This window comes from Pseudarthrobacter humi (assembly GCF_024294965.1).
Classification (GTDB): Bacteria; Actinomycetota; Actinomycetes; order Actinomycetales; family Micrococcaceae; genus Arthrobacter; species Arthrobacter humi.
Map to the genome: position 1 here is coordinate 223318 of NZ_JANCLV010000004.1, position 57671 is coordinate 280988.

Annotated in this window: 52 protein-coding genes and 2 pseudogenes (2 of these 54 only partly in view); 32 read left to right on the forward strand and 22 right to left on the reverse strand. The window is 65.1% G+C overall.

Annotation, left to right across the window (positions count from 1 at the left end; translation table 11 throughout):
- Window positions 1-133, reverse strand: partial view of a DUF7793 family protein gene (locus NFC73_RS08260; protein WP_254749193.1) — the start only. The gene continues 254 nt to the left of window position 1, outside the view; 133 of the gene's 387 nt are visible here — the first part of the coding sequence; the start codon lies at window positions 131-133; the stop codon falls past the left edge of the window.
- Between the two features lie 134 nt (window positions 134-267).
- On the opposite strand from NFC73_RS08260, the gene NFC73_RS08265 reads away from it, so the two are divergent.
- The 3 genes from NFC73_RS08265 to NFC73_RS08275 all read left to right on the forward strand — a co-directional run bounded on the left by NFC73_RS08265 (window position 268) and on the right by NFC73_RS08275 (window position 4682).
- The gene (locus NFC73_RS08265) at window positions 268-1893 is read left to right on the forward strand and encodes an ATP-binding protein (RefSeq protein WP_254749195.1); all 1626 of its coding nucleotides are present in this window, start codon (window positions 268-270) and stop codon (window positions 1891-1893) included.
- Between the two features lie 20 nt (window positions 1894-1913).
- Window positions 1914-3452 (forward strand): putative bifunctional diguanylate cyclase/phosphodiesterase, encoded by a 1539-nt coding sequence (locus tag NFC73_RS08270; protein ID WP_254749197.1) that lies wholly within the window; start codon window positions 1914-1916, stop codon window positions 3450-3452.
- Window positions 3453-3740: 288 nt separating this feature from the next.
- Entirely contained in the window at window positions 3741-4682 is a 942-nt protein-coding gene (locus NFC73_RS08275; protein WP_254749199.1) for an EAL domain-containing protein, read from the forward strand.
- A 6-nt stretch (window positions 4683-4688) separates the two neighbouring features.
- Here the strand turns inward: NFC73_RS08275 and NFC73_RS08280 are convergent, their stop codons facing one another.
- From NFC73_RS08280 to NFC73_RS08290, 3 genes are all read right to left on the reverse strand, one after another.
- Window positions 4689-5492 carry a glycerophosphodiester phosphodiesterase family protein gene (locus NFC73_RS08280; protein ID WP_372494604.1) on the reverse strand — a complete coding sequence of 268 codons (804 nt, stop codon included), beginning with the start codon at window positions 5490-5492 and terminating at the stop codon, window positions 4689-4691.
- A 27-nt stretch (window positions 5493-5519) separates the two neighbouring features.
- Complete coding sequence (locus NFC73_RS08285; RefSeq protein ID WP_254749201.1) at window positions 5520-5768, reverse strand: hypothetical protein; 249 nt, start codon at window positions 5766-5768, stop codon at window positions 5520-5522.
- A gap of 103 nt (window positions 5769-5871) precedes the next feature.
- Window positions 5872-6690, reverse strand: a complete 819-nt coding sequence (locus NFC73_RS08290; protein ID WP_254749203.1) for an HAD family hydrolase — start codon at window positions 6688-6690, stop codon at window positions 5872-5874.
- A 214-nt stretch (window positions 6691-6904) separates the two neighbouring features.
- On the opposite strand from NFC73_RS08290, the gene NFC73_RS08295 reads away from it, so the two are divergent.
- Together NFC73_RS08295 and NFC73_RS08300 are read left to right on the forward strand one after the other, a co-directional pair.
- Entirely contained in the window at window positions 6905-8089 is a 1185-nt protein-coding gene (locus NFC73_RS08295) for an ABC transporter substrate-binding protein (RefSeq protein ID WP_254749205.1), read from the forward strand.
- 111 nt (window positions 8090-8200) lie between these two features.
- The gene (locus NFC73_RS08300; RefSeq protein ID WP_254749207.1) at window positions 8201-9118 is read left to right on the forward strand and encodes a DUF1905 domain-containing protein; all 918 of its coding nucleotides are present in this window, start codon (window positions 8201-8203) and stop codon (window positions 9116-9118) included.
- A gap of 58 nt (window positions 9119-9176) precedes the next feature.
- Here NFC73_RS08300 and NFC73_RS08305 read toward each other — a convergent pair whose 3' ends face one another.
- Window positions 9177-10115: a PfkB family carbohydrate kinase gene (locus NFC73_RS08305; protein ID WP_254749209.1), complete on the reverse strand. Its 939-nt coding sequence runs from the start codon at window positions 10113-10115 to the stop codon at window positions 9177-9179.
- Between the two features lie 65 nt (window positions 10116-10180).
- On the opposite strand from NFC73_RS08305, the gene NFC73_RS08310 reads away from it, so the two are divergent.
- The 12 genes from NFC73_RS08310 to NFC73_RS08365 all read left to right on the forward strand — a co-directional run bounded on the left by NFC73_RS08310 (window position 10181) and on the right by NFC73_RS08365 (window position 24732).
- The gene (locus tag NFC73_RS08310) at window positions 10181-11917 is read left to right on the forward strand and encodes a sialidase family protein (RefSeq protein WP_254749211.1); all 1737 of its coding nucleotides are present in this window, start codon (window positions 10181-10183) and stop codon (window positions 11915-11917) included.
- A 144-nt stretch (window positions 11918-12061) separates the two neighbouring features.
- Window positions 12062-13684, forward strand: a complete 1623-nt coding sequence (locus NFC73_RS08315; RefSeq protein WP_254749212.1) for an ABC transporter substrate-binding protein — start codon at window positions 12062-12064, stop codon at window positions 13682-13684.
- A 112-nt stretch (window positions 13685-13796) separates the two neighbouring features.
- A complete protein-coding gene (locus NFC73_RS08320) occupies window positions 13797-14753 on the forward strand; it encodes an ABC transporter permease (RefSeq protein WP_256548739.1) in 957 nt (318 codons plus the stop codon).
- Between the two features lie 3 nt (window positions 14754-14756).
- Window positions 14757-16892 (forward strand): dipeptide/oligopeptide/nickel ABC transporter permease/ATP-binding protein, encoded by a 2136-nt coding sequence (locus NFC73_RS08325; RefSeq protein ID WP_254749213.1) that lies wholly within the window; start codon window positions 14757-14759, stop codon window positions 16890-16892.
- Window positions 16889-17695, forward strand: coding sequence for an ATP-binding cassette domain-containing protein (locus NFC73_RS08330; RefSeq protein ID WP_254749214.1), 807 nt, complete (start codon window positions 16889-16891; stop codon window positions 17693-17695). The genes NFC73_RS08325 and NFC73_RS08330 overlap by 4 nt, the downstream gene beginning before the upstream one ends.
- Before the next feature lie 47 nt (window positions 17696-17742).
- On the forward strand, window positions 17743-18672 hold the full coding sequence (locus NFC73_RS08335; RefSeq protein WP_254749215.1) for a dihydrodipicolinate synthase family protein: 930 nt from the start codon (window positions 17743-17745) through the stop codon (window positions 18670-18672).
- Between the two features lie 142 nt (window positions 18673-18814).
- On the forward strand, window positions 18815-19762 hold the full coding sequence (locus tag NFC73_RS08340) for an ROK family protein (RefSeq protein ID WP_254749216.1): 948 nt from the start codon (window positions 18815-18817) through the stop codon (window positions 19760-19762).
- Between the two features lie 32 nt (window positions 19763-19794).
- Window positions 19795-20478 (forward strand): N-acetylmannosamine-6-phosphate 2-epimerase, encoded by a 684-nt coding sequence (locus NFC73_RS08345; protein ID WP_254749217.1) that lies wholly within the window; start codon window positions 19795-19797, stop codon window positions 20476-20478.
- Window positions 20475-21686 carry an N-acetylglucosamine-6-phosphate deacetylase gene (nagA, locus tag NFC73_RS08350; protein WP_254749218.1) on the forward strand — a complete coding sequence of 404 codons (1212 nt, stop codon included), beginning with the start codon at window positions 20475-20477 and terminating at the stop codon, window positions 21684-21686. Before NFC73_RS08345 ends, nagA begins: the two co-directional genes overlap by 4 nt.
- 259 nt (window positions 21687-21945) lie before the next feature.
- Window positions 21946-23358, forward strand: coding sequence for an amino acid permease (locus NFC73_RS08355; protein WP_254749219.1), 1413 nt, complete (start codon window positions 21946-21948; stop codon window positions 23356-23358).
- A gap of 39 nt (window positions 23359-23397) precedes the next feature.
- Window positions 23398-23835 (forward strand): CPBP family intramembrane glutamic endopeptidase, encoded by a 438-nt coding sequence (locus NFC73_RS08360; RefSeq protein WP_254749220.1) that lies wholly within the window; start codon window positions 23398-23400, stop codon window positions 23833-23835.
- Between the two features lie 81 nt (window positions 23836-23916).
- Window positions 23917-24732 (forward strand): hypothetical protein, encoded by an 816-nt coding sequence (locus NFC73_RS08365; RefSeq protein ID WP_254749221.1) that lies wholly within the window; start codon window positions 23917-23919, stop codon window positions 24730-24732.
- A gap of 415 nt (window positions 24733-25147) precedes the next feature.
- Here NFC73_RS08365 and NFC73_RS08370 read toward each other — a convergent pair whose 3' ends face one another.
- Window positions 25148-25969, reverse strand: a complete 822-nt coding sequence (locus NFC73_RS08370) for an MBL fold metallo-hydrolase (RefSeq protein WP_254749223.1) — start codon at window positions 25967-25969, stop codon at window positions 25148-25150.
- 619 nt (window positions 25970-26588) lie between these two features.
- Between NFC73_RS08370 and NFC73_RS08375 the strand changes: the two genes are divergently transcribed.
- Window positions 26589-28460 (forward strand): PA domain-containing protein, encoded by a 1872-nt coding sequence (locus NFC73_RS08375; protein WP_254749225.1) that lies wholly within the window; start codon window positions 26589-26591, stop codon window positions 28458-28460.
- Window positions 28461-29043: 583 nt separating this feature from the next.
- Here the strand turns inward: NFC73_RS08375 and NFC73_RS08380 are convergent.
- Window positions 29044-29186: pseudogene (locus NFC73_RS08380) on the reverse strand (IS3 family transposase); the annotation flags it as partial.
- A 15-nt stretch (window positions 29187-29201) separates the two neighbouring features.
- Between NFC73_RS08380 and NFC73_RS08385 the strand changes: the two are divergent.
- The 6 genes from NFC73_RS08385 (at window position 29202) to NFC73_RS08410 (ending at window position 34247) form a co-directional block, all read left to right on the forward strand.
- Window positions 29202-29363, forward strand: coding sequence for a hypothetical protein (locus NFC73_RS08385; RefSeq protein WP_254749227.1), 162 nt, complete (start codon window positions 29202-29204; stop codon window positions 29361-29363).
- A 331-nt stretch (window positions 29364-29694) separates the two neighbouring features.
- Window positions 29695-30819, forward strand: a complete 1125-nt coding sequence (gene chvE, locus NFC73_RS08390) for a multiple monosaccharide ABC transporter substrate-binding protein (RefSeq protein ID WP_254749229.1) — start codon at window positions 29695-29697, stop codon at window positions 30817-30819.
- A gap of 109 nt (window positions 30820-30928) precedes the next feature.
- On the forward strand, window positions 30929-32458 hold the full coding sequence (gene mmsA / locus NFC73_RS08395; protein ID WP_254749231.1) for a multiple monosaccharide ABC transporter ATP-binding protein: 1530 nt from the start codon (window positions 30929-30931) through the stop codon (window positions 32456-32458).
- A gap of 4 nt (window positions 32459-32462) precedes the next feature.
- A complete protein-coding gene (mmsB, locus tag NFC73_RS08400; protein ID WP_254749233.1) occupies window positions 32463-33773 on the forward strand; it encodes a multiple monosaccharide ABC transporter permease in 1311 nt (436 codons plus the stop codon).
- Window positions 33774-33810: 37 nt separating this feature from the next.
- A complete protein-coding gene (locus tag NFC73_RS08405) occupies window positions 33811-34020 on the forward strand; it encodes a hypothetical protein (protein ID WP_254749235.1) in 210 nt (69 codons plus the stop codon).
- A 14-nt stretch (window positions 34021-34034) separates the two neighbouring features.
- The gene (locus NFC73_RS08410; protein WP_254749237.1) at window positions 34035-34247 is read left to right on the forward strand and encodes a hypothetical protein; all 213 of its coding nucleotides are present in this window, start codon (window positions 34035-34037) and stop codon (window positions 34245-34247) included.
- Here NFC73_RS08410 and NFC73_RS08415 read toward each other — a convergent pair.
- The 3 genes from NFC73_RS08415 to NFC73_RS08425 form a co-directional block, all read right to left on the reverse strand.
- Window positions 34244-35011, reverse strand: a complete 768-nt coding sequence (locus NFC73_RS08415) for a glucosamine-6-phosphate deaminase (protein ID WP_254749239.1) — start codon at window positions 35009-35011, stop codon at window positions 34244-34246. The two genes, NFC73_RS08410 and NFC73_RS08415, sit on opposite strands and share 4 nt — an antisense overlap.
- Window positions 35012-35091: 80 nt before the next feature.
- Window positions 35092-35817, reverse strand: a complete 726-nt coding sequence (locus NFC73_RS08420) for a FadR/GntR family transcriptional regulator (RefSeq protein ID WP_372494612.1) — start codon at window positions 35815-35817, stop codon at window positions 35092-35094.
- 154 nt (window positions 35818-35971) lie between these two features.
- Window positions 35972-36775 carry an alpha/beta hydrolase gene (locus NFC73_RS08425; protein WP_254749469.1) on the reverse strand — a complete coding sequence of 268 codons (804 nt, stop codon included), beginning with the start codon at window positions 36773-36775 and terminating at the stop codon, window positions 35972-35974.
- A gap of 478 nt (window positions 36776-37253) precedes the next feature.
- On the opposite strand from NFC73_RS08425, the gene NFC73_RS08430 reads away from it, so the two are divergent.
- The 5 genes from NFC73_RS08430 to NFC73_RS08450 all read left to right on the forward strand — a co-directional run bounded on the left by NFC73_RS08430 (window position 37254) and on the right by NFC73_RS08450 (window position 40178).
- Window positions 37254-37985 (forward strand): GAF and ANTAR domain-containing protein, encoded by a 732-nt coding sequence (locus NFC73_RS08430; RefSeq protein ID WP_254749241.1) that lies wholly within the window; start codon window positions 37254-37256, stop codon window positions 37983-37985.
- Window positions 37982-38230, forward strand: coding sequence for a hypothetical protein (locus tag NFC73_RS08435; RefSeq protein ID WP_254749243.1), 249 nt, complete (start codon window positions 37982-37984; stop codon window positions 38228-38230). The genes NFC73_RS08430 and NFC73_RS08435 overlap by 4 nt, the downstream gene beginning before the upstream one ends.
- Before the next feature lie 11 nt (window positions 38231-38241).
- Complete coding sequence (locus NFC73_RS08440; protein WP_254749245.1) at window positions 38242-39024, forward strand: ANTAR domain-containing response regulator; 783 nt, start codon at window positions 38242-38244, stop codon at window positions 39022-39024.
- A gap of 139 nt (window positions 39025-39163) precedes the next feature.
- Window positions 39164-39907: a GAF and ANTAR domain-containing protein gene (locus NFC73_RS08445; protein ID WP_254749247.1), complete on the forward strand. Its 744-nt coding sequence runs from the start codon at window positions 39164-39166 to the stop codon at window positions 39905-39907.
- Window positions 39894-40178 carry a hypothetical protein gene (locus NFC73_RS08450; RefSeq protein ID WP_254749249.1) on the forward strand — a complete coding sequence of 95 codons (285 nt, stop codon included), beginning with the start codon at window positions 39894-39896 and terminating at the stop codon, window positions 40176-40178. The genes NFC73_RS08445 and NFC73_RS08450 overlap by 14 nt, the downstream gene beginning before the upstream one ends.
- Here the strand turns inward: NFC73_RS08450 and NFC73_RS08455 are convergent.
- The 3 genes from NFC73_RS08455 to NFC73_RS08465 all read right to left on the reverse strand — a co-directional run bounded on the left by NFC73_RS08455 (window position 40175) and on the right by NFC73_RS08465 (window position 43718).
- Window positions 40175-41014, reverse strand: coding sequence for an IclR family transcriptional regulator (locus NFC73_RS08455; protein WP_254749251.1), 840 nt, complete (start codon window positions 41012-41014; stop codon window positions 40175-40177). The two genes, NFC73_RS08450 and NFC73_RS08455, sit on opposite strands and share 4 nt — an antisense overlap.
- A gap of 78 nt (window positions 41015-41092) precedes the next feature.
- Entirely contained in the window at window positions 41093-42349 is a 1257-nt protein-coding gene (locus tag NFC73_RS08460) for an aminopeptidase P family protein (RefSeq protein WP_254749253.1), read from the reverse strand.
- A gap of 58 nt (window positions 42350-42407) precedes the next feature.
- Window positions 42408-43718, reverse strand: coding sequence for an MFS transporter (locus NFC73_RS08465; RefSeq protein WP_254749255.1), 1311 nt, complete (start codon window positions 43716-43718; stop codon window positions 42408-42410).
- Between the two features lie 552 nt (window positions 43719-44270).
- On the opposite strand from NFC73_RS08465, the gene NFC73_RS08470 reads away from it, so the two are divergent.
- From NFC73_RS08470 to NFC73_RS08480, 3 genes and pseudogenes are all read left to right on the forward strand, one after another.
- Entirely contained in the window at window positions 44271-45377 is a 1107-nt protein-coding gene (locus NFC73_RS08470; RefSeq protein ID WP_254749257.1) for an S-(hydroxymethyl)mycothiol dehydrogenase, read from the forward strand.
- 36 nt (window positions 45378-45413) lie between these two features.
- A pseudogene (locus tag NFC73_RS08475) lies at window positions 45414-45767 on the forward strand (MBL fold metallo-hydrolase); the annotation flags it as partial.
- A 78-nt stretch (window positions 45768-45845) separates the two neighbouring features.
- Window positions 45846-46685, forward strand: a complete 840-nt coding sequence (locus NFC73_RS08480; RefSeq protein WP_254749259.1) for a PhzF family phenazine biosynthesis protein — start codon at window positions 45846-45848, stop codon at window positions 46683-46685.
- Here NFC73_RS08480 and NFC73_RS08485 read toward each other — a convergent pair.
- The 9 genes from NFC73_RS08485 to NFC73_RS08525 all read right to left on the reverse strand — a co-directional run.
- On the reverse strand, window positions 46682-48403 hold the full coding sequence (locus NFC73_RS08485; RefSeq protein ID WP_254749261.1) for an alkaline phosphatase D family protein: 1722 nt from the start codon (window positions 48401-48403) through the stop codon (window positions 46682-46684). The genes NFC73_RS08480 and NFC73_RS08485 overlap by 4 nt on opposite strands.
- 110 nt (window positions 48404-48513) lie before the next feature.
- The gene (gene pdxS, locus NFC73_RS08490; protein ID WP_308292663.1) at window positions 48514-49428 is read right to left on the reverse strand and encodes a pyridoxal 5'-phosphate synthase lyase subunit PdxS; all 915 of its coding nucleotides are present in this window, start codon (window positions 49426-49428) and stop codon (window positions 48514-48516) included.
- Window positions 49429-49532: 104 nt separating this feature from the next.
- Window positions 49533-50906 (reverse strand): L-serine ammonia-lyase, encoded by a 1374-nt coding sequence (locus tag NFC73_RS08495; RefSeq protein WP_254749263.1) that lies wholly within the window; start codon window positions 50904-50906, stop codon window positions 49533-49535.
- Window positions 50907-51542 (reverse strand): sarcosine oxidase subunit gamma, encoded by a 636-nt coding sequence (locus tag NFC73_RS08500; protein ID WP_254749265.1) that lies wholly within the window; start codon window positions 51540-51542, stop codon window positions 50907-50909.
- A complete protein-coding gene (locus NFC73_RS08505) occupies window positions 51535-54477 on the reverse strand; it encodes a sarcosine oxidase subunit alpha family protein (protein ID WP_254749267.1) in 2943 nt (980 codons plus the stop codon). Before NFC73_RS08505 ends, NFC73_RS08500 begins: the two co-directional genes overlap by 8 nt.
- Window positions 54474-54896, reverse strand: a complete 423-nt coding sequence (locus tag NFC73_RS08510; protein ID WP_254749269.1) for a sarcosine oxidase subunit delta — start codon at window positions 54894-54896, stop codon at window positions 54474-54476. The genes NFC73_RS08505 and NFC73_RS08510 overlap by 4 nt, the downstream gene beginning before the upstream one ends.
- A gap of 14 nt (window positions 54897-54910) precedes the next feature.
- Window positions 54911-56131 carry a sarcosine oxidase subunit beta family protein gene (locus NFC73_RS08515; protein WP_254749271.1) on the reverse strand — a complete coding sequence of 407 codons (1221 nt, stop codon included), beginning with the start codon at window positions 56129-56131 and terminating at the stop codon, window positions 54911-54913.
- Complete coding sequence (glyA, locus tag NFC73_RS08520; RefSeq protein ID WP_254749273.1) at window positions 56128-57426, reverse strand: serine hydroxymethyltransferase; 1299 nt, start codon at window positions 57424-57426, stop codon at window positions 56128-56130. Before glyA ends, NFC73_RS08515 begins: the two co-directional genes overlap by 4 nt.
- Window positions 57427-57593: 167 nt before the next feature.
- Window positions 57594-57671 carry the end of a GntR family transcriptional regulator gene (locus NFC73_RS08525; protein ID WP_254749301.1) on the reverse strand. 600 nt of this gene lie beyond the right edge of the window, so the window shows 78 of its 678 coding nt (coding positions 601-678); the start codon falls outside the window, past its right edge; it ends in the stop codon at window positions 57594-57596.

The window sequence follows — 57671 nt, forward strand, 5'->3', positions numbered from 1 at the left end:
CATTGACCTTCTGCATGGCCGCCTCGGCATCGGACTCCGTGATGGACGCACCCCGCGGCCACTTCAGCTGGATGACACCCCGTTCATCCAGCGTCAGGTCCGCCTTGGCCGCTTCTGCAGGCTGACTCGTCACGATTACCCTCCGCGCATTCTTATAGGAACAGGTGTGCTCCGTCACCCTACAATGTACTCAGTCAGGAGCAAGCAGGTGCTCACTCAGGAGCCAAGGGGGCAGGTTTGCCAGCGGTCACACCACATTTCGCAACCGTGCCGTACCTGGCTGTCGTTGCGGACCCCGACGCCGGGCGCCGGGAATTCACCACGGCTGCACTGGAGGCGGCGGGCTTCACGGTCAAAACTGCCGGCGACGCCGCCAGCCTGTCGGCGATTCTGGACCAGCGCGAGCCCTCCGTCCTGATCCTGGACAGTTCACTTTCCGACGTCGACGCGACCGCACCTGTGCTGGTCCTCGTGGATCTCGACAGTCCGGCAGAGGTCAAGTCAGTGGAGCATGCCGGCGTACGGGACTCCATCGCCAAGCCGCCTGCTGCCAAGGAACTCGTCCACCGCGCCACAGCCCTGATCAACCTGGTCTCCCGCCGGAATGAAGCTCGGCAGGAAGCGGAGGCGCTCCGCGAAAGACTGCGGCAGGTATCCGCGGCGGTCCGCGGAACCAACCATCCGCAACAGATCGCCGACTTTGTGGTCAGGGGGTTCGGCGAGACATTCGGCGCGGACCGCGTCTGGCTGACTACATTCGACGACGACAGGGTGCCACCCATCACCGCCCAGTGGCAGCGGCCCGGCCTGGCTCCGCTGCCCGAAGGATTGTTCACGGACGAAGACCCGGTGCGCAGGACGGCTGACGCACTATGGTCACGGGCTGAGGCCCTGACGGCGGACGGATCGTTCGCACCGCTGGGCACCGGCGACGTCCAGCTGCCGGCCGAACTCGCTACACTGCGCGCCGCCGCATCCGTGGCCGTCCCAATGGGGGACGGCAGCTCATCCCTGGGAATTATTTGGATCGCCCTGCTTAACTCGCCCAGGGAATGGTCGCGGGCCGAGCTGGCACTGATCCAGCACGTGGCAGGCAATACTGCCCACGGCCTGATCCAAAGCCACCTGATCACCAGCCAGCAGCAAGTGGTCAAGCAGCTCCAGCAGCTGGACAAAGCAAAAACCGACTTCCTGGCCACCGTCAACCATGAGCTCCGCACACCGCTGACATCGATCATGGCGTACCTGGACATGATCCAGGAGAATACATCCGATCCCGTGTCCAGCGATGTCCACCAGATGCTGGACATCGTGGTCAGGAACACGGAACGGCTGCGGTTGCTGATCGAGGACATGCTGAGCGTTTCCCGCAACGGGCATGAACAAAGCCCGCTGCACCTGACCACTGTCCGGCTGGCTCGGACTCTGGAGATCGTCACCGCCGCGCTCAGGCCGCTCGCGACAGTGCAGAACGTCGCCATTGTGATGGCCCACGCCTCGGAGGATCAGGAAATCCTTGCCGATGAGGTTCAGCTGCAGCAGGTTTTCACGAATCTGATCTCCAACGCCATCAAATTCACCCCCAGTGGCGGACAGATCGATGTGGTCAGCCAAACGCGGGCAGATGCAGACGGCACCCGCTGGGCGACGGTCAGCGTCTCGGACAGCGGGATAGGGATCTCCAGCGACGAGATAGCCCACATCTTCACCCGCTTCTACCGCGCCTCGAACGCGATGTCCGGGGCGGTTCCGGGCACCGGACTTGGGCTCGCCATCACGCAGGACATCGTCCAACGCCACGGCGGCCGCATTGACGTAACCTCGGAGCTGGGCGTTGGCACCACTGTCACTGTGAACCTCCGCCTGGGAGCCCACGCGTCCCACGGAACCTGAACCCGGAAAGGAGGAACCAGATGTTCGCTGACGATGACCCCAGGCTCTCCCAGCTGCTCGATGGCATCGTCCGGCTCGCCTCCGGAGACCTCCAGTCGCGGATAGAAGTATCGCCGGCCCGGGACGAGCTCGACGCCATCATCATGGGCACCAACCTCCTGGCCGAGGACCTGCAGATCATCTACGAAGAGCTTGAGCAGCGTGTTGAGGTCCGCACACAGCTGCTGCACGAAGCCCACCGCGAAATGCAGATGATGGCCATGCAGGATCCCCTCACCGGCCTCGCCAACCGCTCCGCGCTCCTGTCCGCGCTGAAGTCCGCCCAGGACCACGACGGCGATCCCCTCAGCCAGCCCGTCATCCTCCTCCTTGACCTTGACGCCTTCAAATCCATCAACGACACCCTCGGCCACACTGCCGGCGATCAGGTCCTGATCACCGTGGCGCAACGCATCCGCAGCGCCGTCCGGACCACCGACGTGGTTGCCCGGCTGGGCGGGGACGAGTTCGCCATCGTTATGCCTGCCACGGGCGCCGACCAGGCCGCCGTCGTAGGCCAGCGCATCCTGGCCGCCATCAAGGAACCCATTGACCTGCCTGACCGGACCGTCCGCTGCGGGGCGAGCGTAGGACTCAGCGTCGGGGCGGCCGGGCGGAAGGCCGAGGACCTGCTGATGGAAGCCGATGTGGCCATGTACGCCTCCAAAGCCGAGGGCCAGAACCGGCTCCACGTCTTCGAACCCGGGCTCCTGCTCATCCGCAGGCTCCGCAGCCAACTCCTGGAGGATCTCCGGGCCGCCATCAAGGGCAACGGCCTGGTGCTGCACTACCAGCCCGTGGTTGAACTGGGCACCGGCCGCATTGAGGGCGTGGAAGCCCTGATCCGCTGGGACCACCCCACCCGCGGCCGCATCATGCCGGACGAGTTCATCCCGCTGGCAGAAGATGCCGGCCTGATCTCCGAACTGGGCCTGTGGGTACTCAGCACCGCTGTAGGCCAGCTACGGACCTGGGTTGATGCCGACCTGGTGGACAGCCGGTTTTCCGTCCGGATCAACATCTCCGCAACGGATCTGCAGAGCCTGCAGTTCATCGAGGACGTCCGCGCGGTGCTCAAGGAGACAGGCGTCCGTCCCGAGCAGGTTGTCCTGGAACTGACCGAAGCGGCCATCGTCAGGGGCAACGAACTGGACCGGTATTCCCTGGGCGGGCTGCGCGGGCTGGGGGTCGGGATCGAGATCGACGACTTCGGTACCGGATACTCCTCCATCAGCTACCTGCGCCGGCTCCCCGTCGACCGGGTCAAAGTGGACCGGTCCCTGATCGAGGGCCTGGGCACAGACCCCAGCCAGCCGGCACTGGTGGCTGCAGTCCTGCAGTTGGTGCGCGCCTGCGGGCTCGAAGCCGTGTGGGAAGGCGTGGAAACGGCGGAACAGGCCGAGCACCTCCGGAACCTCGGGTGCCTCAGCGCCCAGGGCTATTTCTTCAGCAAGCCCGTCCCGCCCGAACGGATTCCTGCGCTGCTGGCCGAAACTTCTTCCGAAAGTAATAGAGGTTGATCGATTAAGGGCTGCGCTTTTGGATCATCCCGATATACGATCAAGTTGCGGTATCCGATTCTTCGAGGCCAGGAAGATCGGCATTAATCAGAAGTAGCGAATTCCGAAGGCATCTGGAAATTTGAAAATAAAGAGGCCTAGGAGCCATTACTTCGTCAACTGGGGGCGTTGCTAATGACGGTTCGGGTACAAGCTTGGGGAGTTATTGCGGCGGTTTTGGCGGATTCCGATCCTGCCGGGGCGGCAATACGTCAGCGCCTTAGCAACCGCTTGGGGGAAAACCCCGGCATGCCGGAACGGGCCCTGCTGGAATATCTTCTGGAACGCCGGCAACAGGACACCACAGACGCGAACACGCCCGACACCGCGCGCTTCCCGCAGCCTCCCAGCGCCATGCCGCCACACGTGGCCGAGCAGCTGGATTCCCTGCGCAGCCTGTCGCGGATCAGCGCGCTGCTGGAAAACCAGATGCTGATGACCGCGTTCCAGCCCATCTACGGCCTCGAGTCCAAGGCCGTAGTGGGCGTAGAGGCGTTGTCGCGCTTTGTCAGCGACGACGGCGCCAGCGCGGAACTCTGGTTCGCCGAGGCGGCCGCCGTTGGATTGGGCGCCAACTTGGAATTCTCGGCACTCGCATCCGCAGCCGCCGCTGCCGCAAAACTCCCCCCGCACGTCTATGTCGCCCTCAACATCTCCCCCACGTCATGCCTGGATCCCCGGCTGCCCGAATTGTTCGACCACATCGAGCTGCCAATAGACCGCATTGTGCTCGAATTGACGGACGGAATTCCGGACGAGGAATACTCGCATTTCGTTTCCGCAATTACGCCGCTCCGGGAACGCGGGCTGCGCATTGCAATCGATGACTCACACCCCGGCGCGGGCGCCCTCAGCCGGATGCTCCATCTGCGGCCCGACTTCATCAAGCTGGGCAGGAACGTGATCAGCGGCGTGGACACGGATACGTCCCAGCACGCACTGGCCGCTTGCCTGGTGGACTTCGCGGAGCAGATCGGCAGCATTCTGGTGGCCGAAGGTGTTGAAACCGCCGAGGAACTGATGGTCCTCACCGAGTTGGGCTTCAGCGCCGGCCAGGGCTACCTGCTGGGCCGGCCCTCGGTGCAGCCGAAGGATTGGGCGGCATGGAATACACCGCTTGACCCCGACGGGCTCCGGCGCCTCGCCGCCGCAGCCGATCACGGCACCCACGGTCCTGGCGGCTCCAACTGACGTAAGTCAGCTGACGGGCCACTCGCCTCGCTCCTGCAGGACCTGCTTCAGCAGGTCCGCGCGGTCCGTCACGATCCCGTCCACGCCCAGGTCCAGCAGCCGGTGCATCTCGGCGGGCTGGTTGATGGTCCACACATGGACCAGCAGGCCCAGTGCGTGCGCCCGCCGCACGTAGGCAGGCGTCACCACCCGGATTGCCCGGTACCGGACCGGAACCTGCAGCGCCTGGACATCCCGCAACGGATCCCGCAGGACAAATCGCAGCCACGGTGCCGGAAGTACCGGGCCCAGCAGGACAAACAGCGCGTTCGTTAGCATCCCTGCCGACGATGCCACGGGACGGCTCAGCAGCTTCAGCACCGCCCGGCGTCGGCGGTCTGAAAAACTGGCCACCAGGACGCGGTCATGTGCGGCATGCCGTTCGATACCGGCGGCCAGGCTTTGCACGGAGTTCCAGCCTTTGACGTCCAGGTTCAGCCGGGCGGCCGGGAAGGCCGTCAGCAGGTCATCGAAGAGCGGCACGGGCTCGCTCCCGCCGATCCGCGCGGTGGAAACCTCTGCGGCGGTCAGCTCGGAAATCCGGCCACGGCCGTCAGTGACCCGGTCCAGGGTGTCGTCGTGGAAGAGCAGCAGCACGCCGTCGGAGGTGGTGTGCACATCCGTCTCAAGGTACTCATAGCCAAGTTCGGCGGCGGCCCGGAAGGCGGCCATCGAGTTCTCCAGCCCCTCCCGCGAGAATCCGCGGTGGGCCATGGCGATGGGACGCGAGGGACGGGCACCACCGGAAGCTGCAAAAAACGGCTCAGTCACGTTTGTGAGCGTACCGGAGCCGCCGGGCTATCCGTCCTGCGGCTCAATCTCCACGCCGTCACTGCAGTGCAGCAGTGTCCGGCCATGGCCATCGTCCAGATCCACCCACACAGCGGTGTGGTCCCACGTGATGGCGTCGACGAACCCGCTGGTTTCGTATCCCGGGGCGCGGCGGACGCGCACGCGGTCGCCCTCTTTCAGTGCCTTCCAGTGCGCTGCCGGCTCTGCCGGGCGCAGCGGCGCTTCGGCCGCGCGTTGGTTGCCGTTCCTTGCCATGACTTCCCCTTTAGCCGCGGATGTGTATCCGTAGCCCACGGTAGGCGGCAAACGTGAACGGAAGGTGAGCGGAAGCTGTGAATTTCCGGCTACAGAGCCGGGATCAGGACAGCTCTACGCCCAGCGCCGCGAGCCTGGCCTCGAGAACCTGGGCCACGCCGTCGTCGTCAAAGTGGGGTGCCTCCTGCCCGGCGGCGCTGATGGCGTCCGGATGGCCGCTGGCCATGGCGTACCCGTGGCCTGCCCAGCGCAGCATCTCGACGTCGTTGGGCATGTCCCCGAACGCCACGACGTCGGCCGCGTCAATGGACAGGGAGTTGGCGTATTCGGCCAGGGTGACGGCCTTGTTGACGCCGGGAAGGGACAGTTCAAGCATCGCCACGGTGGGCGCGGAGTGCGTGGCGGACGCCAGATGGGCGACGGCGGGCCGCACCGCGGCCAGGAAGTCGTCCGCGGTGCCATCCCTGACAATCGCCAGGAACTTCACGACGGCGTCGTCCGGGGTGAGCGTTTCGGCCAGCGGGGCGGGGGTGAATTCGGCCAGCAGCTCGCTGGAACCGTTCTCGATGAAACCGGGCTCGAGATGGAATCCGGTCAGCGTTTCGGCGGCGAAGAGAGCGGCCGGGCGCAGTTCCTTGATGATCCTCCGCAGTTCCAGCACCGCGTCGATGCCCAGCGTCCGGGCGGAAACCAGCCGGTCCGCTTCGAGGTCCCACACCACGGCGCCGTTGGAGCAGATGACCGTGCCGGTGTGGCCAAGCTGTTCCTCCAGCGGGTGAAGCCAGCGCGGCGGGCGGCCGGTGACAAAGACGAGTTCGATGCCGGCGTCCCGGCAGGCGTGGAAGGCCCGGACGGTGCGGTCGCTGATCTTTCCGTCGTGCCCAAGAATCGTTCCGTCAATATCACTTGCTACCAGCCGCATCCTGCCAGTCTACGTGGGGCGGCGGGCTTCCCGGGCCGTGAAGCCTCCTCCCCGGGGCTGGCCTTTTGGAGTCGCCCGGCGACATTTTTTGACGCCGGGCTACGTTCTGTTGAGCCTGCGCGTCGTTGCGTGAACGTCCGTGTCCGGTGCCGTTGTGGGGCGTGGGGTCCGTCCGTAATCTCATCTTCAGCATCTCCGCTAGCAAAGGAATACCGTGACAACTCCCCCGGATAACACTCCGCAAAACCAACCGGCCGCCACCCGCATCGTGGCCGGCCAGGCTTCCGCTCCGAAGCGTCCGCTGGGCCTGAAGATCGGCATCGTGGCCGGAATTCTGGCGCTGGTCGGCGGCGGCGTGGCCGTGGCCTCGGCCGTCTCCGGCAACAACGCCGCCACCCCCGCGGCGTCCTCCGCCGCACCGGCCGGCAACCCGGCAGCAGAGCTCAAACTCGGCTACTTCGGCAACGTGACGCACGCACCGGCATTGGTGGGTGTCAGCCAGGGCCACATCGCCAAGGAGCTGGGTGATACGAAGCTCAGCACGCAGGTCTTCAACGCCGGGCCCGCCGCGATCGAGGCCCTGAACGCCGGCGCCATCGACGCCACCTACATCGGCCCGAACCCGGCCATCAACTCATTCGTCAAGAGCGCCGGGGAGTCCGTCAGCATCATCGCCGGGGCGGCCGCGGGCGGTGCGCAGCTGGTGGTCAAACCGGAAATCAACTCCGCCGCGGCCTTGAAGGGCAAGACGCTCGCCTCGCCGCAGCTCGGCGGCACGCAGGACGTGGCGCTCCGCGCCTGGCTCGCCACGCAGGGCTACAAAACCAACGTGGACGGCAGCGGCGACGTGGCCATCAACCCCACGGAGAACGCCCAGACACTGAAACTGTTCCAGGACGGAAAGCTCGACGGCGCGTGGCTGCCTGAGCCGTGGGCCTCCCGCCTGGTGCTGACCGCCGGCGCCAAGGTCCTGGTGGACGAAAAGGACCTCTGGGACGGCTCGCTCTCCGGCAAAGCAGGCGAATTCCCCACCACCATCCTGATCGTCAACAAGAAGTTCGCCGCAGAACACCCGGACACTGTGAAGGCCCTGCTCAAGGGCCACGCCAAGTCCGTTGACTGGCTGGACAGCGCTGCTGCAACCGAGAAGGCCAGCGTCATCAACGCTGCCCTCAAGGAAGCGGCCGGTGCCGAACTGAAGGCCGACGTGATCGAGCGGTCCCTGAAGAACATCGTCTTCACCGTGGATCCGCTCGCCGGAACCTACCCCAAGCTGCTCAAAGACGGCGTGGCAGCCGGCACCACTAAGCAGGCGGACATCAACGGCATCTTCGACCTGACGGCCCTCAACGAGGTCACCGGGCAGAAGACGTCGGCTGCGGGGCTTGGCAAGGAGTAGACCGAACTCCATCGACTGCTCCACAGCCACCCTTTTTGACCCCTCAAAACGGCGGCAACGGAGCAACCGATGAGGGTTTTCGAGCCGACGGGCCGGGTCGATAATGACCCTATGGTCCGCTTCACCGCCACCGTTCAGCTGCGGGGGCCCAATCCGTTCGTGGATGTCCCGACGGCAGCGGTGGCTGAGCTGCTGCCGCATGCGGAGCATGGCCGGATCAGGGTGACCGGCACGCTCAGGGGTGCGGAGTTCAACGCCACGGTGATGCCGGGCAGGTCCGGCCGGCACGTCCTGTATCTTTCCGGCGGCCTGCGGACGGCAACGGGCGTGCTCGTCGGGGAAACGGTCACAGTGGACGTTCACGCGCTCGGCTCCGACGAGGTCATCCCGCCCGGAGATTTGGCTGCCGCCCTGGACGCGGCTGTAGGAGCGGCGGACAACTGGGGGCAGCTGCCCGTTTCGCAGCGGCGGGAGCTGATGCGTTTCCTTGAGGACGCGCGGACGGCGTCGACGCGGGCGCGCCGCGTTGAACAGCTCGTGGCCCAGGTGCTGGGCGCGGACGTTCCGCCACCGGGCCGGCGCACTGGCCGCGCCTTGTGGACCTGCCCCTCCTGCGGACGGCAGTTTGTCACGCGGAACATGAACCATTCCTGCTCACAGCACACCCTCGACGAGCCGTTCCGCGGCAGGCCAGACAGCATCCACCGGCTGTTCGAGGTGGTTCGCCGGACGGTTGAGGCGATCGGCCCGGTAACGCTTGTTCCGTACCAGGACCGTGTCGCCTTTATGGTTCGGGTCCGGTTCGCCGGGGTCAAACCCGCGAACAAATGGCTCGATGTGGAGTTCTGGCTTACGCGCCGGGTTGAGTCGCCCAGATTCCGACGGATCGAAACACTTTCTCCGTACACGCATCTCCACACGGTTCGGGTGACCGAGCCATCCGACGTCGACGGCGAACTGGCCGGCTGGCTCCGTGAGGCCTACGCGGTGGGCCGCCAGGAGCATCTGCGCCCATCGATTGCTCCGTAAACGCCCTTTTGGCCCCTCAAAACGGCGTTTACGGAGCAATCGATGAGGAAGAACACACCTACTCCGCCGGAACCGCGTTCAGTTCGGCGCGCGTGGGCGGGTTGGCGCCCGGGCGGGAAACCGTGACGGCCGCTGCGCGGGCAGCGTGGGCCAGCAGCTCAGCCAGGCCCTCGGCCGGAAGCTCGCGCAGGTCCTTCCGGTTCTGCGCTCCGTCCAGGCCCCGGTCCACGATCCCCGAAAGCAGGGCGGCCATAAAGGAATCACCGGCGCCCACGGTGTCGGCCACTTCCACGCGAGGCGCGTCAATCACGGCTTCACCGGCGGCCGTAATTCCCCACGGACCGGCCGCGCCGCGCGTGACGACCACCAGGGCCGGGCCCTCGGAACCACCCAGCGACAGCCAGCGGCGCGCTGATTCCAGCGCATCCACGCCCGGGTACAGCCACTCGAGGTCCTCGTCCGAGGCCTTGACCACGTCCGCGAGGGTGACAAATTTCTCCGCCTGCGTTCGCGCATAGTCCACGTCCGTGATGATGCTGGGCCGGCAGTTGGGATCGAAGCTGATCGTGGCGGCGGGGTGGGCATGCTCGACGGCGGCGAGCACCGCCGCGGCCCCCGGCGCCAGCATCGTGGCGATGGAGCCGGTGTGCAGCAAGGTGGTCCCCTGCAGCATAAAGGCGAGGCGGTCCGCCAGGCCGGGAAGCTCCCAGGCGAGGTCGAACGTGTAGGTGGCGGCGCCGTCGTCGTCAATTACGGCGGTGGCCACGCTGGTTGGCAGCTCGTCGGGGCCGAGCGGCAGCATAACGGAGCTGGAGCGCAGGTGCGCCGCCACCGCATCCCCGTAGGCGTCGCGGCCGTAACGGCCGACGAACTGCACGGGATGGTCGAGGCGGGCCAGGCCCACCGCGACATTAAGGGGACTGCCGCCCACGTGGGCTTCGATTCCGGAGGCGCGCTGGACAACGTCAACAAGGCCCTCGCCTATAACTGTGAGCATGGTCATACTCTGCCAGAGATGCGCCCGCCTACACAGGCGTGTTACGCGTCATCTACCATGGAGATATGACATCCCATGTCCTCCAGCCAATGACGGCCGCCATGCCCGACGTCGAACACATCCTGGCGGTCCGCGGCACCGGCGGCTACCGGCAATTCAGGATCCCCGCCCTGGCCGTCTCGCGGCAGGGCACCCTGCTGGCCGCCTATGACGGCCGCCCCAACCTCGATGACCTGCCCAACCCGATCGACCTCCTGCTCCGGCGCAGCTCGGACAACGGCCGGACCTGGGGCGACCAGCAGGTCGTCAGGACGGGCGGCGGCCTCAACGGTTACGGCGATCCGAGCCTCCTAGTGGACGTTGAGACCGGCCGGATCTTTATGTTCCACGCAGCCGGAACCCGCGCCGGCTTCTTCGAGGCCGTGGCCGGTATCGAGCCGGACGACGATGTGCAGCACTGCGATCTCAGCTACTCGGACGACGACGGCCTGACCTGGCAGCACCGCCGGATCACCGCCCAGCTCAAGCTCCGCCCGCCTGTTCACCCGCGTGGGCCAAGTACGGGCGAGCCGGACATCACAGGAATCTTCGCCGCGGCGGGCCAGGGCATCCAGATCCACACCGGCCCTTACCGCGGCCGGCTGGTCCAGCAGTTTGTGGTCCTGGCCGGCGGCGAGATCATGGCCGCTTCCGCGTACAGCGACGACCACGGCGACACCTGGGTGCTCGGGGAGCTCATCGGCATCCGGACGCACGGCCACGCCCCCAACGAAAACAAGGTTGCCGCCCTCCGGGACGGCCGGCTCCTGCTGCACAGCCGCGGCACGCCGCGCCGCCTTGCCGCAATGTCCGACGACGGCGGGGCCACCTGGAGCGCCCTGCGCCCTGTCGAGGACCTCACGGACCCGGGTGACAACGGCTCGCTGGTCCGCTTCGACGGCCTGCCGTCCCTGACTTCCTTCGCCGACGAGGACACGGATACATGGCTTCTGGCCACCAACAACCAGGACACGGCATTGCGGCGGAACACGGTGATCAGCCTGTCCCCCGATGACGGCCTCAGCTGGCCGGCGAAGCTGGTCCTGTGCCCGGGCAGCTCGGCCTATTCGACGGCCGCCCGGCTCCCCGACGGCAACATCGGCGTCCTCTACGAACGCCAGGGATACCGTGAAATCGTGTTCGCTTCGGTGCCCGCGGAACAGCTCACCGCTCAGTTCACCGCCCGCCCGGCCGCCGACCCTTGGGCTTCGCCCCAATCCGACGCCGAGGCGAGGGTTCCGGATGACTGCGCCAGCCTGGTGTTCCACATGGAACTGCGGTCCATCACTCCCGGCCGCCCGAAGGTCTGGCAGAACACCGGCGAGTTCCACGTGATGCAGTCCGGAGGCGAGGACTGGGGCGTGCACACGTGGAAGGAAATCGGCCAGGGCTACACGGCCGAAGCTGCGCAGGTCATCGGCACGCGGGAGGCACAGGACCTGAATTACGGCCCGATCATTCCCGGCTACAAGGCCGGGGACATCCTGGCCTTCACGGGCAGGGCACGCAATGACGGAGCCCAGTCCATTACCGGGGTCCGGCTGTCCGGTCCCGGCTCGGACGCCTTCCCCGCGGCGGATCTTGGCCCCGGGGAAGAGGCTCTCTATTTCACGCCCGGATACACCGTCACAGAGGCGGATGTGGCACAGGGCCACGCGGACGTGGCGTTCGAAGTGACCGCCGAGAGCGGCGGCACTGCCGTGCGCCGCCGTCGTGCTTTCAGGTTTGACACCGTCACCGGCGACATCGGCGAGCCGAAGTGAGAGAGCGTCCGGCGGAAAGCCACGTTAGGTGAGAGAGCGTCGGGGGAAACTGGCGCTTGACGTGAACCTGTGATGACGCTTACAGTCGACATACGAGCTCGGACGTCCTACATCCGATAAACCTTCTGGAATGGCGAGGCCCTCATGAACAACATCACCAAGAACCTGCCGCTGGTCAATGACGCCAGCCGCCGGAACTTCCTCAAGCTGACCGGGGCCATGGGCGCCGCCGCAGCATTCACCGCCTCGGTCGCCGCGTGCGGCAGCCCGGCAGCTACCACCACCGGCAGCTCGGCAGGCGCTGCGGCAGTCAACAAGGACCTCACCATCGAAGCGGGCATCTCCTACGCCCTCTCCACCGGCTTCGACCCGCTGAGCTCCTCGGGCGCCACGCCGATGGCCGCCAACCTGCACATCTTCGAAGGCCTCATCGAGCTGCACCCGGCCACCCGCGAGCCCTACAACGCGCTGGCGGCATCGGACCCCACGAAGGTCAACGACACCACCTACCAGGTGACCATCCGCGACGGCGCCAAGTTCCACGACGGCACCCCGGTTACCACCGAAGACGTGGCCTTCTCCTTCACCCGCGTGATGGACCCGGCGAACAAGTCCCTGTTCTCGCAGTTCATCCCGTTCATCAAGGAAGTCAAGCCCGTTGACGCCAAGACGGTCGAGTTCACCCTCAAGTACGCCTTCCCCGGCTTCGGCCCCCGCATCTCCGTGGTCAAGGTTGTCCCCAAGGCCTTGGCCACGGACCTCAAGGCCTTCGACGCCAAGCCCGTCGGCACCGGCCCCTACAAGCTCATCTCCGCCGCCAAGGACGACAAGATCGTCTTCGAAGCGTTCGCTGACTACAACGGCCCCAAGCCCGCACTGGCCAAGGGCATGACCTGGCTCCTGCTCTCCGACGCCGCAGCCCGCGTCACCGCCGTCCAGTCCGGCCGTGTCCAGGCCATCGAGGACGTTCCCTACCTCGACATCGACGGCCTCAAGTCCAAGGTGAAGGTCGAATCGGTCCAGTCCTTCGGCCTGATGTTCCTGATGTTCAACTGCAACAAGGCGCCGTTCAACAACAAGCTGGTCCGCCAGGCCCTGCACTACGGGCTGGACAAGGAGGCCATCATCAAGAAGGCCCTGTTCGGCAACGCCAAGGCCGCCAGCTCCTACTTCCAGGAAGGCCACCCGGACTACGTCAGGGCCAAGAACGTCTACGGCTACGACGCCGCGAAGGCCGCTGACCTCCTGAAGCAGGCCGGCGTCACCAGCCTCGAATTCGAACTGCTCACCACGGACACCGCCTGGGTCAAGGACGTTGCCCCGCTGATCCTCGAATCCTGGAACAAGATCCAGGGCGTGAAGGTCTCCGTGAAGAGCATCCAGTCCGGCGCCCTGTACACCGACCGCGTCGGTACGGGCGACTACTCAGTGGTCGCAGCCCCCGGCGACCCGTCGGTCTTCGGCAACGACGCGGACCTGCTCCTGAGCTGGTTCTACTCGGGCGCCACCTGGATGGAAAAGCGCGCCTACTGGACCGCCCCGGAACGTGCCAAGCTGCAGGAGCTCATGAACAAGGGCTCGCAGGCTGCCGCAGCAGACGCCAAGAAGATCACCGGCGAAATTGTGGACCTCGTCTCCGACGAAGTTCCCCTGTACCCGATCTTCCACCGCCAGCTGCCCTCCGCCTGGGACGACAAGAAGCTCAAGGGCTTCAAGCCGCTGCCCACCACCGGCATGTCGTTCATCGACGTCGGCCGCACCGCCTAAGCAGCCACCTTGCGTTGCGAGGCCTGCTCTGCGCCCCTGAAACCCCCGGGAGCACACAGAGCGGGCCTCACAACATTTTGAACTGCAGCACCCCAACAAACCGGAGAACAAATTGGTCACGATATTGCGTCTGCTTGGCCGCAGACTCGCAGCACTGCCATTGATGATCCTGGGCATCACCCTGCTCGTCTTCCTCGTCCTGCAGGCCGCTCCCGGCGACCAGGCAAGCTCCGCCCTCGGCGACGGCGCCAGCGAAGAAGCGAAGCAGCAGTACCGCCAGGAAAACGGCCTGAACGATCCGCTGGTCATCCAGTACTTCAGCTTCCTCGGCAAGCTGCTGCAGCTGGACCTCGGCGTCACCACCCCGCCGGCCAAGTCGGTGGCCTCCATGATCGGCTCCGCGTTCCCCCTGACGCTGCAGCTGACCTTCCTGGGCGTGCTGATCGCGATCGTCCTGTCCCTGACCTTCGGCATCCTCGGCGCCCTCTACCGCGACAAATGGCAGGACCAGCTGGTCCGCGTTTTCTCGATCGCCGCGATCGCCACGCCGTCGTTCTGGCTCGGCATCCTGCTGATCCAGTGGTTCGCCCTCGGCGCCAGCCCCCTGTTCCCCTCCGGGGGAATCGCGACGCCGGAATCCGGCTTCGGCGGCTGGCTCAACTCGATGGCCCTCCCGGCCCTGGCCCTCGGCATCCCGGTCTCCGCCTCGCTGATCCGGGTGGTCCGCACCTCGATGGTGGAGGAGCTGGACCGCGACTATGTCCGCACCGCCATCGGCAACGGCGTCCCCTACCGCGAAGTCGTCTCCAGGAACGTCCTCCGCAACGCCCTGGTGACCCCTGTGACCGTGCTGGGACTCCGCGTGGGCTACCTGCTCGGCGGCGCCGTCGTGATTGAAATGATCTTCGCCCTGCCCGGCATGGGCCAGCTGATCCTGAACGGCATCACCAACCTGGACGTCAACCTGGTCCAGGGCGTGGTGCTCACCATCTCGGTCACCTTCGTTCTGGTGAACATCGTGGTGGACCTCCTGTACCTGCTCATCAACCCCCGAATCAGGACGGTATAGCTCATGCGTAGCAAGCTTGCTGAACGGCTGAGTGCCCCGGGCCTCCGTTTCAAGGCCCTCCCCTGGGGCTCCCGCATCGCCCTCCTCTTCCTCATCATGATCGTCCTCTCCGCCGTGTTCGCGCCGGTCATCGCGCCGCACGATCCGCTGGAAACCTTCATCCCCGCCACCCCGCCGGGCGCCGAGCACTTCTTCGGCACCGACCGCCTGGGCCGCGACATCTTCTCCCGCCTGCTCTTCGGCGCCCAGTCCTCGCTGATGATCGGCCTCGGCGCCGTGATCCTGGCCATCCTGGCGGGCGCCCTGCTGGGTTCCTTCGCCGCGACATCCAGCAAGGCCGTCAACGAACTGATCATGCGCCTCATGGACATCCTGATGGCGTTCCCGGGTATCGCCCTGGCCGCAGTGCTGCTGGCCGCGTTCGGCAACTCGGTTCCCACCATCATCATCGCGATCGCCATCATCTACACCCCGCAGCTGGCCCGCGTGGTCCGCGCCAACGTGCTCTCCCAGTACGGCGAAGACTACGTCCGCGCCGAGCGTGTGATCGGCGCAGGCCGCTTCTACATCCTGCTCAAGCACATCGTCCGCAACACCGCCGCCCCCGTGCTGGTGTTCGCCACGGTGATGGTGGCCGATGCCATCATCCTCGAAGCCTCGCTGTCCTTCCTCGGCGCCGGCGTCCAGGACCCCGCACCGTCGTGGGGCAACGTGATCTCCTACGGCCGCAACCTGGTCCTGTCCGGCGGCTGGTGGGCCACCACGTTCGCCGGTGTGACCATCCTGCTCACCGTTCTCTCGCTGAACATCCTCGCCGAGGGCCTCACCGATGCCATGGTGAACCCGAAACTGCGCAAGGCACCTGCAGTAAAGGATGACGACGGCGCATCGGCCGTTGTGTCCGGCGCTGCGGTGGGTGCCGCCGTCGATACCGAAATCGCCACCTCAGTGGCCCAGCCGTCAGTGGTGGAGGAGCACGAGCTCGACGGCGTGCGCGCTGCCTTCGGCGACGTCCTCACCGAGGAGCACTACAACGAGGCAGCCATCCTCTCCGATCCGAAGCTGGCCGCGGCGAACCCGCACGTGCTGCTGGACAAGGAACTGGAACTGCTATCCGCCATCGAGGCCACGCGCACCGACCGCCTCCCGCAGGTCCCGGCCGGCGCCCGCAACGTCCTGGAGGTCAGGAACCTGTCCATCCGCTTCCCGGGCCGCTTCGGCGACACCGCGATTGTGGACAACGTTTCCTTCACGGTCCGCGAAGGCGAAACCATGGGCCTGGTGGGCGAATCCGGCTGCGGCAAGTCCATCACGTCCCTCGCCGTCATGGGCCTGCTGCCCAAGACCGCGCAGGTCACCGGTTCCATCACGTTCGACGGCAAGGAACTGCTGGATCCGGCCACCAGCCACAGCAGCATCAAGGCCTACGAAGGCCTGCGCGGCCAGCAGATCGCCATGGTCTACCAGGATGCCCTGAGCTCCCTGAACCCGTCCATGAAGATCAAGGACCAGATGGAGCAGCTGACCAAGCGCGGCGGCCGCAAGACCCCCACCGAGCTGCTGGAACTGGTCAAGCTCGATCCTGTGCGGACGCTCGCCAGCTACCCGCACGAGCTCTCCGGCGGCCAGCGCCAGCGCGTCCTGATCGCCATGGCCCTGTCCCGTTCGCCGAAGATCGTGGTTGCCGATGAGCCCACCACCGCCCTGGACGTCACCGTTCAGAAACAGGTAGTGGACCTGCTCAACGAACTGCGCGAACAGCTCGGGTTCGCCATGGTCTTCGTCAGCCACGACCTAGCCCTGGTGGCCTCCCTGGCCCACCGCATCACCGTGATGTACGCCGGCCAGGTGGTGGAATCCGCGCAGGCTTCGGAGCTGCTGCAGAACCCCAAGCACGAGTACACCCGCGGCCTGCTCGGCGCCGTCCTCTCCATCGAGGCCGACGCCGTCCGCCTGCACCAGATCCCCGGCACCGTCCCGTCCCCGCGCGACTTCGCCCCGGGTGACCGCTTCGCCCCGCGTTCACTGCGGTCCGACGCCGACCCCAACCAGCAGCTGGTGCTGACGTCAGTAGGAGCCGCCGCTGGCGGGGATGCTGACCACTACTGGGCGAGCCACCTGAAGGAGGATGCAAAGTGAGTGTTTCCACCGGCAAGCCGGTCATTGAGCTCAAGGACGTCAAGGTCTACCACCACGCACGTGGTGGCGGGCTCTTCCGCCCGAACATCGTCAAGGCGGTCGACGGCGTCGACTTCAGCATCAGCCGCGGCGAAACCGTGGGCATCGTGGGTGAGTCCGGCTGCGGCAAGTCCACCCTCGCGTCAGTGCTTGTGGGACTGCAGGCGCCGACGTCGGGCGAGGTGCTGTTCCACGGCAAGCCCGCCATCAAGCGGAACGCGGCCATGCGCAAGGAATTCGGCCGCTCCGTGTCCGTGGTCTTCCAGGACCCGGCCACGGCACTGAACCCGCGCATGACCGTCCAGGACATCCTCACCGACCCCCTCCAGATCCACGGCATCGGCACTGCGGCAACGCGCGCGGCGAAGGTCAAGGAACTGCTGGCCCTGGTGGGCCTGCCGCAGTCCGCGGCCGAGGTCACGCCGTCGCAGGTTTCCGGCGGCCAGCGCCAGCGTGTGGCAATCGCCCGCGCCCTGGCACTGGACCCGGACATCATCGTGGCGGACGAGCCGACGTCGGCCCTGGACGTCTCCGTCCGCGCCCAGGTGCTGAACCTGCTCTCGGACCTGAAGACCCAGCTGAACCTCGGCATGGTGTTCATCTCGCATGACATCCAGACCGTCCGGTACGTCTCGGACCGGATTTGCGTTATGTACTTCGGCAAGATCGTCGAGCAGGGCACCGCCACCCAGGTCTTCGACAGCCCCACCAATGACTACACCAAGAAGCTCCTGGGCGCCGCCCCGAGCCTGCTCCACATCTAGCTTGCCCTCAGAAATTTTCGTCTAACCATCAATATTTGGAGAACTCTGTGACCACCGTCGCTTCCCGTTTCCAGGGCGTCATTCCGCCCGTCGTAACCCCCCGCACCGCCGATGGCGCCATCGACGTACCGTCGCTGGAAAACGTCACCAAGCACCTGCTCGACGGCGGCGTCAGCGGCCTGTTTGTGCTGGGATCCTCCGGCGAGGTCACCCACATGACCAACACAGAACGCGACCTCGTCGTGCAGACCGTGGCAGGCGTGAACGCCGGCCAGGTGCCGCTGATCGTGGGCGCCGTAGAGCAGACCACCAACCGCGTCATCGAAGAAGCGAACCGTGTCATCGCGCTGGGCGCCGACTCGATCGTGGCCACCAGCCTGTACTACGCCATCTCCAACGCCCAGGAGAACGGTACGCATTTCCGCTCCATCGCCGCCGCCGTCGACGTTCCCGTCTTCGCCTACGATGTGCCGGTGCGCACCCACTTCAAGCTGCCCACCGACCTCCTGGTCGAACTGGGCCGCGACGGCGTCATTGCCGGCGTGAAGGACTCCTCCGGCGACGACGTCTCGTTCCGCCAGCTGCTAATCGCAGCCAAGGAGATCCCGAACTTCGACATCTTCACCGGCCACGAAGTGGTTGTGGACGGCGCCCTCCTGGGCGGCGCCCAGGGTGTTGTTCCGGGCCTCGGCAACGTTGACCCGGCCGGCTACCGCCGCCTCTACGACGCCGCTGTTGCCGGTGACTGGGCCACGGCCGCCGCCGAGCAGGACCGCCTGGCCGACGTCTTCGAAATCGTCTACACCCCCAAGGCCGGCCGCATGTCCGGCAACGCCGCGGGCCTGGGCGCCTTCAAGACCGCCCTGCAGCTCATGGGCATCATCAAGACGAACGTCATGAGCGCCCCCATGCTCTCCCTGGACGAGGACGAGACCAAGGCAATCCGCGCCATCCTGGAACGCAACGGGCTGATGTAGTCTTCGCGGCCGGCGGCTGACATTTTCCGGCTGCTGCGCTCGTTCCTCACGCAACAACGCAGCCTACAAAAATGTCACCCGTCGGCCGCCTGCATAACCACGCCGGTGATCGAGCCTGTCGAGATCCCTTGTTAGGAAGAGAATGATGTACGCGATCGGTGTTGACCTTGGGGGTACCAAGACTGCTGCCGGGGTTGTTTCCGGGGATGGGGAGGTCTTGTTTTCGGAGACCGTTCCTACCCTGAACCGGGATGGTGGGGACGCCATTCTCGATGCGACGGCGGCGCTGGTTTCTTCGCTCCTTGTCCGGGCTCAGGCAGCGGGCCTTGACGTTGTGGGGGTTGGTGTTGGTTCAGCTGGCGTTATCGATGCCGGGCGCGGTGTTGTGGTGTCCGCTACCGATGCCATCCTCGGGTGGGTCGGGACCGAGCTGACCGCAGGGTTGGCCGCCCGGCTTGGCCTGGCGCCGGAGGCTGTCCAGGCCGTGAACGATGTCCATGCGCACGCCCTGGGCGAGTCGTGGACGGGTTCCGCCGCAGGAACCTCAAGCTCGCTCCTGGTGGCCTTCGGCACCGGCGTCGGCGGCAGTTTTGTCCTGGCCGGGCACCCGGTCCTCGGACACCGCTACGCGGGCGGACACGTGGGCCATTTCGCTTCCCCCTATGCGTTCCACGAGGGCAAGCCTGTGCCCTGCGTCTGCGGCGGCGCCGGGCATGTTGAGGCCATCGCCTCCGGGCCCGCCATCCACGAGGCGTACGTGCGCCTGGGCGGCAACGAGCCGGTGATGGACGCCCGCGGCGTCTTTGCCCTTGCCGGCGCCAGCGACGCCATAGCCATCCAGGCGGTGGGTATGGGCGCCGCCGCGGCCGGCCAGGCCGTGGGCGGACTCGCCAACATCCTGGACCCCGAAGTGGTGGTGGTTTCCGGCGGGCTCTCCGACGCCGGCGCGCCCTGGTGGCGTCCCATGGAACGCGCCCTTCGCGCCGAGCTCCTGCCGGCACTGCTCGGCCTCCCCGTCCTGCCCGCTAAACTCGGCAACGCAGCAGCAATGGTGGGCGCCGCGCGACTGGTCCTCACCACAGACTCTTAATCCACACCGCCACATATCCAGAGGAACCGACCGTGATCCTGACTCCCGAAGCCCTTGAAGCCCTGCGCGGACAACTCATCGTCTCCTGCCAGGCGTATCCGGGCGAGCCGCTGCGGGACCCGCGCACCACGGCGCAGTTTGCGGCTTCGGCGGTGATTGGCGGCGCTGCTGCTGTCCGCGTCCAGGGCCTTTCCGATGTGCAGTTCACCCGTGCAGCGGTGGAGGTTCCGGTGATCGGGCTCTGGAAGGACGGTCACGACGGCGTCTTCATCACTCCCACACTCCGCCACGCCCTCGCGGTGGCCAACGCGGGCGCCCATGTGGTGGCCATCGACGGCACGCGCCGGGAACGTCCGGACGGCCTGACCCTGGCCAAGACGGTGGCGGGCATCCACCAGGATTCCCACGCCTTGGTGATGGCGGACTGCGGCTCGTTCGACGACGCCGCTGCCGCCGTCGAGGCCGGGGCCGACCTGCTCGGTACCACGCTGTCCGGTTACTCCGGCGAGCGCCCCAAGACGCAGGGCCCCGACCTGGAACTGCTGGAGCAGATCGCCGCGGCCGGCTTCGGCGTGCCCCTCATCGCCGAAGGCCGCCTCCACTCCCCCGCCCAGGCCCGCCAGTGCCTCGACGCCGGCGCGTTCGCCGTCGTCGTCGGTACCGCAATCACGCACCCGGCCACCATCACCGGCTGGTTCGCGGAGGCCCTGAAGTGAACTACCTGCTGGCCGGCACGGTCCTGACCGACGGTTCGGTCCAGGACGACGCAGTGGTGGCCGTCGCGGACGGCCGCATCGCGTTTGTGGGGCCCCGCGCCGGCCTGGCTGAGGCCGCGCTCCCCAGCCTTGAAGAACTCGAACTGCCGCCGGGCAGCATGATCCTGCCCGGCCTCGTTGACCTGCACTGCCACGGGGCCGTGGGCGGCGACTTCCCCAGCGGCGACAGCGAGGCTGCCAGGACAGCCGTGGACTTCCTGCACCGCAGCGGCACCACCACGCTGCTCGCAAGCACGGTGACCGCGTCCCGCGAGGACCTGCTGCATGGCCTGGCAACCCTGCGGCAGCTCGCCGATGAAGGGCTCATCGCGGGCATCCACTCCGAGGGGCCGTTCCTGTCCCACGCGCGCTGCGGCGCCCAGGATCCGCGGTACCTGCGCGAGCCGGACCTCCCCCTGCTGGGCGAGCTGCTGGCCGCGGCCGGCGGCCACCTGCGGACCATGACGTACGCGCCCGAACTTCCCGGCGCCGACGCCGTGGTGCGTATGCTCGCCGAACACGGCGTCACGCCGTCGTTGGGCCACACTGACGCGGACGCCCGGACGACGGCGGCCTCCCTCACCGGAGCGGCGGAGCTGCTGGCGGCCTCCGGCCGGGGTAGCGTATCGCGCCCCACCGTCACACACCTCTTTAACGGCATGCCGCCGCTGCACCACCGCAGCCCCGGACCCGTCGCCGCGTGCCTCCGGCTGGCCGGAGCCGGCACGATTGCCGTGGAACTCATCGCCGACGGCGCCCATCTGGACCCCGAAACGGTCCGGATGGTCTTCGAGCTGGCGGGGCCCGAAAACGTGGTGCTGGTGACTGACTCCATGGCCGCCACCGGACTGCCCGACGGCGACTACGAGCTTGGCCCCGCCGCCGTCTCCGTCAGTGGTGCCGTGGCCCGGCTCAGCAACGGCACGCTCGCAGGCGGGACGGCCACCATGCTGGACGTTGTGCGGCGGACCATTAACGCCGGAGTGGAGCCGGCCGCGGCTGTTTTGTCAGCCACCGCAGTTCCGGCCGCCATCATCGGCCAGGGGCACGAAATCGGAAGCCTCCGCGCGGGCCTCCGTGCCGACGTCGTAGTGGTGGACCGCAACTTCCGCCGCGTCCTGGTCCTGCGCGAGGGGCGCACCCTGGGCCGCCCCGCCGTCGGGGTTTAGACGGCGCTGGGGTGCCTGGCACTCCGTGGTGACGAGGGCCCGGCGGTGAGGCGAGCGTGTTCATTGTTTACCTATGGGACACGGCAAGGCGGGTTCCCGGTCAAGAATTTCGCAATCGCACATCCGCCGCGCTGCGCGATTGGGCAATCGAACAGTGCCCTTTCCGCGGGCGGCGGCTAGCGTCTATAGGGCATGTGGCTCAGGTCACCCGCCGCCCAGCGTTGAACCTGACGGTCCGCCTATCGAAAGCCTCGTCACCATGAACACGGACACACAGCTGTCAAAAACACTCAAGCCGCGGCATCTCTCCATGATCGCGATCGCCGGCGTCATTGGCGCCGGGCTGTTCGTTGGCTCAGGAGCAGCGATTCAGCAAGCGGGCCCGGGCATCCTCCTGGCTTACGCGGCAGCCGGGCTCGTGGTCATCCTGGTCATGCGGATGCTCGGCGAAATGGCCGCGGCCAATCCGGAAACCGGGTCCTTTTCCGCTTACGCCGACAAAGCCCTGGGACGCTGGGCGGGGTTCAGCATCGGTTGGCTGTATGCCTGGTTCTGGATCATCGTCCTGGGAATCGAGGCGACCGCAGGCGCAGCCATTATGCACCGCTGGGTGCCTGGCATCGACCAATGGGTGTGGGCGCTGCTGCTCATGGTCCTTCTGACGCTGACCAACCTAGGCTCGGTGAAGTCCTACGGCGAGTTTGAGTTCTGGTTCGCGTCCATCAAAGTGACGGCCATCGTGCTTTTCCTGCTGTTCGGCATTGCCGCAATCCTCGGCCTTGTTCCCGGGGTTCCCGCCCCGGGAGTCAGTAACCTGCTTGAGAACGGCGGGTTCTTCCCGAACGGTCCAGGCGCCGTGCTGGCCGGCATCCTGGTGGTGGTGTTCTCCTTCTTCGGGGCCGAGATCGCCACGATCGCCGCCGGCGAGTCCGAAAATCCCGTTGACGCAGTCAAGAAGGCCGTCAAGTCCACCGTATGGCGCATCCTGGTCTTCTACATCGGGTCCATCGCCATCGTCGTAACCCTGCTGCCTTGGAACTCCGCCACCGTGGCCAAGAGCCCGTATGTGGCCGTCATTGAGCTGTTCGGCATTCCGGGTGCGGGAACCATCATGGATATCGTCGTGCTGACATCAGTCCTGTCCTGCCTGAATTCCGGCCTGTACACTGCAAGCCGCATGCTGTTCTCCCTCTCGCAGCGAGGCGACGCCCCGAAGTCCTGGACCAAGATCTCCAAGCGCGGCGTTCCGGCTGCGGCCGTGCTGTCATCCACCGTGGTCGGATTCATCACGGTCGGACTGAACTACGTTGCCCCGGACACGGTATTTCTCTTCCTGGTCAACACCTCCGGCGCCATCGCACTCTTCGTGTGGCTGGTCATCGCCGCCTCACAGCTCATCCTGCGCCGCCGCATGGGCGCAGCCACCAAGGACCTCGCCATGAAGATGTGGCTCTTCCCGCACCTGACCTGGGTCGCAATCGCCAGCATCGTCGCCCTACTCATCGGCATGCTGATCCTGGACGCAACCCGCGAATCGCTGCTGCTCTCCATGGCACTCGCCGCCGCCGTCGTCGGCATTGGCGTGTGGCGATACCGGAAGAACCTCAGCCCACACCAGCCCAACGACGTCAACGAACCCGAAGACACGTCGCTGCGCACTCCCGCCCTGTAGCCAGCAGCTGCGACGGCGACTCGTCCGGTGGCGCGTCGCGTGGGACCACTGGGCGAAGAACCCGGGTTCCGCGGCTACGCCCTCCCGCTGCTTCAGGCGTCCCGTCCGCCGCTGCTGTCCGCAGCCATTCTCGGCGCCCTCGTGGCCCTGTGGCACCTGCCGCTGGTGCTCTTTGGCGGGCTGAGCCTGATCGGCCTGCCGACGACGTTCGCCATCGCCTTCCTCTACGTGTGGCTTTTCAACCGCACAGGCGGCAGCGTCCTGCTGACGCTCCTGTTCCACAGCAGCCAGGGCACTTTCACGATGGGTTCCTTCGGCTTCACCGGTCCCGGCGCCGACCGCGCGGAGCTGATCTACTTCGGCGTCATCGTCCTCGCGGTTCTGGCCACTGTGGCGCTGGACCGCCGGGCCTGGCGCAAGGCACCCTGCCCGGCCACCGCCGTCGGGCGTTTCTCCTTCAGGAGGCGTCCCAGGTGAACGACGGCGGGCAACAGTCGCCCTGCGAACGGCGCCTCTGCACACGTCAAGACCCGGCCGCATCGCGCTAGACTTTCGGTTATGACCGGTGCCCCTGCCCGTCTTCTGGCCAGGCTCGTCGCCCTGACGATGCTCCTCACGGCGTGCGCGCCCGCGATCGGCTTCGTCGAGACCGCCACCGATCGACCGATAGCGACGTTGTCGGCCCGGCCAGCCGCCGGCGCCGTTACCCCCGCCCCTCACTGGACTCCGGCCCCCACGCCGACACCGGTTCCCACGCCACCGGCGGTGCCCCAGGCGTTTGCCCTCAACCTGTACCAGGAGGGGGACTTCGTGCCGCAGTACACCTTCGACTGGTGTGTTGCGGCGAGCATCCAGATCGCGCACAACCTCATCGATGACACGGGGGGCGGCACGTGGGCCGATCGCGCTCAGCAGGGCGACCTGTGGGAGAGGGCCCGGGCACGTTCGTCCAACTCGTTCAACGGTGCAAATCCGCTTGGTTGGGCAGAGGTGCTGACCGACGTCGGGATGGGGCCATACGTCGTTGTCAGCATCGCCGACTATGAGGACGCACTGCAAACGGCGGCGCGTGCCATCACCGAAACGGGCCGGCCGGTCGGGCTGGTCATGTGGAGCGGTCGCCACGCGTGGGTGATGAGCGGGTTTGAGTCGCTCGGCGATCCCGGCCAGTTCCCGGAGTTCTCGGTCACCGGCGTCCGGGTCCTGGATCCGCTCTACCCGCACGGCAGCGGGCAGTGGGGTCCATCGCCAGCGCCCAACAGCCTGCTCAGCCCCGAGCAGTTGGCGACGCAGTTCGTGGTCCGCGAGCCGCGACGCTGGAGCAGCGATCTGCCGGCGGGCTACCTGCTGGTGCTGCCGCAGGCCGCGGCCTGACCAGGCCTTTGTGCCCTGGGCTTACTTCAACCTGGCTTTAAGCTGCCTACTCGGGAGATAGGACGCTCCTGTCGGGGATTCGTTTCGATGGGAGGTCTATGTCTGGTGTTCAGGTGCATCCGGATGTCGCCATCGATGGGTCGACCGGACCTCTGCCTGCGGAGGAGTACAGCGACGTGCTGGTGGTCTGTGTGCGCGAGGATTTCCGAGTCGGAGCATTCGCTTTTCCGAAGGCAGCGCCGGAGGCAAGCGAGGGTTCCGAGTCTATCCGCCGTGGTCAGCACCACGAATCGGCAGGCGAAAAAATCCCAGCACTGGCAGTGTAATTACTCCTTCGAGATGGCTGACGGATCCGCCATCGATGCGCAGCGAGCCAGTCGACTCTTCGTTGTGGCCTAGACGGATTCGGCGACCGCTATTCGGGCGTCTCGTTCCGTTCTCTTTGGGCGAGCCTCTGGAGTTGCCATCGATGAACGTCGGGCAGCCAATCCAACGGGGCCCATGGACCGACCCGCGGGTCGTCGAGAACACCGCCGTCTCGCAGGGCCTGCACGTACGCGCGATCCTGTTTGAGACGTGCTTGTAGCTGCCCAGGTCCGCCGACCGAGCCGTGACCGGGGACGACGGCGTCAACGTCGTCGGGCAGGCTGTCAAAGAGCCGCAGCGCGCCGAGGTAGTCCACGATCGGATCCGCGGCCTCCAGGTCGAGGAATGGCATCAGGATGTCAGAAAGCATGTCGCCGGCGACGAGGACGCCGCGCTCTTCGATCAGCAGCGCCGCATGTCCTGGGGCATGGGCCTGATGCTCGATGATCCGGACCCTGGGGCCATCCCAAGGAATCTGCACAGTATCGGCGGGCAGACCGGTAATGAGACCGAGCAGTTCCATCGGGATATCCTCGGCGTACTCCGGCGGGAGCCCCTCGGCTATGCGGGCCTTCCAGTCCGCGTTCGACAGCAGATCCTGGATAGAGGCCGCGCAGCGGGCCGTACCGTAGCGGGGCGCGTCGCCGAAGTCCGCGTGCCAGAGGACGTGGTCCCAATGAGGATGCGTCGAGAAGCCTGCCACGACGGGCTGGCCCAACTCGCGGAGGTCGTTTGCGAGGGCCGCCATTTCGTCGCCCGTTATGCCGGGGTCGATGAGCAACACACCGTCCCGGCCCTGCACAACAACGGAATTACTCTGGATGAACTCGCTCTCGTGAACAAGAACGCCCTCAGCGACTTCCTTCAGCATGAATTGCCTTCCGCTTGCGGTTTGCAGCCCCTTCTCGAGACGGTATGAGCTGGCGGTAGTAGATTGCAAGCACTTTGGGCGAAGCAGCCCGGCCTCGGTTGGGGTGCCCGATCATCCGTGGCCGGTACAGGTCAGCCAGTGCGCATCGGACAGGTTCAGCAACGAGAAGGGCCCTGTCGCCCTGACGCTGGTGGAACCGTTGGTGGTGGAAGTCTCAGCCGACGTCGCCTGTCCGGGCGGTCATTCTGACATTCGCTGGGTTACCTGCGGGTCCGTCCCGAGTTGAATCCGGATGAGATTTCGCCACCCCTTTTATACCCCTGATTCCGGTCAAGTGAAGAGAGGTCAGAGGATGTAGCAGGACCTGGAATTTCCGGGTCACGGCGATGCTTTTCCTATCCACCATTGACCTTCTTGCGGTTCGCTTCTATGCGGCGTTCTATGGCGGAGCGACTATAGCGCCATTACGACAACCCCCGGGGTCTTTGAGACCCAAGGAAACCGGGTAGTGCCGCCCAAAAGACAGGTACCGTCCACTGGTGACCCACGTGTGAGACAAAGATTATAGTTTGCCCATTCACCAGACGTACCAAATGGGCCCCAGACCCCAAGGAGTGTCATGGCTAATCCATCTGTAAAGCGCAGGGCGTTAGTGCTGCTGTCAGTCGCCGGACTGATTCTCGCAGGAACTCCCATTGCTTCAGCTCATCCCAGCGACGACGGCGCGGTGTCGGTTGACGACGGCGCCCGCGACGCCCACCAGCACGGCACCACGGCTGGTCATTTGCCGGCTACTCAGTCCAACGTCGACCTCATCTCCAAACTGAAATTGAAGAACGCAGTCCCGGAGAAGATCGCCGATGTCGGTGTTTTCAATAACTACGCCTACCTCGCCTCGTGGGGTGTCGTCGACTGCAAGTACAACGGCGTGCACGTCGTGAACATCAAGGACCCCGCGAACCCGAAGGAGGTTGCCTTTATTCAGTCGAAGGAGGGCAGCTACCCGGGCGAGGGAATCCAGGCCCTGCATGTGGACACGCCTTCCTTTACCGGCGATCTGCTGGTCAGTAACAACGAGAAGTGCAAGGCCAGTGCAGGCTTCGGCGGCATGAACCTCTATGACGTGACGAACCCTGAGCACCCCACGCCACTGGCTGAGGGCGTCGGTGACTCCACGGTCAACGGTCAGGGCAAGAAGGCGGCCAACGAAATCCACAGCGTCTTTGCGTGGGATGCCGGTGACAAGGCCTACGCAGTCATCGTGGACAACCAAGAGGGCTCCGACGTCGACATCATGGACATCACCGACCCGAAGAAGGCCTTCCTCACGGCCGAGTATGATCTGGATCAGCTGTTCCCGCAGATCCTGCAGAGCGCTCCGTCGAACCTGACCGAGGTATTCCTGCACGACATGATCGTGAAGGAGATCGGCGGCAAGCAGGTCATGCTCCTGTCCTACTGGGATGCCGGCTACGTGGCTGTCGACATGAGCGACGTGCACAATCCCGTCTACCTCGGCGACACGGACTTCACCAACCCGGACCCGGAGCTCCTGGAGTCGACCGGCCTGTCGGAGAAGCCTGAAGGCAACGGTCACCAAGCCGAGTTCACCCTTGACAACAAATATGTAATCGGGGCCGACGAGGATTTCTCGCCCAACTCGGCAGAGGGGTTCACGGACGACACCGCGACTACGTATCAGGCCGCGCAAGGCAGTGACACTCCGCAATTGCAGGGCGGTCAGTCGCTGACTGGCGACGCAGTCTACGTGGGTCGGGCATGTATAGGTGATGCTGCTGTTCCAACTGCTCCGACTACGGCGAGCGGCAAGCAGATCGCTATCGTCACCCGTGGCCTCTGCACGTTCACGGAGAAAGCTTCGAGCGTGGACGCGGCACTTGGCTACGAGGGCATGGTAGTGGTCAACCGTGAAGGCTCCGACGGCTGCGGCCTGTTCGGAATGAACATAGCCGGCAACACTCCGGCGTTCTCGGTGGACCGCAAGACAGGATTCGGCTTCTTCGACAAGGAGGCCTCCTATGACAACGCGGCCTGCCTGGCTGGCGCGGCCAGTGAGATTCCTGGCGTGAGCCTTGGAGCGATCGGCGACGTGGTAACTGTCCGGGCGATCTTTGACGGGTGGGGCTACGTGCATCTCTTCGACAATTCGGCGGGGAAGATGGCCGAGCTGGACACCTACGCCATCCCTGAAGCCCATGATCCGGCCTATGCGGAGGGTTTCGGTGATCTTTCGGTGCACGAGGTGGCCACATCGCACCAGCGGGCTGACTTGGCGTACTTCTCCTACTACTCCGGAGGTTTCCGGGTGGCAAAGATCGTCAACGACAAGCTGGTCGAGACCGGCCGCTTCATCGACGCGGAAGGAAATAACTTCTGGGGCGTCCAGGTATTCGAGAAGGACGGGATCGAATACGTTGCCGCAAGCGACCGCGATCACGGGCTCTACATCTTCCGGTACACCGGACCCTGAGCCAAGCACTAGCGAGGAGGCGAGGAGGCGAGGAGGCGAGGGGCCACGCTGCGGGCGCGGTCACCCCACGCATCACGAACACCGTGACCCGCGCCCCGGGTCCGCTGAGCGAGCCCGCATCTACGCCCACGGACCCTAACTTTCGCAAGATATGGCCCGGCGGGTGTGGGTGCGGCTCTCCGGGACGGTGCCCGTAAAACGAACCAGCCCGCACCTAGTGCAGACAGATCACCGTTGATTGAGGCGAACCAGGCCTATGTGACGTTTACCGGGGAGGTCTACTACCCTCTTCGAGGCCGGATCGTGGCTGATAAAGAGACACCGACCTAACGGGCTCGAGGCGATCGAGCATGAGTGGGTCGGCTTGGAGCTTGAGGCAGTCCCTTCTGTCGGGAGGGTGCGCTCGTCATGTTTCTGGAGACAGGCCGAATTATGGGGCACGGTACTGTGCTTGGAGGGGGCTGCCCCGTCTTGTTGTACTCCTGGTCGCCGGGACTAACTTGGGAGACTTCTTGATCAGTTTGATAGGCGTGCCGATGCGAAGTAGAGGCGGTGGCTGGGCCCCCCGTTAGCAGTCCAGCGGCTATCCGATGGCTGACTGGTTTTCCTGCGTCCACGTATCCCGGTAGCGGATCGGCGTCATACCGTCCAGCGATCCGTGGGCCGTTCAAGATTGTAGATAGCTTTCCATTCCTCGGCCAAGTATTTGGCTTCGGCCATGGTTGTGACTGTTGACCGGGAATGGCGGTCAAATCACAGTCTGAATGGCGGCTTGCCGTCCCGTTGAAGGAACACCTTGGTCGTGGCGAGGACGCGGGCCATGCGCTCATGCACGAGCGGCCCGAACTGCTCGCCGCATTGTTCGGCGACTGGCTCGATCGAGCTCAACCAGAAGACGAGTGACCCACCTTGCTGCAATTCATCAGGGCGTGGCTTACAAGGGGAACCTCATACGGTGCATCGGAGCCGCTGCCGCAAACGGGCGTTGCGCCACCGCTCACCAATAAAAGTGATTTGACTCACATCCAACTCTGCAATAATCTCTTTGTTAGCGCTAACAACAAGGAGTCGGAACTAGGCTTCCGGCACATTGAACTCCGCGCCTGTGTTGGTAGCTCTTCAGGTGTCTAGGGCTCGGGCCCTGCACACCAAAGCAGTACCGCTCCAGCGGCAAGCGCAGACGCCTGCCGACCCAGCACCACTTCGCGGACAAGCTTCCGCGGGAGGAGAAATCGTGAGAATTAGGAAATTCCTGGGCGCCGTCGCCGTCGTCCTCGCAGTCACTGTGGGTGCCACAGGGTGCGGAAGCCGGGGCGGAACAGCCACCCCGGAAGCCACTGCGAATCCCAGTGAATCCCTGGTGGGTATTTCGATGCCCACCCAGACGTCCGAGCGTTGGATCGCCGATGGCGGCAACGTGGAAAAGTCCTTGAAGGGACTTGGTTACAAGACTGACCTGCAGTTCGCCAACGACGATATCCCCACGCAGGTATCGCAGATCGAGAACATGCTGACCAAGGGTGCCAAGGCGCTCATTGTCGCCGCCATCGACGGCACCACCCTGACCGATGTGCTGGCCAAGGCGAAGGAGCAGAACGTCAAGGTCATTGCGTACGACCGCCTCATCAACGGCACGCCGAACGTTGATTTCTATACCACGTTCGATAACTACACGGTGGGTGTGCAGCAGGCAACGTCGCTGCTGACCGGGCTGGGCCTGGTTGATGCCAGCGGCAAGAAGGTGGAGGGCAAGGGCCCGTTCAACGTTGAGCTTTTCGCCGGCAGCCCGGATGACAACAACGCCAACTTCTTCTGGACCGGCGCCATGGACACGCTGAAGCCGTACCTGGACGCCGGAACCCTCAAGGTCCCCAGTGGCCAGACCAAGTTCGAGCAGGCAGCCATCCTGCGCTGGCAGGCCCCCGTTGCCCAGAAGCGGATGGAGGACATCCTCACCGCGGCCTACAGTTCCGGGACCAAGCTCGACGGTGTGCTCTCCCCCTATGACGGTCTGTCTATCGGCATCATCTCGGCCCTGACCAGCACCGGCGGCTACGCCAAGGGTGACCTGCCGGTCGTCACGGGCCAGGACGCTGAGAAGGGCTCCGTGAAGTCCATCATCGCCGATGAGCAATACTCCACCATCTTCAAGGACACCCGCCAGCTGGGTTCCCAGGCCGTGAAGATGGTCGACGCCCTGCTGAAGGGCCAGGAGCCGGAGGTCAACGACACCAAGACCTACAACAACAAGGTCAAGGTGGTCCCGGCCTACCTGCTCAAGTCCGTGATCATCACTGCGGAAAACTACAAGAAGGAACTCATCGAGTCCGGCTACTACACCGACGCCGACGTCAAGTAACCATCTTGCGGGGTTGCGGCCGGCTGCACGGCCTGGCTGCAACCCCTTCCCGTAGGCCCCTGCAGCCGCAGACCGGTCCAGTTTTCCAACCAGTCAGTGGGAATTGACGATGAACACACCCATTCTTCAAATGCGAGGAATCACCAAAACCTTTCCGGGCGTGAAGGCCCTGCAGGATGTCACCCTCGACGTGAACCGTGGCGAGGTCCACGCCATTTGCGGAGAGAACGGGGCGGGCAAGTCCACCCTGATGAAAGTCCTGTCCGGGGTCTATCCGCACAACTCCTTCGACGGGGACATCCTTTTCGAAAACGAGCCCTGCAACTTCTCCAGCATCAATGACAGCGAGAAACGCGGCATCGTCATCATCCACCAGGAGCTCGCCCTGAGCCCCTACCTCTCGATCGCCGAAAACATCTACCTCGGAAACGAGCAGGCCAGGAACGGCTGGGTGGACTGGCGGAAGACCAACCTGGAGGCCGCCAAACTGCTGGCCAGGGTGGGCCTGAGCGAAAACCCCATCACACCTGTCCAGCACATCAGCGTGGGCAAGCAGCAGTTGGTGGAAATCGCCAAGGCGCTCTCGAAGGAAGTCAAGCTCCTCATCCTGGACGAGCCCACCGCCGCGCTCAACGACGAGGACTCCGGCCATCTCCTGGACCTGATCCTGCATCTGAAGGGCCAGGGCATCACCAGCATCATCATCAGCCACAAACTCAACGAAATCCGCAGAGTCGCAGACGCCGTCACCATCATCCGCGACGGCAAAACCATCGAGACGCTCCGGCTCGATGAAGGCCAGATCACGCAGGAACGGATTATCCGCGGCATGGTGGGCCGGGACCTGGAAAGCCTCTACCCGGACCGGGACCCGAAGATCGGGGAGGAAGTCCTGCGGATCGAGGACTGGTCCGTCAGGCACCCCCAGGACCACACACGCATGGTGGTGCACAACGCCAGCCTCAACGTCCGCAAGGGCGAAGTGGTGGGCCTCGCGGGCCTGATGGGAGCGGGCCGGACCGAGCTGGCCATGAGCGTTTTCGGACGCACTTACGGCACGGCGGTGTCCGGGAAGGTGTACAAGCACGGCAAGGAAATCAACACCTCCACCGTGTCTCAGGCGATCGGGCACGGGATCGCGTATGCCACCGAAGACCGGAAGCACTACGGCCTGAACCTCATTGAGGATATCCAGCGGAACATCTCCATGGCCGCGCTCCGCAAGCTGGTCAAGGGCGGCTGGGTGGACAAGAACCGGGAAACGGTGGTGGCCAACGGCTACCGCAAGAGCATGAACATCAAGGCGCCCTCAGTTGCTGCCATCACCGGCAAGCTGTCCGGCGGAAACCAGCAGAAGGTGGTGCTCAGCAAGTGGATGTTCTCGGACCCGGACGTGCTGATCCTCGATGAGCCCACCCGCGGGATCGACGTCGGCGCCAAATTCGAGATCTACACGATCATCGCCAGGCTCGCGGCGGAGGGAAAAGCTGTCATTGTCATATCCTCGGAACTGCCCGAACTCCTCGGCATCTGCGACAGGATCTACACCCTGTCGGCAGGCCATATCACCGGCGAGGTGCCCATCGCCGAAGCATCCCAGGAAACCCTCATGCACTACATGACCAAAGAGAAGGAATAGGACCATGTCCGCCCTACGAGAATCCCTCGGCTTCCTGACAAGCCGCCTCCGGCAGGTTGGCATCTTCGTTGCCCTGATCCTGATCGTCCTGCTGTTCCAGATACTGACCAACGGCATCCTCCTCGAGCCGCAGAACGTCACCAACCTGGTGGTCCAGAACAGCTACATCCTCATCCTCGCCATCGGCATGGTCATGGTGATTATTGCCGGCCACATCGACCTCTCGGTGGGATCGATCGCCGGCTTCATCGGCGCCGTTGCCGGCGTCATGATGGTCCACTGGGGCTGGGCCTGGTGGCTGGCCATCCCGGCCTGCCTCCTGGTGGGAGCGCTCGTCGGGGCGTGGCAGGGATACTGGATCGCCTACGTAGGCATCCCGGCGTTCATCGTCACGCTCGCCGGCATGCTGATCTTCCGCGGCCTGACCCTGATCACCCTGAAGAACCAGCAGATCACCCCGTTCCCCTCCGAACTCCGGGCCCTGGGCGGCGGCTTCCTCCCGGACATCTCCGGGGGCACGTCAGTGCTGGAATGGCTGACCGTCATCCTGGGCGTGGGCGCCACTGTTGCGCTGCTCATCCAGGCGCTAAAGGAACGCCGGATCCGCAAAAAGTTCGATCTCGAAAACGAACCCATGGCCTGGTTCGCGACCAAGACCACGTTCGTTGCCCTTCTCATGCTGATCATCACGTTCCTCCTCGCAAGCTACCGGGGCACCCCGATCGTCCTGATCGTGCTGGCAGTCCTGGTGATCGTGTACACGGCGTTGATGAACAACAGTGTCTTCGGCCGCCATACTTACGCGATCGGCGGCAACCTGCACGCAGCAGAGCTGTCCGGGGTCAAGACCAAAGCCGTCACCTTCCGGCTCTTCGTCAACATGGGCGTCCTGGCGGCACTGGCAGGCCTGGTGTTCACGGCAAGGCTCAACTCGGCACAGCCGGCCGGCGGCACCGGCTTCGAACTGGACTCCATCGCCGCTGCATTCATCGGCGGCGCCGCCGTCCAGGGCGGCATCGGCACGGTGGCCGGTGCCATGATCGGTGGCCTGATCATGGGCGTGCTGAACAACGGCATGTCCATCCTGGGCCTTGGCACCGATTACCAGCAGCTCATCAAGGGGCTGGTCCTCCTGCTGGCCGTCGGCTTCGACATTTTCAATAAGAACCGCAACGGTGGCGGCGGCAGCACTATCGGGAAGCGGTTCAAGTTCAGGACGTCCCCGCCGGCCACCACGGAATCCCAGGCACCCGCAGGGACGACGGACCCGTCGAAGGATCGCCCGGTCCCCGTTTCCGCAGCCAAGCCTGAGTAACGAAGAAACGTACCGCAACAACCAACAAGGAACCGATATGTCTGCCCCCATGGACCGCATTGAGATAGATGTCGCCAGCCGGCACCTTCTGGACGAAGAGCTGGATGCCGCCGTCCGGCGCCTTCAGGAAGTCGCCCTCCTGACAGGCACGCACGGCATCCTGGTAACCCGGGTCGCTCCTGGCCGCTACACCGCAACACTGTCAGACCAGGTTCCTTTCGGGATGACCCACGAACTGGTTTGCTGAAGGCTGGCGGAATCGTGGACGAAGCCACCGGTGACTGGGATCAGCTCATTGGAAGCTGGGTGGAACTGCGCTCTGGGGGGAGCGTTGTCCGTACCGGCGAAGTTGAGGCCGTGGCAGGGGACTCGTCAGTGATGTGGCTGAAATTCAACGGCAACCACGGCCGGCAAATGGTGGCAAAGTCGGACAATTACGAGGTTCGGCCGCAAGGGCAAACCAACAAGCCTTAGACGCTGGCGGCCGCCCCGGACACCCGAACGGCGACCTGTCCGCTCCCCTGCGCCAGCTGAGACGCTGCGGCTTCGTCGGCCACCACCGTCACGTGCGCGTGCAGCTGCAGGACCGAGCCCGGGCAGTCGGAAGTGACCGGCCCGTTGAGGGCGGCGGCCAGGATACCGGATTTGTCCGCGCCGTTGACCACCAGCAGGAGATGGCGTGCTTCCAGGATGGTGCCCAGTCCCTGCGTGATGCAGCGGAGCGGCACTTCTTCCGGGGTGCTGAAGTAGCGGGCGTTCGCCTCGCGGGTGCGTTCCGTGAGGACTTCCACACGCGTCCGGGAGTCCAGGGCGGAGCCGGGCTCGTTGAAGGCCAGATGGCCATTGTGGCCGATGCCAAGGATCTGCACGTCGACGCCGCCAACACCGGCAATGGCCGCGTCGTAATCAGCGGCGGCAGCCTCGGGGTCTGCGGCGCTCCCGTCCGGCACCGCTACGTTGGCGGGATCCAGGTGCAGCCGCCCAGTCACTTCGCGCCGGACAACTTCGGCGTAGCTTTCGGGATGTCCGGCGGGCAGGCCCACGTACTCGTCGAGGGCGAAAGCCCGGACGGAGGACATGTCCAGCCGATGGTTGGCGAGCGCCGCGTAGATGGGCAGCGGCGAGCCGCCCGTGGCCACGCCCAGTACAGCGTCGGGCTTGCTGCGGATGACGGCAGCGAGGATCCCGGCGGCGACGGAACCGGTAGCTGAGGCGGTAGGCACAACGAAAATTTCCACGGCAAAGGCACTCTCTACGAAAAGGGCAAGGCTAAGTCCGCCGGGCGCAGGCGGCGAAGGAAAGGCTGAGGGAAAACAGGCTAGGCGGCCGCGACGTCCTTGAGTTTCAGGCGGATGCCGTCAAAATGGCGCTGCAGGCGTTCGGAAGCAAGGGCCTTGTCCTTGTTGGCCACAGCCTCGAAAATATCCCAGTGGTCCTGGGTCTGCTGCTCGAGGTTGACCGGGCCGGTACCGATGGCCAGGTGGATCTTGCGGTAAACCTGCCAGAACACATCCATGAGGTTGATCAGCAGATCATTGTTAAGGGGGGCGTACAGGCGGCGGTGGAACTCGGCGTCGTGCTCATGCAGCGGTTCCCCTTTCTTGGCCGCGTCCTCCATGGCTTCCATGGTGGACCGCAGGTCGGCCACGTGCTCGTCGGTGAGCAGGTCAATGGCGGATCCGATCAGTCCGGATTCGAGGGCCTGGCGCACATCGATGAGCTCCATGGCTTCTTCGCCCTTGTGGCGCAGGGACAGCCGGCCACGGAACGTCAGGCCGGACACCAGGGCGCTGAAGTTGTTGGGTGCAACGAACATGCCGAAGCCGTGCCGGATCTCGATGACGCCCAGCGCCTGCAGCACTTTCAGGGACTCGCGAACGGTGTTGCGGCCCACGCCGAGTTCGGCGGAGAGCTCACTTTCAGTGGGCAGCGCGTCACCGACGTCCAGGCCGCGCTCCAGTATGAGGTCCATGATCCGCGTCTGCAGGGCATGCGAACGGAGCTGCGCACTGAAACGGGCGGGCGATACTTCTTGCGATGCGATGGCCACGTGGGTCTCCTCCTTGCCGCGCTGAGGGGTCGCGACTCGTCCTACACCTCAAGAGTACAGGAGATGGGACGTCCAATGTCTAGAATCGGGGAATCTGTTTTAAGCAGTTCTAACCCGGAGGACCCAATCTAACCCAGGAGCGCCGAATCTAACCCAAAAGGGACCGAACAACCTCGCGGCATGCCCGGTAGGCAGGCGTTTTGGGGTCGATCAGGGCGTAGTGGTCCCCGGGAACCCTGACCAGCCGGGTATCCATGTTTGCCGTGCTTCCAGCGTTCACATAGGACTCGGACTGGCCCAGGGGAACGGTGGTGTCCTCGGACCCGTGGACAGCGATGACCGGCACGGCCAGCGGAAGGGCGGTCATGGGGTCGGCGTATCTGTAGCGGTGCGGATATTTCGACGACGACCCGCCCAGGAGGTTGCTCACCGCACCGTTGCTGAGGTTCAGCTTCTCCGCCTCGGCCAAGTTGAGCAAGCCGGACTGGCTGACCACTCCGGTGAGGTGCACCGCGGAGGCATCTGGGGTGCGGGGCACCTGGCGGTCAGCATCCGGCATTCCCAGCTGGGCAAGCTTCCCCCGGCCGGCAGCCCAGGCGGCCAGATGCCCGCCTGCTGAATGACCCAGGGCCACCACAGGACCCAGGCTCAGGGCATGCTTGGCCGCGAGGTCGCCCAGCTTGTCGATACCGGCCAGCACGTCAATGAAGGTGTTTGGCCAGCCGCCGCCGCTTCCGGCCCGGCGGTATTCAAGGTTCCAGGCGGCCATGCCATGGGCGGCCAGGTCCTTGGCGATGGGCTCCCCCAGCTCTGCGCCGTACTGCGAGCGCCAGTAGCCGCCATGGATCACCACCACCACGCCGCGGTGCTCGCCGCCGGCCGGCAGCTCCGGCAGGAAAAGCTCGCCCCATTGGCTGGCGTCCTCGCCGTACTGGTACTTGTGCCGCTTCACTGCATCCCCCTTGGCACCGCCGCCGGCGGTACCGTCCGGCTCGGCGCCGGGCGAACACGCGGCACCGAGAATCCCAACGGCCGCCGCGGCAGCCGCACCAACCAGCGTGCGAAAGACAAACGTCCGACGCCGCAGATCAGCCATGTGCCGAGCCTACAGCGTGGTGCCTCCCGGCAAAGCCGCCGAGCAGGAAACCGGAAGATTTGTGCCCCTGAATTCCACCCACGGGATGACCTGGAGGGACTACTGGGACGCAACAGCCGCCGTCGCGCGTTTCCTGCGGGCGCTCCGTGGCGCTCCCGGCCTCTAATACTTCGCCGGGACCACAGGCGGCGGCCCTGGAAGGGCGTAGTGTCAGTAGTAGGAGATTTCGGGGTGGCATGTAGGTCCGGGGTTGAATATACGGGCCGTGCGCGAAGAGAGCGCTCAGCCGCCAGCCGGGTCGTGTGACCCGGGCGATGCTTGGAATTGAGGCCGCATGGCCGAGAATGATGCCCTGCCGACGGCGGAGCAATTGCAGGACCTACTCCTTGAAAGTCCGGGCTTCACCGAATTCCTCTTGGGACTGACAGCGATTTCCGCGTCCTTGCTGGGCGGGGTGACGCCGCTGCTGTGTGCCATCACAGTGGAACGGGAGACCGGGCCCGTGACGGTAGCCAGCAGCACGGAGATGGCCCGGAGCCTGGACGAACGCCAGTACGCATTCGACGATGGTCCCTGCCTTACGGCGCTGCGGGAGCAGCGCACAGTCCTCATCCGTGATCTTCAGGCGGACGAGAGTTGGGCCTGGTATGCCGGGGCGGTCGCAGACGAAGGCATCCGGACAATCCTGGCCGTCCCCATCCCCACCGACAACGGTTCCCGCTCCGCCCTTAACTGCTACTCCACCCAGCTGAATACGTTTGCCCCGGACACGGTGACCGCCATTGAGGAGCACGCTGCATCGCTTTCCCGGATCCTGCGGCTGGCAATCCGTGTGCACCCTTCGGACCCATACCCGGATCATTTGAGGTCGGCGCTGCGGTCCCGGGCCGTTGTGGACTCGGCCGTGGCCCTGATCATGATGCAGAACCGCTGCAGCCATGAAACCGCCGTCAAGCTCCTGCACCTTGCCTCCCGCAGCAGCAACCGCCGCCTGCATGACATCGCCGGGGACATCCTGCACCATGCGTCAGATATCCCCGTCATCACCGGAGGCGGGGAGAAATGATGGACGACGGCGGACTGGGCACCCCCAGCCTGCCTTCGGCAAAGGACCGGCGCAAGTTTGCGGCCGCCGAGTTCCAGAGCGGGAACATCAGCCTCCCGGGGCTATGGACCTACTATTACGGGATCGGGGGAAACGTCGATCAGCTCGGAGTGGACGCCTATCTGCACGAGCTGATGGAATTGGCCCCGCTGCAGATGGATCTCATCCAGACCGCCATCAAGGAGACCACGGCGGACGGACCGTGAAGGAAGTGCGCATGTCCCAGGACTTTGATATCCGAGAGCCCCAATCCGGCAAAGATGGACTTCCCGACGCCGGCCTGCACGACTTTGTGCTCCACCTGCAGGACCTCGTCCTGGCAAGCTCCGACGTCCGTGAATTCCTGACGGACACCGCCGCGATTTTTGCGAGGCAACTGTCACAACCCGGGAACCACCTGTCCTGCGGGATCACGGTAGTCCGGCAGAAGCGCCCGGTCGCCGTGGCCAGCAGTGACATGAGTGCGCGGAATCTGGACGAACTGCAAAACAGCATCGGCCATGGACCCTGCCTGACAGCCCTTCGGACAGCGTCGATGGTCCACGTCCCGGATCTGGACGCCGATGTCCGTTGGCCGAAGTACAACGAGGCTGCCCGCCAGATGGGCATCGGATCCATCCTGGCTGTACCACTGCATCTGCAGGCTCCTGCGCAGGCGGTGATTAACCTCTACTCCCCCAACACGGATGGCTTCCCGCAGTACGGGATTGATGCGGCCATCGGCCTGACGGGCATCGCCACCAAGGCGCTGGACCTTGCACTGAACATCGCACAGTTGCGCGACGCGCGTGACGACCTCGCCGCCGCCCTGAAATCCCGCACTGTCATTGACACAGCCATCGGGGCCATCATGGCGCAGAACCGTTGTAACCGCGATGCGGCATTCCAGATATTGGTCAAGGCGTCCAGTCACCGCAACATCAAACTAAAGGAGGTGGCCGCCATGATCATTTCCGGAATTGGCGGCGAACGGGAATTCCCCACCACCTACGATGAATAGCCAAACAGCCTGAATCCGTGCAGGTTCCGGGTACGCAGCCCACCACACACGTTAGGCTTTACCTGAAGCGCTGAACGGTCACAAACAGGCTCATCCGGCCCGCCGGAGGCCGGTCACGCAGAATGGCCGGAGGCAAAAAATGACCAAAAAGTATCCCCTGGATGAACTATCCACTGCCCTGGGCAGGATCATGGGGCTGCTCCTCACGGCAGAAAAAGTCGATCACGCCGTCCAGCATCTCTCCCGCGCCGTCACGGATTCCATCCCGGGGACTCTTGGGGCAGGGGTCTCAATCCTTGATCCCCATGCCCGCCCTGTTAGTTCCGGTTTTACCGGCAGTATGGTGGAACGCGCCGACGCCCTTCAGTATGAGCTGGTCCAGGGGCCTTGCCTGACAGCCTGGGCCACCCAGGAGAGCATCCTCATCCATGACGTTGCAACTGAAGCCCGCTGGCCAAACTGGAGCGCCGCCGTCGTTGACTTCCCGATCCGCTCAGTGATCAGCACCCCGCTGATCGCCGACGGGCAGGCCATAGGTGCCATGAAGATTTACGCCGCCACGCCCGGCGCTTTTGAGGATGCCACCGCTGCCCTCATGGAGCTTTTTGCCTCACCCGCGGCAACCCTTCTGTCCCATATCCAGACCGCCGAAACTCCGGAACGCATCAGTGCGGGCCTTCAAACGGCCCTCTTCAGCAGGGACCTTATTAACCGGGCCTGCGGAATCCTCATGGAGCGCCACGCCATTGCCGAGGACGCTGCCCTGCAGCAGCTGATGCGGCAGGCCCGCGCGACCCGCAGCACGCTAAAGGACGTCAGCGCCAATGTCTTGGCCGGCGTGGCCTCCCACCCGCGTAGAGGCAGTAGTGATGGGCTTCGATAGCAGCGAACCGGAGCAACGCCGCAGGCTCCAGGCAGCATTGACAGCAGCACAAGTCAGCACAGGTGACCTGTGGCTTTACTACTTCGGCATCGGCGGATCTGTGGGCGAGTATGAAGTGGAGGCCTACCTGCAGGGACTTCTGTCCCTGCCCGAACTGCAGCGGGACCTCCTGGCCATGGCGGCAAATGAACTCTTCAATGACCAGGCCGGCCCCCGCGCGCCCTATTCGGACGAGCTGGGGTCTGAAGATCCACCGCGGTCCGAAGATTAAGTCAGAGAGCGTTTGATGGCGGCGGGGGCGCTGCCGCCCAGCCTTGCGGTGACTTTGTCCGCCGCAGCCATGCAGGACTCGCCGAGGATCTGCAGGCGCTCTTTGGAGACACGGAACCGCGGGGCCGGGATGAGGACTGCCGCCACAAGGTCGCCTCGGTGATCGTAGACGGGGGCGGCAACGCCGACTTCATCCATGGAGGATTCGCCGTAGTTGATGGCCCAGCCCCGACTGGAGTCGTTTTTGAGGCGGAGCAGATAGTCCTCGAGGGAAGCCTCATCCAGTCCGGGGTAAGTAATGGCCCCGCTGCGCAGGAGGGACCGAACCCTCTCCTCCGGTTGCGTTGCCAGGAAAACCTGAACCGAGGAGCTCAACGCGTCGTTGTACCGCGCCCCCAGCGGCGCAGTGTGCTTGATCTGGTGGCGGCTGGCAATCTGCTCCACGCAGATCGACTCGTTGCCCTCCCACATCATCAGCGCGCTGGTTTCGCCAGTCAGTTCCGTGAGTTCGCGCAGGACGGGATAGGCGACGCGCCGCTCCTCCAGTTCTGCCAGCAACGGGCCGGCGACGGCGATCAGGCCAAGACCGAGGCGGAAACGGCGTGTGTCCACATCACGTTCCACGAGGTTTTCCTGTTCGAAGGTGGCCAGGATCCGTGACACGGTGCTCTTGTGCAGGCCCACCCGATTGGCGATCTCCGTCACGCCAAGCAAGGGTTCGTCGGCCGTGAATGAGCGAAGCACGGCGATGGCGTTGACGATGACTGAGGCGCCTTTGGTGTCACCCTTGCCGTTGCTGTCGCTGCCGTTGGTGTCATTGGAATCTGATGTGGTCATGATGCTCACTATCATTGCGCATACTGAGCGGAAAGCGGCGCCGCGTCAGACACGGCGCCGCCTCCCCGGGTGGAGGACTTAGGCTCCGATGATGTTGTACTCGGGGCCGAACGGGAACTTGGTGATGTTCTCGGCGCCGTCTTCTCCCACCACCAGGATGTCGTGTTCGCGGTAGCCGCCGGCGCCCGGCTGGCCGTCCAAGACAGTAATCATGGGCTCCATGGAGACCACCATGCCCGGCTCCAGGACGGTGTCGATGTCCTCGCGGAGTTCCAGTCCGGCTTCGCGGCCGTAGTAGTGGCTGAGGACGCCGAAGGAGTGTCCGTAGCCGAATGTGCGGTTGGCGAGGAGCCCGTGGCCAACGTAGATTTCGTTGAGCTCCGCGGCGATGTCCTTGCACACCGCGCCGGGTTTGATGAGTTCCAAGCCGCGCTTGTGGACCTCAACGTTGATGTTCCACAGTTCCAGGGAGCGGGCATCGGGTTCACCGTAGAACAGGGTGCGCTCCAGGGCCGTGTAGTAGCCGGAGGTCATGGGGAAGCAGTTCAGGGACAGGATGTCGTGTTCCTGGATCTTGCGGGTGGTGGCCCAGTTGTGGGCGCCGTCGGTGTTGATGCCGGACTGGAACCAGACCCAGGTATCCCGGATTTCGGAGTTGGGGAACGTCCGGGCGATCTCGTGGACCATGGCCTCAGTGCCGACCAGGGCCACCTCGTATTCCGTGATGCCAGCGGTGATGGCGTTGCGGATGGCTTCGCCGCCGAGGTCGCCGATCCGGGCACCGTGCTTGATGACCTCGATTTCCTCCGTTGACTTGATCATGCGCTGGCGCATCGCGGCCTGGGCGATGTCCACGAGCGTGGCGCCGGAGAAAGCGGCCTGGATCTTGTTGCGGTTATCCAGCGGCAGCGAGTCGTCTTCCACGCCGAGCCGGCGCGGGCTGATGCCGCGGGTCCGCAGGACCTCCTGGATGGCGAAGATGTAGTTGTCCCGGCGCCAGTCCGTGTAGATGATGTTGTCGCCGAAGCTGCGGCGCCAGGGCATGCCGGCGTCGATATTGGCCGTAACAGTGACGTTGTCGTCCTTGGTCACCACCATGGCGTAGGGGCGGCCGAACGTGGTGAACAGGAAGTCGGAGTAGTACTTGATGGAGTGGTAGCTGGTGAGGACGACGGCGTCCAGCTCCTTCTCCGCCATGATGCGGCGGAGGCCGGCGAGACGGCGCTCGAACTCGGCGTCAGAGAAGGTGAGGCTGACTTTCCCGCCGTTCTTCAGGACCTTGAGCCGCTCCAGTTCGGCGACGGACGTTGCGTTCTCGGATGCTGTGGTGGTCATGGTGGTGCCTTTCAGTGGTGCGGTTTTGCTTGAGGTGGAAGCTGTTGAAAGAGGTTGGCTATTCGTGGCGCAGCGGTTCTTTGCAGGTTTCCCTGGACAGTGAAACGGCGATCAGGGAGATGACTGCCGCGGCGACGAGGTACCAGGCCGGGGCGAGGTCGCTGGCAGTGGCAGCGATCAGGAGCGTTGCCATGAACGGTGCAGTTCCGCCGAACAGGGCGTTGGAGAGGTTGAAGCTGACCGCGAAGCCGCTGTAGCGGACGCGAGTGGGGAACATCTCCGCCAGGAAGCTGGGAAGTGTTCCGTCATTGAGGGTGAGCATCGCTCCCAGCAGGATCTGCACGAGGACGATGACCAGGAAATTCCCGGTTCCCAGCAGTGCGAAGGCGGGCACGGTCAGCACAATGAAGGCGATGGATGCACTGATCAGCACTTTCTTGCGTCCGTACCGGTCTGAAAGCATGCCGGTCAGGAAGATAAAGCCGATGTATGTGACCAGTGCGATGGTGGTCGCAAGGAACGATTCGGTTTCGCCAAGGCCCAGCTCCGAGGACAAATAGGTGGGCATGTAGCTGAGGATCACGTAGAACCCGACGGCGTTGAGCAGCACGGCGCCGACGGCCTGCAGCAGCTGCCGCCAGTGGTTCCGGAACAGGCTGGACACGGGTGCCTTGATTGCCTCGTCCTCCGCTGCCAGCTCGCGGAACACCGGGGTGTCTTCGAGCTTGGTCCGGATGTAGCGGCCGATCAATCCCATAGGGGCTGCGAGCAGGAACGGCAGGCGCCAACCCCAGCTCTGCATGGCATCGGAACTCAGAAGCACTGTCAACAGGCCTGCGATCAGGGAGCCGAGGAGCAGGCCGGCCGCGGTACTGGCGGGAACAACCGCGGCGTATAGGCCGCGCTTGTTGGCGGGAGCGTACTCGACCAGAAAGGCCGACGCTCCGGCGTATTCACCAGAGGCGGAGAAGCCCTGGGCTACCCGGATGACCAGAAGCAGGATGGGAGCCCAGATGCCGATCGTGGCATAGCCCGGAATGAGGGCTATGCAGAAGGTTGCTCCTGACATGATCAAGATCGAAAGGGAGAGGGCCGTCCGCCGGCCCACCCTGTCGCCGATGTGGCCCCAGACGAACCCGCCGAGCGGTCGCACCAGGAATGAAATCGCAAATAGGGCGAAGGTCAGCAGAAGCCCGGTCTGGGGATCTGATTCAGGGAAAAAGACCGTGGCAATCGTGACGGCAAGATAGCCGTAAACGGCGTAGTCGAACCATTCAACGAAGTTGCCGATGAAGCTGGCCGCAATGACTCTGCGGCGCGTTTCTTTGCTGACCACGTTGTCAGCGGGTTCAAGATTCTGGCCGCTCATGGTGCTGCGGCCGGCCCGGTGTCCGTCGTTTACATCATGCGGTTGTGGGCCACGGCCTCCCGCACGAGCGGGAGAGGAAGTTTCGTTACTCATGTATCCACCAAGTTTGTTTGGGGTTGCAGTCAGCGCAACGCTGTTGCAATAGAATAAGCGTGATCAGCAACACAGTCAATGGCTATTTTGCGGATCGTCACAGGGTTCACGTGAGAACAGCATCCGACTACCCAGTGGCGCGCTGTCAGAGACAACAAGGCGCTCGGTTGCGTAGAATGACAACATGTTGCGGTAATGGCACGCATCCATACCCTCGCTCGGACGCCGGCAGAACGCAGCACAAGAGCGTTCTATTGACACCCTTCATGACTGCTGACATATTTTTGAGTACGCGCCATGTGCATCGTGTTGTGTAATACGCAATAAATCCAGCCCGGCAACCAGCGATTGAGGGGCACGGAGCTGCCGCGTGAGAACTTTTTGAACCCCACGGTCGGCTGGATTGTCCGGAGCGCCGTCGCCCAGGAGTCCCTGGGCTCAGGAAAGGAACACCAGCTAATGGTTCACAGAGTCAAGGCAGTCATTGCCAAGGAAAAGAATGCGCCGGTCTCGGTGGAGACCATCCTGGTGCCGGATCCGGGGCCGGGCGAGGCCCTGGTGGACGTCCTCACGTGCGGCGTCTGCCATACCGACCTGCACTATAAGCAGGGCGGCATCACCGACGATTTCCCCATCCTGCTGGGCCATGAGGCCACCGGTGTGGTCAGCGCCGTCGGTCCCGGCGTCACCGAGGTGGCCCCCGGCGACCGCGTGATCCTGAACTGGCGTGCCGTGTGCGGCGAATGCCGTGCCTGCGCCAAGGGCCAGCCGCAGTACTGCTTCAACACCCACAACGCGACGCAGAAGATGACGCTTGAGGACGGCACGGAACTCTCCCCTGCGCTGGGCATCGGCGCCTTCGCGGAAAAGACCCTGGTCGCCGCCGGGCAGTGCACCAAGATTGACGACGACGCCGATCCCGCCGCCATCGGGCTGCTCGGCTGCGGCGTGATGGCCGGCATCGGCGCGGCCATCAACACCGGCGAGGTCAAGCGCGGCGAATCGGTGGCGGTGATCGGCTGCGGCGGGGTGGGCATCGCCGCGATCGCCGGCGCCAGGCTGGCCGGGGCCACCACCATCATCGCCGTGGACATCGACGCCAACAAGGTGGCCATGGCCAGGACCCTCGGGGCCACCCACGGCGTGGACTCCTCCACGACGGACCCTGTGGAGAAAATCCGGGAGCTCACCGGCGGCAACGGAGCGGACGTGGTGATTGACGCCGTCGGACGCCCCGAAACGTACAAGCAGGCGTTCTACGCCCGCGACCTCGCCGGCCGGGTGGTGCTGGTAGGCGTTCCAACGCCGGAGATGAAACTTGAACTGCCGCTCCTGGATGTCTTTGGCCGCGGCGGGTCCCTGAAGTCCTCCTGGTACGGGGACTGCCTGCCCTCCCGTGATTTCCCGATGCTGGTGGCGCACTACAAGCAGGGCAACCTGGACCTGGACGCCTTCGTCACCGAGCGCATCACCATCGACCAGGTGGAGGAGGCCTTCGCCAAGATGCACGAAGGCAAGGTCCTGCGCTCCGTGGTTGAAATTCAGTCTCTGAAGGAGCTCTCATGACAGTCACCATCGAGAAGCTGGTCATCTCGGGCGCTGCCAGATAACAGCATCAGCGACGGCGAGGTGTTCGCGGTTGGCGGCGCAACGCTGCGAGCAATCCACACGCCCGGCCACTCCCCCGGCTCCACCTGCTTCTACCTCGAAAGCGAGGGAACGGTCTTCGCCGGGGACACACTTTTCAACGGCGGGCCAGGCGCCACTGGAAGGTCCTACAGCCACTACCCCACCATCCTGGCCTCCATCCGGGAACGGCTCCTGACACTGCCTCCCGAGACCGTGGTCCGCACAGGCCACGGCGACGACACCACCATCGGGGCCGAGCGGGAAACCCCGGCACCGCTGGCGGACCCAGTGGAATCTGCTGAGTCGGTGCAGAGCGCCGGCGGCTGAGCCCGAGCCGCCGACGGCAGGCCACTTTCGCAAACTGGCTATATTTTTCCAGTCCAGTTCGCCGCTACGGTGGATGGCATGCACATACCCCTGATCCAGATCGATGCGTTCGCCACCCAGCCCTTCGAAGGCAACCCTGCAGCCGTGATGCCCCTGGAAAGCTGGTTGGAAGACGGCGTCCTCCAACTGCTCGCCGTGGAGAACAACCTCTCCGAGACGGCCTTCATCGTGGCGGATATCCCCGCCGAGGCCCCTGCCTTCGACCTGTCACAGCCGGCCTACCACCTCCGCTGGTTCACGCCCGCCATTGAAGTAGACCTCTGCGGGCACGCGACGCTGGCCACGGCGTCGTACCTCTTCACCGACGTCCACCCGGACGCCAAGCGGCTGCAGTTCTGGAGCCGCAGTGGCTGGCTTTTTGTGGAACGCGACGGCGACGGCTACATCCTGGACTTCCCGTCCGAGATGCCCGAACCGGTGGCCGTGGACCCCTCCGTATCAGAAGCCCTCGGGGTCCCGGCCCTCGAGGCTTTCCTGGCAACCGACCTCATCCATGTCGTCAGGGATGCCGAGACCGTGCGCAACCTGAGCCCTGACTTCGGGGCGCTTGCGAAACTGCCGGTGCGGGGCGTCGTCGTCACCGCGGCGGGTAACGGGACCGGCCACGACTTCGTCTCACGGTTCTTCGGCGCCCGTGCGGGTATCGATGAGGACCCAGTGACCGGTTCGGCGCACTCCCAGCTGGCACCGCTCTGGGCCGGCAGGCTGGGCAGCACGGTCCTGTCCGCCCGCCAGCTCTCGGCACGCGGCGGCACAGTGCTCTGCCGCGTGGAAGGGGAGCGCACGCTGCTGTCCGGCACGTGCGTGCGGTACCTGGAAGGTACTGTGTCCCTGGCTGTTGGAGGTCTTGCTGGCTAGGTTTGTTCCGCGCGCCGGTGGGGCCTGTCCAGACCCCTCCCGGCAGGTGGCCTCCCGCCTTTCTCCCGGGAGGCCACGGTAACGGATGCCACTTGTTCGAGTCGCGGGTGCAGTTCATCACCGGCGTCCACTACGCCGGTCTGCCACCACAGCTTCAGCCCCTCCGGAACAACCTCCAGGCTGGCCAGGTTGTTGTTGAACCAGGGTCCCTCGACGCGTTTCCAGCGGAACGGCGGGTCCGGCACCCGCGCCGAGCGGGCCACCAAGGCACCTACCGGAGACGCCAGGCCATACGCCATGACGGCCCCGAAGTACCTCATCAGGCGGGGAAGGGGGTTGCGGATCGGGGAACAGACGGCCTGGACGATCCGGCTGCCCGAGGACCGCACCACCTCCGCCACATAGGAGAAGTGCACGTCCCCGGACAGGAAGGTGACAGTTTCCGGGGACGGGCCGCGTTTGCCATCGGCCACCTCGGCCGCCATCAAAGCCACCTGCCGGAAGCTTTTTTGGAAGGCGGCCCAGTGTTCCAGGTCAACGGCCTGGCGCAGCTTCTCGCCGGCCCGGGCGGGACGTTCCCCCCACGCGCCTTCGGACACGGCCTCATTCCACGACTCGACGTGGTGCAGGCCCATCGGAAGCAGGAAAGGCAGTGACGTTGCCACCAGCAGGTGGCGGAATCCGCCGCGCATCCGGCCGTCGAGCCAGGCCATTTCCGCATCGTCAAGAAGGGCACGGCGTTCCGGTGCCAGGTTCCTTGCGGCGCGTGAGTCCACCACGATCAGCCTGGTATCCCCGAAATCCCGGCAAAAGCTCCACCGGTAGGATTCCGGGTCCCGGTCCGCGCGTTCCGCGAAACTGTCGAGTTCGGCGCTGACGTCGGGTTCGGCTTCGCTCCGGTGCCCGGCGATCAACTGCCAGACGGCATCGTCACGCCGCTCCTGCGGGGACAGGTTTCCCAGATGCTGGTACACCCAGTAGGAGGCCAGCCCGGAGACAATACGCCCATGCCACCACGAGGTGGCTTCCATCTTCTGCTTCCAGCTCAGCGATGCATTCCAGTCGTCGCGGATGTCGTGATCGTCAAAGATCATGGCGCTGGGCAGGGTGGACAGCAGCCACCTGTTTGCCGGATCGGACCAGGCGAGGTTGTAGAGGTGGGCGTATTCCTCGTAGTCCTTGAGCTCCTCGCCGGGCGGTGCCTCGATGTCCCGGCGGGCGCGGATGAACTCCTGCATCTGCTCGCTGGTCAGGTCGGCGTACACCTGGTCCCCGAGGAAGGCGACGAGGTCCGGCCACGGCAGGTCAGTGTCGGAAGCCATCGCCAGCGCGTAGGCACGGAGCGAATCGACGCCGTGGGTCCGGTTGCCGGTCGCGTCGTGCGGGACGCTGGTGCGGCAGGAGCCGAAGGCCAGGCGCAACGGTTTTCCGGGCTTCAGCGTGGCGATTACCGGCGGCGGAAACCCGGAATCCGGAGCGGGCCAGACCTGTTCGCCATCGATGTCCAGCGTGTAGGGCAGCACTGATCCCGGCTCCATCCCGTCCGCCTCCACCAGGGCATAGTGGTGGCCGTGCACGGCGAAGGTCCGGGCCTCCCAGCTGCGGTCACCGGCCCGGACGGAAACACGGGAATCGCCCCGGGTCTCCACCCAGATGCTGGCAGAAGTCTCGTCCACGTACCGCATCATGGGGCCCAACACCAGGGGCGAAGTCGTCATCACTCAGTTGTACCCGTTCCGGCCCGCGGCAACCATACGGGCAGCCGGGAACCAAGGAAATAACTCCCAAGGCACTGCTGCCTGGACCCGGACCTGAAATCCACTCCGCTTTACCAGCCGCGCTCGGCGAGGCGGTGCGGCTGCGGGATCTCGTCCACGTTGATGCCCACCATGGCTTCGCCCAGGCCGCGGGAGACCTTGGCGATGACGTCCGGGTCGTCATAATAGGCAGTAGCCCTGACGACGGCGGCAGCACGCTGGGCCGGGTTGCCGGACTTGAAGATGCCGGAGCCGACGAACACGCCGTCGGCGCCGAGCTGCATCATCATCGCAGCGTCGGCCGGGGTGGCGATGCCGCCGGCGGTGAACACCACCACGGGGAGCCTGCCGGTGGTTGCGACTTCCTTGACCAGTTCGTACGGGGCCTGCAGCTCCTTGGCCGCGACGTAGAGCTCGTCCTCGGGCAGGGCCGCGAGCTTGGCGATCTCTGCGCGGATCTGGCGCATGTGGCCGGTGGCGTTGGAGACGTCGCCGGTGCCGGCCTCACCCTTGGAACGGATCATGGCCGCGCCTTCGTTGATGCGGCGCAGCGCCTCACCGAGGTTCGTGGCGCCGCAGACGAAGGGAACGGTGAAGTTCCATTTGTCGATGTGGTGGACGTAGTCGGCCGGGGTCAGGACCTCGGACTCGTCGATGTAGTCCACGCCCAACGACTGCAGGACCTGGGCCTCCACGAAGTGGCCGATCCGGGCCTTGGCCATGACCGGGACGGAGACGGCTGCGATGATCTTGTCGATCATGTCCGGGTCCGACATGCGGGACACGCCGCCCTGGGCACGGATATCGGCCGGAACGCGTTCCAGCGCCATCACTGCAACGGCACCGGCGTCTTCGGCGATGCGGGCCTGTTCAACGTTGACGACGTCCATGATGACGCCGCCCTTGAGCATCTCAGCCATGCCGCGCTTGACGCGGTTGCTGCCCGTAACAGCGACATGTTCGTAGGGGAGTCGTTTTAAGGTCACTTCTTGCTCCAAGGGGACGGGGCGCCTGCGAAGCCAGGCATTCGAGTTAAGGGACTGGCCCCGGGGGGCATGTGCACACCCGGGGCCAGACGTATTTCACCGAGTCAGCATTCGATGACGTTTACCGCAAGGCCACCCCGGGACGTCTCCTTATATTTGCTTTTCATGTCGGCGCCGGTCTCCCGCATGGTCTTGATCGCTTTGTCCAGGGACACTTTGTGGCTGCCGTCCCCATGGAGGGACAGCCGCGCGGCGTTGATGGCTTTGACGCTGGCGATGGCGTTCCGTTCGATGCATGGAATCTGTACCAGGCCGCCTACGGGGTCGCAGGTCAGGCCGAGGTTGTGTTCGATCCCTACTTCGGCGGCGTTCTCCACCTGCTCGGGCGTTCCGCCGAGGACTTCGCACAGGCCTGCGGCCGCCATGGAGCAGGCCGAGCCCACCTCGCCCTGGCACCCAACCTCCGCACCGGAGATGGAGGCGTTGATCTTGAACAGAATTCCGACTGCGGCGGCGGCCAGCAGGAAACGAACCACGCCGTCGTCGTTGGCGCCGGGCACGAACTTCACGTAGTAATGCAACACCGCGGGGACGATGCCGGCCGCGCCGTTCGTAGGTGCGGTGACGATCCGGCCGCCAGCGGCATTTTCCTCGTTCACGGCCAGAGCGAACAGATTCACCCACTCCATCGCCCGGAGCGGGTCAGTCACTCCGGTGTCTGCCGTCAGGGTTTGGAACAACGACGGCGCCCGTCGCCTGACGTTAAGGCCGCCTGGAAGAATCCCTTCCGCGGCGCAACCGTTGTCCACACATTCGCGCATGACTGCCCAGAGTGCCAACAGTTTTTCCCGGAGTTCCGCTTCGCTGCGCCATGTGAGTTCGTTGGCGAGCATCACGTCGGAGATGGACATGCCCTCGCGCTTGCAGATCGCCAGGAGTTCGTCGGCGGTGGTGAAGGGGTAGGGGAGGACGGTGGAGTCCGCCACCACCCTGTCTTCGCCGCCGGCATCGCCGTCCACCACAAAGCCGCCGCCGATCGAGTAGAAACTCCGTTCGCTCAGCACCGCCCCGGCGTGGTCCAGGGCACGGAAGGTCATACCGTTGGGGTGGGCCGGGAGGGACTTGCGCCGGTGCAGCACCACGTCCTCGTCCCAGTTAAAGTCCACCCGGTGGTGGCCACCCACCAGGAGTTCGGCGTCGAGGGCCGCGGCAGCCACCAGGTCGTCCGCCGTTGCGGTGTCCACGGTTTCCGGGTCCAGTCCTTTGAAGCCCAGGACCACGGCCTTGTCCGAGCCATGGCCCCGCCCGGTGGCACCCAGCGAACCGAACAGCTCAGCCTGCACGCGCCTGGTGGCGCTCAGCAGCCCGTCGCCCTTGAGTCCGTCGGCGAAGAGCTTCGCCGCCCGCATCGGGCCCACCGTGTGCGACGACGAGGGCCCGATACCGACGGAGAAGAGGTCCAGGACGCTGAGTGCCACTTAGGGGACCTCTGGCGAGGCATACTCGCGCATTGCATCGAGGAGCCACCGGCCCAGGAAGTCTGCGAAGGAGGCGCGGGGGAAAAGCCGGAAGCTTTCCTCCCCGGTCTTCTGCAGCACCACCGGGATGTTGCCCACCTCGGTGTTCAGGGCGGTTCCCGGGGTGAAGCTGCGCGGGTGCAGGTCAAGGGCGCAGCCTTTTTCCAGGACGGCCCGGGCGCGGGGACCGGACAGTTCAAACGTGGTGCGGTTGGCGGACAGGTCCACCACCTGGCCGGGGGCGTCACCCAGCGCTTCGGTGAGGGACCCGAGGAGGTTGCCGCCCAGGGAGTCATGGGCCTCTTCGGGTGCAACCACCAGGAACTCCGCCGGTCCCAGCCAGAGGACGCTGACGCCGTCGGCGCCGCCCACGTGGCCGCAGCGTGCCGGCAAGCCGCCGGCAACAGCAGCGATCCGTGCCCCTTCCTCGGAGCGCGGGTCCACGCGGATCCCGGCCATGGTCTGGAAGGGGCCCTCGGCCAGGACAACCTTGCCCTGGACGGAGCCTGCCACCAGTGCCGGGGCCAGGTGGGAGGCGGGGCTCCGGCGGATGTCCCGGAGTCCATTGATGCCTTCGAGTGCTGCTGAATTAACCATCTTTGCGGGTCCCTTCGGGGTCAAAAAGTACGGTTTCTGCGACAACAACATCAACCAGTCGGTCGCCGGCTGCGGCCACCAGGGTCTCGCCGATGCGGTTGCGGCCATTCTTGATCAGTGCCAGCCCAAATGAGCGGCCCAGGGCGGCGCTGTGGTAGCTCGAGGTGACGAATCCCTCCATGGGGACTGGGCCGTAGGCGGGGCTGGTGCTGATGCCCTTTTCCACGAGCTGGGTGCCTTCGGGCAGCCGGATGGTGCCGTCCACGGGCAGGACGCTGACCAGGTGCTTGCGGTCCTCGCGCCGGGCATCGGCCCGGGCGTAGGAGCGCTTACCGATGAAGTCCTTTGCCTTGGAGACCACCCATTCCATGCCCGCATCCTGCGGGGTGACGGTGCCGTCGGTGTCCTGCCCGACGATCGGATAGCCCTTTTCGGCGCGGAGCACGTGCATGGTTTCGGTGCCGTAGGGGGTGATGTTGAATTCGGCGCCCGCCGCGGCCACGGCTTCCCAGGTGTTCAACCCGTACCAGGACGGCACGTTGATCTCGTAGGCCAGTTCGCCGGAGAAGGAGATCCGGCAGACCCTGGCCTGCACGCCTGAGGCGAGGGTGGTTTCGCGGAAGGTCATGAACGGGAAGGCGTCGGCTTCCAGCCCGCCGTCCTTGGCGAGTTCGGGGGCCACCTTGGCCAGGACCGCGCGGGATTTAGGCCCGACGACGGCAATGGTGGACCACTGTTCGGTCACCGAGGTGCAGTGCACGTCGAGCTCGGGCCACTCGGTCTGCAGCCATTCCTCCAGCCAGTCCAGCACCTTCGCGGCGCCGCCGGTGGTGGTGGTCATGAAGTAACGGTCATCGTCCAGGCGCAGGGTCACGCCGTCGTCGAAGATCATGCCGTCCGCCATACACATCACGCCGTAGCGGGCCGAACCCGGGGCGAGCTTCTTGAACGCGTTGGTGTAGATCCGGTTGAGGAACTCACCGGCATCCTTGCCGCGGATTTCGATCTTGCCGAGGGTGGTGGCATCCATGAACCCGACGGAGTCGCGGACGGCAGCGCATTCGCGCAGCACCGCCGCGTCCATGTCTTCCCCGGTCTGCGGGTAGTACCAGGGGCGCTTCCACTGCCCCACGTCCTCGAACAGTGCGCCCTGGGCCACGTGCCACGGGTTGATCGACGTGACGCGGGCGGGGTCGAACAGCTCGCCGCGCTGGCGTCCGGCCAGTGCTGCGAATGCCACCGGAGTGAACGGTGCCCGGTACGTGGTGGTGCCGATGTCGCCGATGCCGCGGGACGCTTCGCCAGCGCTCCGGAGCGCGGCGGCGATGACGCCGATCGCGTTGACGCCGGAGGTCTTGCCCTGGTCGTTGGCGGTGCTGATGGAGGTGTACCGCTTGATGTGCTCCACGGACCGCATGCCGGCACCGGTGGACCGCAGCACGTCAGCCACTGACTGGTCCCGCTGGAAGTCCACGAAGTGGTGGTGCCAGTCATCCGGGGTGCCGTCCTGGCCCGGTACCAGCCAGAGCTGGCGGGTCGGACCCGAAGCTTTCGGTTCGCCGAGGACTGACGGTTTGGTTTCCGACGCGAATCCCGCGGCGATGGCCGCGGCGGCGCCGGCGGAAATGCCCTCGGCAAGGACGTCGGCAAGTTCGAAGCTGCCGCGTCCGGAGCCGATGGTCTGCTGGTTCGGAACTATGGTGCTTGGCACGAAAGCGGCCAGTTCATCGTCCCAGCGCAGCTTGCCCTGCCGCTGGGAGTGGAGGTGCACCAGCGGGCTCCAGCCGCCGGAGACTGCCAGAAGGTCGCAGGCGATCTCTTCGACGCCGGAGGTGAGTTCGCCGTCGTCGTTGATGCTGCGGACGGTGACGGCGAACAGCCGGCCGTCATCGCCGGCCGCTGTGTTGGCAACGGCACTGCCGATCAGGACCCGGGTGCCGGATTCGACAGCGGCTGCTGCCACCTGCGTGAGGGCGGGGCGGGCGTCGACCACGGCCGCCACCTTGACGCCGGCGGCCCGCAGGTCCGCGGCGAGCGCGTAGGCGCTGTCGTTGGTGGTGCTGATGACCACGCGCTGGCCAGCGGCGACGGCGTAACGGTTGAGGTAGCTGCGGACGGCGGAGGCCAGCATTATGCCGGGACGGTCGTTGTTCTCGAAGACCAGGGGACGCTCGTGGGCGCCGGGGGCCAGCACCACCTGATTAGCACGTACGTGCCAAATCCGCTGCCGGGAAACGCCGGGCGCTGCCGGGCTGGACAGGTGGTCGGTGCGGTTTTGGACCGCAATGACGTAGTTGGCGTCGTAGGCGCCGAAAGCCGTAGTGCGGTTCAGGACCGTGGACTCGGCCCCGGAAACCAGTTCGGCTTCCACGTCGGCCACCCACTCCAGGGCCGGCTTGCCGTCGATGGTCTCGGCAAGGCCGGGGGCCGTGGACCCGGACAGGAGGGAGCCGCCCAGTTCGGGCTGGTCATCCATCAGGATCACGCGGGCGCCGGTGCGGACCGCTTCACGGGCCGCGGCCAGGCCGGCAGGGCCACCGCCGATGATCAGGACGTCGGTGTGGACGTACTTCTTGTCGTACTCCGCACGGTCATCTTCCGGGTCCAGCTTGCCCAGGCCGTTCAGCATGCCTGCGGCCAGGCCGTCCACCAGGGTGACGGTGGTGGCGGGAAGCATGGACTCGGCCACGTGGCCCGGGAACCTGGCTTCAACGCGGACCAGTGCGTTGGATTCCTCAACGCCGGCGGACATGATGCCGCGGGGGCGGTCCTCGTAGAGCGAGTTGCCGGCGGCGATCCGGCCGTTTGCGAGCAGGGCCGAGGCGAGTGTGTCGCCGGGGTGGCCGGTGAATTCCTCGCCGTCCACGGTGAATCGCCAGGAGATGGTGCGGTCGATGCGTCCGCCGGCGGCGAGGCGGGCGTTCTGGGAAGTCACTTGGTTGCTCCCTTCGGGGCGGTGGTGCTGGGAGATGAGGTGCTGGCGGCGATGCTTGTCGTGGCGGTGCTGGGCGCCGCGGTGCCGGTGGTGGTGCTGTCAGCGGCGAGGCTCGCAGTGCCGGATTCGGCGCCGGCCGGGACTGTCACGTCGGGCCGGGGTGTGCCCATCGGGTAGACGGCCTGGATGTCGTAGGTGACGGTGTCGCGGAGCATGTTGAACCACTGGCGGCATCCGGTGCTGTGCAGCCAACGCTCCGCGAAAATACCTTTGGTGTTTTCGCGGTAGAACAGGAACTGGGCCCATTCGCGGTCGTTCAGTTCGTTCGGGTTTTCCGGATAGGCCACGTGGGCCTGGCCGCCGTAGTGGAACTCGGTCTCGTCGCGGGAGCCGCAGTTGGGGCATGAAATGAGGAGCATGTCCGGACTCTCTTCTAGTGGGCCACGGCGGCTGCGCCGTGCTCGTCGATCAGGGCGCCGGTTTCGAACCGCTCCAGCGCAAACGGCTTGTTCAGTTCGTGCGGCGTTCCCGTGGCGATGGTGTGGGCAAAGGTGAGGCCCGCGGCCGGGGTGCCCTTGAAGCCGCCGGTGCCCCAGCCACAGTTCACGAACATGTTCTCCACCGGGGTGTTGCCCACGATGGGGGAGGCGTCCAGCGTCGTATCAACGATGCCGCCCCAGGTCCTGAGTACGTGCGCACGGGCAAAGATCGGGAAGAGCTCGACGGCGGCCGCCATCTGGTGCTCGATCACATGGAACGAGCCGCGCTGGCCGTAGCCGTTGTAGGAGTCCACTCCGGCGCCCATCACCAGTTCACCCTTGTGGGCCTGGGAGACGTAGACGTGCACGTGGTTCGACATGACCACGGTGGGGTGGACAGGTTCGTGCAGTTCGGAGACCAGTGCCTGGAGCGGGTGTGACTGGATGGGGAGCCGGAAGCCGGCCATTTCGGCCAGGACCGAGCTGTGCCCGGCGGCGCAAAGGCCCACCTTTTCGGTGTTGATGGTGCCGCGGTTGGTCTTGACGCCGGTGACCCGGTTACCGTCCTTGACGAAGCCGGTGACTTCGCAGTTCTGGATGATGTCCACGCCCAGTTCGTCGCACTTGCGGGCGAAGGCCCAGGCCACGTGGTCATGCTTGGCGATGCCTGCCCGCGGCTGGTACGTGGCGCCCATGACGGGGTAGCGGATGTCGTCGTTGATGTTCAGGATGGGGCAGAGTTCCTTGACCTGCTGCGGGTCCAGCCACTCGGCGTCCACTCCGTTGAGTTTGTTCGCGCCCACCCGCCGCATGCTTTCACGGACGTCACCCAGGGTGTGGGCGAGGTTCATCACACCGCGCTGGCTGAAGAGGAAGTCATATTCGAGCTCCTCCGGCAGGACTTCCCAGAGCTTGAGGGCGTGCTCATAGATAGCCGCGCTCTCGTCCCAGAGGTAGTTGGACCGGATGATGGTGGTGTTCCGGGCCATATTGCCGCCGGCCAGCCAGCCCTTTTCGAGGATGGCAATGTTGGTCATGCCGTGGTTTTTGGCCAGGAAGTAGGCCGTGGCCAGACCGTGCCCGCCGCCACCAACGATGACTGCGTCGTAGGAAGGCTTCGGGTCCGGGTTGTGCCAGAGGAATTCCGGGTGCTCCGGAAGCAGATCAGTCATCATGCCACCTCGTTCGCGTCAAAGGAGAGATTGGGGTAGAGCGGGAACTTTCCGGCTAGGATTTCAACCCGCTGCCGCAGTTCAGCCACAGCCTCGTCGCTGAACTCGCGCTTGAGTGCCGCGGCGATAATGTCCGCGACCTCGGCGAACTCTGCCTTCCCGAATCCACGCGTGGCCAGTGCCGGCGTGCCGATACGAAGGCCGGAAGAGATCATCGGCGGACGCGGGTCGAACGGCACGGCGTTGCGGTTGACCGTGATGCCGATCCGGTGGAGACGGTCTTCGCCCTGCTGGCCGTCCAGTTCCGAATTGCGCAGATCAACCAGGACCAGGTGCACGTCGGTGCCACCGCTGACGACGGTCACGCCGGACTCTGCAACATCGGCAGCCAGCATGCGTTCTGCGATGATGCGGGCGCCTTCCAGGGTGCGTTCCTGGCGGTCGCGGAACTCCGGCTCAGCGGCGAGTTTGAACGCCACCGCCTTCGCGGCAATGACGTGCTCCAGCGGGCCGCCCTGCTGTCCGGGGAACACCGCGGAATTGACCTTCTTGGCGATGTCGGCGTCGTTGGTCAGGATCACGCCACCGCGCGGACCCCCAAGGGTCTTGTGGGTGGTGCTTGTGACGATGTGGGCGTGAGGCACGGGGCTGGGGTGAAGCCCTGCGGCCACCAGGCCGGCGAAATGGGCCATGTCCACCATCAGGTAGGCGCCTACCAGGTCCGCGATACGGCGGAATTCGGCGAAGTCCAGCTGCCGCGAGTAGGCGGACCAGCCGGCCACGATGAGCTTCGGCTTGTTCTCAACGGCCAGGCGCTCAACCTCGGCCATGTCAATGGTATGGGTGACTTCGCCGACTCCGTACGGGACTACTTTGTAGAGCTTGCCGGAGAAGTTGATCTTCATGCCGTGGGTCAGGTGGCCACCGTGGGCGAGGTTCAGCCCCAGGATGGTGTCGCCGGGCTGGATCAGGGCGAACATCGCCGCGGCGTTGGCCTGGGCGCCGGAGTGGGGCTGCACATTGGCGAACTCGGAGCCGAACAATGACTTAAGACGGTCGATGGCCAGCTGCTCAACCACGTCAACGTGTTCGCAGCCGCCGTAGTAGCGCTTGCCCGGGTAGCCTTCGGCGTACTTGTTGGTCAGGACGGATCCTTGCGCCTCCATGACGGCGGTCGGCGCGAAGTTTTCGGAGGCGATCATTTCCAGCGTGCCCTGCTGGCGCAGGAGCTCCTGCTGAACGGCTGCGTGGATCGCAGGATCGGTCTCTGCGAGCGTACGGGTCAGAACGTCGACCATCTTTTCTCCTCTGCTATCTAATATCCTGTTGATATATTAGTTTCGTGACTCAAGTATGCTATTGAGTCAGGTGGGTGTCAACAGATTTTTCAAGCCATCCCAGAGGCGCCGGAAGCGCGGCTGGAGTGCCGCGCTTCCGGTGGAAAGTTTGCGAGGTCCGGCTTGGATCAGGTGAAGAGCGCCTTGCGGACGGCATCCTCGAAGCCACTGACGTGGCTCCTTGCCAGATCAGCGGCCCGTGCCTC

Bases quoted from the DNA above. Each gene is read 5' to 3' on its own strand.
- NFC73_RS08435 (WP_254749243.1), top strand. From the start codon at position 37,982: ATGATGGACGACGGCGGACTGGGCACCCCCAGCCTGCCTTCGGCAAAG.
- NFC73_RS08365 (WP_254749221.1), top strand. From the start codon at position 23,917: ATGACCGGTGCCCCTGCCCGTCTTCTGGCCAGGCTCGTCGCCCTGACG.
- NFC73_RS08340 (WP_254749216.1), top strand. From the start codon at position 18,815: ATGATGTACGCGATCGGTGTTGACCTTGGGGGTACCAAGACTGCTGCC.
- NFC73_RS08355 (WP_254749219.1), top strand. From the start codon at position 21,946: ATGAACACGGACACACAGCTGTCAAAAACACTCAAGCCGCGGCATCTC.
- NFC73_RS08385 (WP_254749227.1), top strand. From the start codon at position 29,202: ATGGCGGTCAAATCACAGTCTGAATGGCGGCTTGCCGTCCCGTTGAAG.
- NFC73_RS08480 (WP_254749259.1), top strand. From the start codon at position 45,846: ATGCACATACCCCTGATCCAGATCGATGCGTTCGCCACCCAGCCCTTC.
- NFC73_RS08460 (WP_254749253.1), bottom strand. From the start codon at position 42,349: ATGACCACCACAGCATCCGAGAACGCAACGTCCGTCGCCGAACTGGAG.
- NFC73_RS08405 (WP_254749235.1), top strand. From the start codon at position 33,811: ATGTCTGCCCCCATGGACCGCATTGAGATAGATGTCGCCAGCCGGCAC.
- NFC73_RS08445 (WP_254749247.1), top strand. From the start codon at position 39,164: ATGACCAAAAAGTATCCCCTGGATGAACTATCCACTGCCCTGGGCAGG.
- NFC73_RS08465 (WP_254749255.1), bottom strand. From the start codon at position 43,718: ATGAGCGGCCAGAATCTTGAACCCGCTGACAACGTGGTCAGCAAAGAA.
- mmsB (WP_254749233.1), top strand. From the start codon at position 32,463: ATGTCCGCCCTACGAGAATCCCTCGGCTTCCTGACAAGCCGCCTCCGG.
- NFC73_RS08510 (WP_254749269.1), bottom strand. From the start codon at position 54,896: ATGCTCCTCATTTCATGCCCCAACTGCGGCTCCCGCGACGAGACCGAG.
- NFC73_RS08440 (WP_254749245.1), top strand. From the start codon at position 38,242: ATGTCCCAGGACTTTGATATCCGAGAGCCCCAATCCGGCAAAGATGGA.
- glyA (WP_254749273.1), bottom strand. From the start codon at position 57,426: ATGGTCGACGTTCTGACCCGTACGCTCGCAGAGACCGATCCTGCGATC.
- NFC73_RS08315 (WP_254749212.1), top strand. From the start codon at position 12,062: ATGAACAACATCACCAAGAACCTGCCGCTGGTCAATGACGCCAGCCGC.
- NFC73_RS08275 (WP_254749199.1), top strand. From the start codon at position 3,741: ATGCCGGAACGGGCCCTGCTGGAATATCTTCTGGAACGCCGGCAACAG.
- NFC73_RS08450 (WP_254749249.1), top strand. From the start codon at position 39,894: ATGGGCTTCGATAGCAGCGAACCGGAGCAACGCCGCAGGCTCCAGGCA.
- NFC73_RS08455 (WP_254749251.1), bottom strand. From the start codon at position 41,014: ATGACCACATCAGATTCCAATGACACCAACGGCAGCGACAGCAACGGC.
- NFC73_RS08515 (WP_254749271.1), bottom strand. From the start codon at position 56,131: ATGATGACTGATCTGCTTCCGGAGCACCCGGAATTCCTCTGGCACAAC.
- mmsA (WP_254749231.1), top strand. From the start codon at position 30,929: ATGAACACACCCATTCTTCAAATGCGAGGAATCACCAAAACCTTTCCG.
- NFC73_RS08310 (WP_254749211.1), top strand. From the start codon at position 10,181: ATGACATCCCATGTCCTCCAGCCAATGACGGCCGCCATGCCCGACGTC.
- NFC73_RS08430 (WP_254749241.1), top strand. From the start codon at position 37,254: ATGGCCGAGAATGATGCCCTGCCGACGGCGGAGCAATTGCAGGACCTA.
- NFC73_RS08470 (WP_254749257.1), top strand. From the start codon at position 44,271: ATGGTTCACAGAGTCAAGGCAGTCATTGCCAAGGAAAAGAATGCGCCG.
- NFC73_RS08305 (WP_254749209.1), bottom strand. From the start codon at position 10,115: ATGCTCACAGTTATAGGCGAGGGCCTTGTTGACGTTGTCCAGCGCGCC.
- NFC73_RS08325 (WP_254749213.1), top strand. From the start codon at position 14,757: ATGCGTAGCAAGCTTGCTGAACGGCTGAGTGCCCCGGGCCTCCGTTTC.
- NFC73_RS08370 (WP_254749223.1), bottom strand. From the start codon at position 25,969: ATGCTGAAGGAAGTCGCTGAGGGCGTTCTTGTTCACGAGAGCGAGTTC.
- NFC73_RS08485 (WP_254749261.1), bottom strand. From the start codon at position 48,403: ATGACGACTTCGCCCCTGGTGTTGGGCCCCATGATGCGGTACGTGGAC.
- NFC73_RS08300 (WP_254749207.1), top strand. From the start codon at position 8,201: ATGGTCCGCTTCACCGCCACCGTTCAGCTGCGGGGGCCCAATCCGTTC.
- NFC73_RS08500 (WP_254749265.1), bottom strand. From the start codon at position 51,542: ATGGTTAATTCAGCAGCACTCGAAGGCATCAATGGACTCCGGGACATC.
- NFC73_RS08285 (WP_254749201.1), bottom strand. From the start codon at position 5,768: ATGGCAAGGAACGGCAACCAACGCGCGGCCGAAGCGCCGCTGCGCCCG.
- NFC73_RS08270 (WP_254749197.1), top strand. From the start codon at position 1,914: ATGTTCGCTGACGATGACCCCAGGCTCTCCCAGCTGCTCGATGGCATC.
- NFC73_RS08375 (WP_254749225.1), top strand. From the start codon at position 26,589: ATGGCTAATCCATCTGTAAAGCGCAGGGCGTTAGTGCTGCTGTCAGTC.
- NFC73_RS08290 (WP_254749203.1), bottom strand. From the start codon at position 6,690: ATGCGGCTGGTAGCAAGTGATATTGACGGAACGATTCTTGGGCACGAC.